Raw genomic sequence first — 57,671 nt, forward strand, 5'->3', positions numbered from 1 at the left:
GTGATTCAATTCTTTCGTCCGGAAAAGAACGAGAGCAATGACCTTACTTATGATATCACCACAAAATACGAAGTTCCTAAAGAGGTGGAGGAGATTCTGAGAGTAAGCTGTAATGACTGCCACTCCAACAAGACGGAATATCCCTGGTATGCGGAGATTCAACCTGTGGGTTGGTGGCTGAACGACCATGTGGAAGACGGTAAGAGGCACCTGAATTTTTCAGAGCTGACCAAAAGGCCTATTGCCATTCAAAACCACAAGTTTGAGGAGACCGTGGAAATGGTGGAGGAAAAGGAGATGCCTCTTGAGAGCTATACCTATTTCGGCCTGCATCCCGAGGCCAATCTCAGTGAAGCACAGCGGCAGGTACTTATCCGATGGGCCAAGGACCAGATGACATTCCTGGCCAATAACTACCCTGCAGACAGCCTCGTAATGCCAAGAAGGAGATAGTTTCCTATTACTTCTGCATTTTCAGATAGTAATCCAGGGAGTGTTTCCCGGAGCCGTAGATCATAAAGAACACACAGAGCAGGAAGACGATCAGCGCCTGTACCAGGTTGCCGACGACCATGATCCCCAGGAAATTGGTGAGGATGGCCCCGATCATGATCGGCACTTGCAGGGCAACGCTCCAGCGCGTCAGCAGGCCGATGATGATAAAGAAGCCTCCCACAAAATGAGCCGCGGCCACGTAATGGATGATCATCATACTGCCCGGCAGATCGCGGAACGGTTCCATGACCAGCCCCATGGCTACCGGATCAGACATAAACTCTACCCCTTTCAGGATCAGGAAGACGCCCAGGGCTACGCGCAGCATGTCTAGCCCGTAATACGTATGGGCATTGGCCCATTTGTTTAATGTTTTGATTGTTCCCATACCACCTGTATTTAGAATTACCTCTTTTAAGGTACTGATTATTAGAGAGATCACAAAAAGGTTTTTCTTCTTTTCTCTACGACCTATTTCCTTTTACCCTTGCCAACATTAAACAAAAATCCCCCTGCAATGGGCAGGGGGATCAATTGGTATCCGACTATTACCTCGCTTAGTTCTTCTTCAGAAGGTCGCGGATCTCAGCCAGCAGATCTTCCTGTGAAGGTCCTTTTGGAGCCGGTGGAGGTGGAGGGGTCTTGGTCTTGTTGTAAGCCTTGATGATGACGAACAATACAAACCCAACGATGATCAGATTTACGATCGTGTTGATCCATGCCCCGTAACGGATCGCATTTTCAGCAACGTATCCGGCTTCCCCGGCTACACCCGAAGCTTCGGTGAGGACGTACTTGAGGTTCGCAAAATCAATCCCACCCGTGAATTCACCTACAACAGGCATCACGATGTCATTTACAAATCCGTTCACTACAAGGCTTACAGCCCCGGCGAGGATAACGGCTACGGCAAATTCGATGACATTGCCGGTCATGATGAAATTCTTGAATTCTTTCAGCATAATTTTAAAGTTTAAGTGATTAATATTAGTGTTTATAGATTCCTGATGTTACTTAAAATGCATAGCTCAGACCGAGAGTCCAGTAGGTCTGGAGATCGTTGTCTACCGTGTCGAAGGTCTCTCCTGTATTCCCCAAAGTGTTTACAGAGTAATTGAGTGCTTCCTGTTTGTTGTTCCTGAGCCCAAATTCAAAGCCCACCCCTATCATCTTCCACAGGGTGTAAGAGAAGGAATTGATCCACGTCCAGTTACTGAGGTCCCCGCTCTCATAACTCTGGAAGAGGGAGAGGTTACTCTTGTAGTTCATCGCTCCCAGCTTACGGGTATAGTCGGCCACGATCTTGGCTCCGAGGGAGGAGTTAAAGATGGTGTCCTCGCTGCTGAAAACAAAGTTGTAGTTCAGGGGATGGATCACAACTACCAGGTTGTCCGTCGGGGTCCAGGTACCTCCAACCCCGAGGTCGAGATAACCCGGGTCATTGAAATTATTGAGGATGGTGGTACGATACTCCCCGAGGGTGGAAACCGCAAATTGCTGGCTTAGCCTCCTTCCGTAGAGGGATGTGATATTAAAAACGTCCGTCGCTTCCCGAAAACTATCCGAGTCGGTAGGATCGTCCTTATCGTCTAATTTTACCCACTGTAGGTTCACATTGGCCGAGTTTCTCCAGAAGAATTTATCCTCTTTCAGGTTTGCAAAGGCATTGACCGTAAAGCCGATGTTTCCGGCTGAGTTATTCGGGAATCCCTGGGCATACCAGTTGCTGAAATTCGACAGGTTCACTCCAATAGTACCAAAGGCCCCGGTCTTCCAACCGGGAAGGGCATCGATCTGGGCCTGAATGGCATTGGCTCTGCCCTGTATGGCCGCAATGGAATCCTTTTTGGTCTTGAGTTCTGATTTGAGCTCCGCCTCTGTTTGGGCATAGGTATATACCCCGGCGAGAAGGAGGAAGGTCAAAAATCCGATTTTTTTCATCTCTCTTGTATTTGCTGTTTCTTCTTGATTTTACAATGTTCAGGACTGGTCATCTATAGTGGCATCCGGCGCATTTTTCTTGACGGAAGCGATCCCGTTCTCCATCCCGTTGGTGTTGGAATACATTTCGCTCGTGCCAATGATCTGCCCGTTCCGCGCCTTCATATTGAAGTAGGGGCTGCCGTTCTTGGCCGTCCTTCGATCGAATCGTTTGTCTTCAGCGGCATTGTTCATGACCGAGTGGATCCCCTTCTTGCAGCTCGCTTTGGTCTTGTAGGTCTCGCTGCTGAGAATGACCTGTCCGTTCGACGCTTTCAGGTCGAATTTAAACTGACCTGACTTCGTTTTTCTGATTTCGAATTTTCCCATTTTTAAGATTTAAATTGTTAATGATACGAATTGTTTGTTAATATGAATAGAAAAGTTAAACTATTGTAATTCCACTTTACTCTGAACAAGATCCTCAATGGGGATGACGATCTTCCCTTCTTTGGTCCTGATGGTGACCAGGATTCCCTCTATGGCTTCGATCGTGCCCTCGAATTTCTTGGTCCGGATCTTGTCTCCCACAGCATAGGTTTTCCGGGCGTAAAAAGTGTGTAGCAATTTGCCTACTACTTCCCTGGAACCCAGTCCGAGCCCTATGGCAAAGGCAAGGAGGAAGGCCCCTATGATAAGGGTAATATTGCCGGTAATGATCTCTGTATCGATCCCGGCCTGGTTGAGGGCGGTGATCAGCACAAACACAATGATCATGTAGTAGACGATGCCACTGACGATCTTGGATCCGCCCATCCCCATGGAATCAAATACACTTAACAGGGCTTTCCTGACCAGCCTGGCGGCGTAGAGCCCGATCATAAAGATGACCAGGGCGCTCAGCAACACGGGCAGGTAATGCAGCAGGTTGGAGATCTCCGCAGAAATGATGGTGAGTCCCATTACCTCTGCCGCCACGATGATGAAAGTGATCCAGAGGATCCCCTTGACAAAGCCGAGCAGGATACGGATCACGTCTACTTTTATCTTGCTTCCCTCTCCGAACAGTTGGGCTTCATTGATCTTATCAGAGAGGTTATCCACCCTGGCAAGTTTCAGGATTTTCCTGATCACAAAACTGATGATCTTGATGATCAGCCACCCGAGGATGAGGACGATGATGGCGCCGATGACCCCCGGCAGTGCTGAGACGATGTCCTGTATGATGGTCTTTAATGAATCTGTGGCTAAGCTTCCCAGTGTTTCCATGATCTTGATGAGTTTAGTGTGATTATTTGTCTTTCTTATTTGTTTTAAACAGGCTAGCCAGCATTTGCTGTGTATTCACGGTAAAGAGAGAGGCCAGGTCCATGATAAGCTTAGCAACAGCTACATCTTCCATCACCTTCTTCTTTAGGCTTGGGGGCGCCTCAAGGATACGCTTGCTGAGGTCTTTGAAAGGGTTTTGAGTGTTTTCTGCCATCAGGGGAGTGCGTTATAGATTGCTAATGTTTTTGCCTTGGCCCTTTTCAGCCGCATCTTTACGGCGCTCTCTCCCAGGTCTAAAAGGGCACATAATTCTTTGACGGACACGTCGTCCTGGTATTTGAGAAGCAACAGGGTCCTGTCTTCGGGTGGGATCCTTTGCAGCACGGATTTGAGTTTGTCTGATCTCATATGGAAAAAACTCCTGTCTTCTACTTCCACAGCCAGCTGGCGCTCTTCCGCATCTATTGTTTTTGATTGCTCCCGGATCTTCCGATTCTTATTCCTGGTCACATAATTGACGCAGAAATTATAGGTCAGGGAATAGACCCAGCTCGAAAACTTCGACTTTCCTCTGAAACCTCCCAGCTTGATGTAGATCGTCAGAAAAACGTCCTGGGTAAGGTCCTCAGCTTCATCCTCCGAATTTGCGAAGCTCCGGCATTTGGTGTATACCCGATCCGCGTACCGATCGTATAAAACTCCAAAAAGCAGGGTGTTTTTTGTGTCCACGATCTTTTCTACCAGTTCTTCATCACTTAGAAGACGAAGAGAATCATCTTCGGCCAGGGCCGACCTCTGCCGGTCCCCGATCACCATCAGGATAAGATGTTTAAGTACGTTCAACATGGTGTTCGGTTGGGAGAATGACGTCAGCGGAAGAAAAGACGACGATCATATCAGGAGTTCGTCTTCGATCTCTTTTATCTGTACTCACAGTAGAGACGTCTTGCGGTTCGGAATCATTCATTCCCATAAGTTAAGACCCCATTTTGTTCAACAGGTCACATTTTGTACAGATTTTTCCAGAATGTCCTCTTCGTTGGACCGGAATTGTCAGAAAGGAATGATCTGTTTTCCATATCACATAAAGTAAAAAATCCGGCCTTTTCACAGCCGGATTTTCTAGTGGTAACCGATTTCTTTCTCCAGATATCATGTGCCAAAAGCCATGACCAACCGTGCGATCCTTTATTTGACAGGTACAGTGGTGTCAAATTGATGCAAGGAGGAAGCTAAGTAGAGTTCGGCTTCTTTGGCTAATTCAGCAGAATACTCCTGGTAGGTCATTATTGCAAGCGTAATCAACGCTATCAGAAACAATCCCGTTACTATTCTGGCACTGAATAATCGAACAGTTTCATCCATCAGTTCACTTAATTGGTGTGCTTTAAATTTAAACAAAAGCCAATAAGTTAACAAAGCCTTAACAGAATAAACTTTTTAACAATCCCCGGAGCCTACCTTCTGAAGCTCATACAATTATGCGTATCTTAAGTGCTGAGACCAGGAAAATGAAGAATAACCGAAAGTGTCTGATTATGCTGATAGGCCTGTGGGCCATTGGTCTTGTCTTGTCCGCTCAGGAAGCCTCGAAGGACTACCCGGGGCAAGAACTTCCGGAACTTTTCAGGTCAGAATCACCCCTGCAACTAAGGCTGAGGTATTCTAACAAATCCCTGAAGCAGGACACCAATGACAGTACCTACCTGGAATCCATGATCTGGTCATCCCGGGGAGGTGGTTGGGATTCCCTGCCGGTAAGCCTGAGAGCCCGTGGCAATTTCCGAAGGAAGACCTGCTATTTTGCTCCTTTAAAGCTGAAATTCAGGAAATCGAAAACCCGCTCAACCCTGTTCGAAGGCAGCGAAAAACTAAAAATGGTGTTGCCCTGCCAACTCGATCGCAATACGGGGGATTACGTCCTGAAAGAATACCTTGCCTATAAACTCTACGAAACGGTAGCCCCCTACCATTTCAAAACCCGACTTGCTGAGGTATCTTTATTCGAAGAGCGAGGCAGACGAGAAGTCACTCATGAATTCTTTGGCTTCCTCATAGAGGATATGGACTTTCTATGTGAACGGTACGGGGGGCAGGAGCTCAAAAGGCTTGTCCACCCCCTTCAACATGATGACGAGGCTTCCGTGTTCAACGCCTTTTTTGAATTCATGATCGCCAATACGGACTATTCCACGAAACAGCAACACAACCAGAAACTCTTATTCACGGAGAAAAGGATCATCCCAGTACCCTACGATTTCGACATGTCGGGTCTGGTCAATGCCCCCTATGCCGCCGTAACCAATATCCAGAACCTCTCGGGTTCCATTACCCAGGTAACTGATCGAATTTACAAAGGGTATGAAAGGGACACGGAAATTCTCGAGGGGGTAAGGCGTGTATTTCTCAATAAACGTTCAGAACTGCTGGCCGAGTTGGATGAAATTGAACCTTACTTCCAGGACATGAGACAATTCCGTGAGGCCCAAAAATTCCTGCAAGCATTTTTCGAGATCCTGGAGGATGATAAGAAGTTCGAAAGGCAGATCCTGGATCGGCTAAGAACCCGCTAGACTCAGATTCTCGGGTTCTTCTCTGTCAATAAATTTACGGTAGTGGTCGTATCGCTGGAAGATCTGTTCCACGTACTGGAAGGGTTCCAGGCCTCTCACATACCCGTATTTGACCACTTCGTGATTGTAATTCTGAGGAAAGCTCAGGGCGAGGATCATCTTATCCACATGGCCGTCCCAAACCGTGTCTTTCAGACCGTTTACCTGCGCCAGGTTCTGGGCATCAACCACATGGCTGTAGCCGCAATTATAGGAGGCCATCGTAAATTTAATGCGCTGGATGGAATCGTTCACATGGGCAAAGTTATTGTATAACTGGGCCAGGTAGCGCGTACCTGCCCGGATCACTTCCCCCGCATCTGCCGTGGCGGTAACTCCCAGCTCTTCGGCTGTCCCGGGCATCAGTTGCATTATTCCTTTGGCGCCGGTCCAGGACTCGGCCTCGGGATCGAAGCGGGATTCCTGGTAGATAAGCGAGGCTAACAGCCGCCAGTCCCACCCCAGTTTCCTGGAATTCTCCTTGATGATGGGATCGAATCTGCTGATCTGTTTTTGGTTCAGGCTGTAAAACGGACTGTTGACCCTTCGTCTGAAACTCCTCTTATTTTTGAAGTATTTGTTGTAGATCACATAGTAATCGTCCTGCTTCTTCTCTTTGCCGATCCATAGGTTCGTGGCCTTTAATAATTGCCGGGATCCGGGGCGTAGCGCCCAGGCGATCCGCTGGGAAAAGCTAAGGGGGACCTCCACATCGAGGTCGGGATAATAAGACGCATTGATACCGGCCAGGTTCTTGTCGGCCAGGGTGTATTTGATCTTCCCATCGGCCACCATCTTGATGATCTCATCTGTCGTGATATTTCCCCCTAACGTATCGATGACGATCTCTCCCCCGATCTCCCTGGAGAGGTTTCGGATCCTTTTAAAATAAGATGAATTCTTTCTGACGGAAACCGTATCCCCGATGAGCTGTATGGGGTCGCTGATCATGGCTTCCCTAATCTGATCTCTGGTCATCTGGCGCCATCCCTTTGGTTTACGCTGAACGAGAACCTGTTCGGTGAGATAGAGGTGGTCCGAAAAGGCAACTTCCTGTTTGCGCTCGGCCGTGATAGCAAGGCCGTGGGCAACGATGTCTACCGAGCCTTTTCTCAATTCGTTGAGCATCTCATCCAGATCTCCGGAAACATGCAGCTCAAGTTCTACACCCAGGTCGTCGGCGAGCCGTTTAAGCAGCTCGTATTCATATCCCATAGCCTGGCCCCGGTACAGGAAATAACTGGTAGCGCTGTAGGCGATCAGTGCCCTCAACTTACCTTCCGCCTGAATCTCGGCAAGGTCCCGACGGGCTGCCAGTTCTCTCTGACTTTCTTCCCTGTCCCGCTTCAGATCCTTACAGGAGCCGAGTAAAAGGAAGAAGAGCAGCAGGTATCTCCAAAGATTTTTCATGATCCTATAGCGCTATGCCTGATAGGGCGGCAAAGCTGAGGTAAAATACTAAATTTTCGGAAATAACTATCTGAGTAAGAGGATGAGGGCGCCAAGGGCAGTGAGCAAAAGGATCATTTTTCGATAGAATCCTTCCCGGATCACTTTTACGAGCCTGACCCCCAAAAACAATCCCAGGGCTACTCCCGGCAAAAGCTTGGCGTTGACCAGCAGCGTCTCCGGGGTAATGGTTTCCCACACCAGGATGTGAAAGGGTAGTTTAAAGAGGTTGATAAAAAAGAAGACCCAGGCAGCCGTGCCGATGAATTCGTTCTTGGGCAGTCTCATAGCCAGGAAAAAGATGTTGGAAAAGGCTCCCGCCAGGTTGCCGATCATGGTGGTGATCCCCGCGAGTATACCCATGAACCCGGCAAAACTCCAGTGGGTGGGAACGACCTTGGAGCGGCGCAGGTCCCACCAGGTCATCATTCCCACGCTCGCCAGGATGACCACTACCATCCAGATCTTAAAGGTTTCTTCCGGCAGGTCATTACCCAGGATAACACCGATCACTACCCCCGTCATCATCCAGGGAAGGAACCTCCTGATATAATGCCATCGCGCGTGCTTGTTGTAGTAGATCACCGCAAATATGTCGCCCACTACAAAAAGAGGCACGAGCAAACCCGTAGAGGCACGGGCACCGAATGCAAGGGCCATCAGGGTGATAATGATGACGGCGATCCCCTTGATACCCGACTTTGAAATTCCCAGTACGACAGAAGCTGTAAAAGCGAGTATCCAGGAAGTGTAGCTGATTTCCAAGGCGATGGGTGTATTTCCCCTGAGTGGGTCAGATAAAGGTATCCCAAAAAATAATATCTTTAGCCACTGACCAATGGATGACCTTATGGAATTAAGCACCCTTGACTATGGTTTTATCATCGTCTTCTTTTCCACGGTACTGGCCATAGGGGTCATCGTTTCCAAAAAATCTGGCAAGAACACTTCCGAGTTCTTTCTCAGCGGGCGCACCATGCCTTGGTGGCTTTTAGGCCTGTCTATGGTAGCGACGACCTTTTCTACAGACACCCCCAACCTGGTAACAGACATTGTCAGGACCAATGGGGTCTCGGGAAACTGGGTCTGGTGGGCCTTTCTGATCACAGGTTTGCTGACTGTCTTTGTCTACGCCAAACTCTGGAGGAAGTCGAATGTAAACACCGACCTGGAATTTTATGAACTCCGCTACGGTGGTGCCGCGGCCAGTTTTCTCCGAAAGTTCAGAGCCATCTACCTCGGGGTCATCTTCAATGTGATTACCATGTCTGCCGTGACCCTGGCTGCTATCAAGATTGGTGGCATTATGCTCGGGCTCGAACCCTGGCAGACCGTGATCAGTGCCGGACTTATTACGGTTATTTTTAGTGCACTTGGCGGGTTCAAAGGGGTAGTCTATACTGATTTCCTTTTGTTCTTTGTAGCCATGTCCGGGGCCATTGGCGCTGCCTACTACCTGGTGAACCTGCCCGAAGTGGGCGGGATCGCTTCCCTGATGGCCAATGAACACGTCACCGACAAACTCTCCATCCTCCCCGATTTCAGCAACACCCAGGCCCTGATCACCCTGTTTATCATCCCCCTGGCGGTGCAATGGTGGAGTTCGTGGTATCCCGGGGCAGAACCGGGAGGAGGGGGTTATATCGCCCAGCGGATGCTCGCGGCCAAAAATGAGAATCACGCCATAGGAGCCACCTTCTTTTTTAACATCATGCACTACGCCCTGCGCCCCTGGCCCTGGATTCTGGTGGCCCTGGCCTCCCTGGTGATCTACCCCGACGTGGCCAGCATTCAGGAAGCATTTCCGACCATTGCAGATGACAAACTGGGTCACGACCTGGCGTATTCCGCCATGCTCACAAAATTACCCAGCGGTCTGCTGGGCCTGGTCCTCGCCTCTCTGATCGCAGCCTATATGTCTACCATCTCTACACAGCTCAACTGGGGGTCATCCTATATCGTTTACGACTTTTATAAGCAACAGATCAATCCCAACGCTTCGGAAAAGAGGCTGGTGGCAGTAGGTAGGATTTCCACAGTAGTCCTGATGGTTTTCAGCGCTGCCCTTGCCCTCCTGCTGCAGAATGCACTCCAGCTATTTGAAGTGTTGCTGGTTTTCGGGGCAGGGACCGGACTTATCTTTATCCTGCGATGGTTCTGGTGGAGGATCAACGCCTGGAGTGAGATCACGGCCATGTTTGCCTCCGGGATCATCTCCCTCCTCCTGAAACTAACCCCCGTAGGACCCTTCTTTTTCGCTCCCGGCACCGGGATATTTCCGGACTGGTCTGAATATATTTTTGTGGTGGTTATTACCACAGCTATATGGATGGCGGCCACCTTCCTTACCCAACCCGAATCCAAAGAGGTATTGAGGTCTTTCTATATGAAGATCCAACCTGGAGGCCCGGGGTGGGCAAAGGTGATCAGGGAAGCTGAGAAGGACCAGCAGAAGATTGTGACTACAGATGAAAAGTGGAGCGTCCCCTCAGGCATTACAGCCATGTTGTTGGGCTGTGTCCTGATCTATACCATCATGTTCTCTACCGGCTACTGGATCTACGGAAAATACGTTCCTGCAATAGTTCTCACCACCATAGCAGTGATCTCCGGATTTCTCCTCACCCGGGTCTGGAACAGGATGAAGGGAACCATATTATAAAGAAACATATATATGAAAGAAAGAATCATTTCGGTTGACATTTTCAGGGGACTCACTATCGCCCTGATGATACTCGTGAATACACCGGGTACGTGGGAGCATGTCTACCCCCCTTTGCGCCACGCAGAATGGCACGGCTATACCCCGACGGATCTGGTATTTCCGTTCTTCCTGTTTATCGTAGGGACCTCCATCGTCTTTGCCTATCGCAACAAGGAACCCAATGCGGCCACCTACAGGAAGATCTCTGTGCGCACCCTGAAACTCATCGGGCTGGGACTGTTCCTAGGGGCCTTTACGATTTCTTTTCCCTTCTTTCGGGATTTTTCTGAGATCCGTTTTCCGGGGGTACTCCAGCGTATAGGGGTGGTTTTCTTCTTTGCGGCCATCCTCTTCCTGAATGCCAACTGGAAAGCGCTTCTGGGGATCTGTATCACCATTTTGGTCGGATACTGGATCTGGCTGGGCTTTGTACCTTTTGACGGAGCCGCTCCCACCTTTGACAGGGCACCCAATAACTGGGCGAATTACATCGACCTGCAGGTTTTTGGCAGCCATATGTACAAGGATGACTACGATCCTGAGGGACTGCTAAGCACCTTGCCTTCCATTGCATCTTCCCTGCTGGGGATCTTTACAGGACTTGTTCTCATTTCAAAAAGGCCCAGAAAAGAGGTGATCATGTTGATGCTGGGTATCTTTATGCTGGTCTTAGGGTATCTGTGGGATACCGCCTTTCCCATCAACAAAGCGTTATGGACCAGCAGTTTTGTCCTGGTCACTGCGGGGTGGGCCAACATAGTTCTGGCTTTGATCTATTACCTCACGGATGTCAAAGGCCTACAGTTTGGCAGCATCTTCAAATACACAGGAGCGAATGCCATCACCGTTTACTTTCTCTCCAGTTTTATCACCAAACTGTTCTATTCCATAGAGGTTGCAGACGGGATGTCACTGCATGGCTGGTTGTACCAGAACATCTACGTGCAATCTTTCCTCTCAGGCGAGATGTCCTCCCTGTTGTACGGATTGACGGTCACAGGCTTCTATCTGCTGCTGGCCTGGTATATGTACCGAAAAAAGATCTTTATCAAGGTCTGAGTTTTGCTCATTGGGCTTCACGACGCCCAAAAGCCCATTTGAGGAAATCCGGAAAGACCTTCGCCCAGGTGGGCAGGTCGTGCTTGCCTCCTTCGATCTCCACATAGGTGATCTGCCCGGGATAAGAATACCCTTTGCTCTCCAGTTCCCTGATCAGGTCGAGTGTATCGTCTATGGAATCAATAATACCGTTGTGGTTGCGGTCTGCTTTCTCATCCAACGTGCCGCACTGGAACCAGAAGTTCAGGTGGGGAGCGTATGTGCCTTCTTTAACCATATCGAGGACGATCCTGCTCCGGTCCTCAGGGTCCTTTTTGGTATAGGCTTTCTTTCGCCACCAGAATGAACCGCTGAACACCCCGGCTTTGCCAAAGAGGTGGGGGTGGTTAAATACGATGTCGAAAGCCGAAAGCCCCCCCAGTGACATTCCGCAGTATACCCAGTCTTCCTTCCGGGAAGAAGCCCTGAATTCTTTCTTGAGGAATGGGATGAATTCCTCGGTCACAAAACGGGCGTACAACCCTGCCTTTTCACCCCGTCCCTTGTAGTCTGCCGTGCTGGCCGTACCGTAGTCGTGCATCCGGTTTTGATCAGTCTCCAGTCCGACGTAAAGGAAAGGCCTCATATTCTTCTGTGTGTAGGAACGGGTCAGGATCTTCTCCAGCCCCAGGGCTGTATAGTCCTGCCCGTCATTCATCAGCAGTACAGGGAAGTCCTTTTCGCCTTTTCGAAATGAGGGAGGTGCGATCAGCCTGAAATGCAGTTTTCGGTGTAAAATACGGGAAGAAAAAAAGCCTTTCAGGCTAATGTGGTCGACATGGAGAATCATCGGCTCATGCTAAAGGGGGCAAGTATAAGGAATCCGCTGAATTTAAGCGGGGTATAACAAAAATAAAATACCTTTGCCCGGCAAAAAATTATTGGTAAACTTAGAAAATTAGGTTACATTATCCTATGGCTTCCATGCAGTATATTCAATACTACTCCCATACGCTTGAAAGGAACATAAACCTGGAGATTACGGGGCATTGGGGATATCCCATTCTCATGTTTCCCTCCTCCTATGGCAGCTTTACCCAAAACAACGATTTCGGCCTTAATGGCTCGGTGATGAATTTTGTTGAGGAGGGCCGTATCAAGCTCTACAATGTGGAGACCCTGGACGGGATCACTTTCTATGCGGAGAATATGTCCTCCGAGGTGAAGATTCACAATTACGAGCTGTATATGCAGTTCCTGAAAAACGAGCTTATTCCCTATATACAGCAGGAATGCAACACCCACAGAATAGCGGTGGCCGGGGTGAGTTTTGGAGGATATCACGCAGGCAACACTGCCTTCCGATTCCCTGACCTGGTCTCCCACCTGTTCTCTATGTCGGGGGTTTTCAATATTCGTAACTTTGTACCCCTCTCCGATGATATGAGAATCTATTTCAATTGCCCTGATGAATTCATGCAGAACGAAGAGGGCTGGAAATATCAGCACATGAATATAGTGCTGAGTACATCCGACTGGGACAGCTGTAAGCCCAAGAATGAATACATGGCGGGAATCCTTCAATCTAAGGGGATTCCTTACTGGTACGACGAAAAAAAATGGATCGACCACGACTGGCCATTGTGGAAGATGGTTTTTCCAGAATACATCGGCCGATATTTCTAAACGAACTAAACACTATAAACAAGATGATCAAAAGAGTAGGAATTTTATTTGGAATGGAGGACACCTTCCCCTGGGCCTTTATAGACAAGGTCAACGAACTGGGGAATGGTAAGGTCGTCGCTGAACCGGTCATGATAGACAAGGTGCAGCAAGGGATAGATTACGGTTACCACGTGATCATAGACAGGATCTCACAGGAGGTTCCTTTTTACAGAGCCTATCTGAAGAATGCCGCCCTGATGGGCACCTGCGTGATCAACAACCCGTTCTGGTGGAGTGCCGATGAGAAATTCTTCAACAATTGTCTGGCCACGCAAATCGGCGTGCCTGTACCCAAAACGGTCCTCTTGCCTTCCAAGCACAGACCGGATGATACCACGGAAAGGTCTTTCAGGAACCTGAAAGCACCCCTTGACTGGGAATATATCTTTAATTATATCGGTTTTCCTGCCTATATGAAGCCCCATTCGGGAGGAGGTTGGAAAAGCGTATACAAGGTACACGATGCGGACGACCTTTTTGCCAAGCACGGGGAGACCGAACAACTTGTCATGATGCTGCAAGAAGAGATCGTCTTTGAGGATTATTACCGCGTCTATTGCCTGGGGCAAAAGTATGTGCACATCATGCCCTATGAGCCTAGGAACGAATTCCACCTGCGGTATGTGACCGAACCCAAGACCTCAGGAGCGGAACACCAGAAACTAATGAAGACCATCCACGACTACACCATCAAACTGAACAAAGCCCTGGGGTACGACTTCAATACGGTGGAGTTTGCGGTCAGGAATGGAATTCCCTATGCTATTGATTTCTGTAACCCTGCGCCGGATGCAGACATACACTCTGTTGGGGAAGGTAATTTCCGATGGATCGTGGAGCATGCGGCCAAGCTTGCAGTGGAAAAGGCACTAGAGCACAAGGAGAAGAAGAACAACAGTTCCTGGGGAACTTTTGTTAAGGAATGTGTGGCCCCGGCTGAGGTCAAGGCATCTAAACCTCCGCTTAAATCGGCAGCGGAAGCTAAGAAGACAGTGGTTAAAAAGACCCCGGTAAAATCTACCAGGGCTAAATCGACCCCTGCCAAGACTACTTCGACTAAAACAAAGAAGACAACGGCGAAAAAGGCCGAAGCCAAGCCCAAGGCTGCTCCGAAAAAGAAGAAATAAAGAACAAATCACTGAGACATGAATAAGTTCACCCTTGGTATTGAAGAGGAATTCCAGATACTGGACAGTGAGGCCTATACCCTTAGGTCGCATATGTCGAAGATCCTGGAAGGGGGGAAAGTCTTTCTGAAAGAGCGAATCAAGGAAGAAATGCACCAGGCCGTGATCGAGATGGGGACCAATATCTGCGAGAATATCAATCAGGCCAGGGATGAAGTGTCCTACCTGAGGCAGCAGGTTATAGAGCTAGCAGCCAAGGAGGGTTTGAAGGTAGGGGCAGCAGGCACACACCCGTTCTCCAATTGGAGCGACCAGCCCATCACGCCCAACCCCCGCTACGATGAACTGATAGCGGAGATGAAGGATGTGGCCCGGTCCAATCTCATCTTTGGCCTCCACGTTCACGTGGGGATCCCCAGCAGGGAAGAAGGGTTGCAGATTATGAATATCGCCCGGTATTTCCTGCCGCACCTATATGCGCTTTCCACGAATTCCCCGTTTTGGGAAGGAAGGGATACGGGCTTTAAGTCGTTCCGCTCCAAGATCTTTGACAAGTTCCCCCGGACGGGGATACCACCCTATTTTGCCAGCGTGGCGGAATATGACAAATTCGTCGATATCCTGGTCAAGACCCGCTGTATAGACAACGGAAAGAAGATCTGGTGGGACATCAGGCTGCATCCCTTTTACCCGACAGTGGAATTCCGGATTTGCGATATGGTCATGACCGTTGATGAGGTGGTTTGTATTGCTGCTCTGATGCAGTGCATTATTGCCAAGTTGCACAAACTGCACCAGAAGAATCAGAGCTTCCGTTCATACAGGAGGGTGTTAATAAATGAGAACAAATGGAGGGCAGCGCGCTGGGGAATCGAAGCCAAGCTGATCGATTTTGGAAAAGAAGAGGAAGTGCCCTTTGAGACCCTGATCCATGAACTGCTCGACTTTGTTGAGGACGTGGTGGATGAACTGGGCTGCAGGACAGAAGTGAACTACGTATACCAGATGCTGGAACAGGGCTCCGGAGCAGACCGGCAGCTCAAGGTCTACGAGGATACCAAGGACCTGAAGGAAGTTGTAAAATACATTGTTGAGGAAACGGGAAAAGGCTTATAAGCGATAGCAGGCTCAAACAGATATTCTACTACACCTGCGATAAAGAAAAGAATCACATGCAATACCATTATAGAATCGCCATTCTTGACATGAATGCCGGTCAGCCCAACGAGGGCATGCGCTGTATCAAGATGCTGGTTGAACAGTTTTTGGGACGGGACGATATCAAGGGGGATTACCGCATTTTTGACGTCAGGGTAAATCACGAGCTCCCCGAAGTGGAGGAATTTGACATTTTTATAGCCTCAGGAGGCCCGGACTCCCCCAAACCGGTCGGGGAACCCTGGGAAAAGAAATTCAATTGGTTCCTGGATTCGATCTATGATCACAACCTTCTGGAGGAAAACAAAAAGTACCTTTTCCTTATCTGCCATTCCTTTCAAATTGCCTGCCTCCACTGGAAACTTGCCAAGGTGAAAAGGAGAAAGTCTACGGCCTTTGGGATCATGCCGGTTCACAAGACCAAAAAAGGGAAGGAAGAATTTGTACTGGAAGGCTTACAAAACCCTTTCTATGCTGTTGACTCCAGGGATTACCAGGTAGTGAAACCCAGGAAAAAGCGATTTAAAAGCCTGGGATGCAAGGTGTTGTGTAAAGAAAAGAAAAGACCTCATGTTCCTTTGGAGAGGGCGGTAATGGCCATCAGGTTCTCCAAGGAGATCGTCGGTGTTCAATTCCATCCGGAAGCCGATTCTGAGGGGATGATGCGCTATTTTAAACGGGCAGATAAACGTGCGCACATTATCAAACACCATGGAAAGAAGAAATACGAGGATATGATGATCCATCTCGATGACGATGATAAGATCCTCCTTACCAACAGGACCATAATTCCAAGGTTCTTACAGCAGGCAGCCGATGCCATTGACCATCAAACCCCTGTATCCGTATGATATCCAAGGTAAGAGAATCCTTTAACGCTGGCTTTAAAGACGCCTATTACGAGGGGCTTCAACAAGAGGTCATGAAAACTTTTGGCGAACCCTGTCCCTTCCGTATTTCGGAGACCCCGGTGTTTATAGACAGGCAAATGAAGAAGAAGGTCATGGATGCCTGCGATGCCATTATAAGTCAGCTTGACCACCTCGATTTTGAGTCGGTGAGGCAGCGATTTATGCCAAAGCAGTTACAGTCACCAACTCACGTTGGGGAACCCCATTTTCTGGGCATCGATTTTGGGATCTGTGAGGATGAGAACGGGGAATTGAGTCCGCAGTTGATAGAGCTCCAGGCTTTTCCGTCCCTCTTTTTCTACCAGTCTTTTCTGGCTAAGGCCTTTTTAAAGAACTATCCCACCATACCAACAAAAGGTTTTCACTACTTCTTTGGAGGGCATACGGAAGAAACTTATCTCGAGACCATGCGAAAAGTGATAGTGGGGGATGAGGCTCCGGAACATGTCATCCTGATGGAGATATTCCCAAATGCGCAGAAGACCCGGATCGATTTCTGGGCGACGAAGCAGGCCCTGGGGATAGAGGTGGTATGTATGACCAAGGTTATCAAGGAAGGCAGGCAGCTGTTTTATGAAAAAGACGGACGAAAGATCCCTATCCGAAGGATATACAACCGGGTGATCTTTGATGACCTGTATCAGTTCAAAGACCTGAAGACCAACTTCAATATCTTCGATGACCTGGATGTGACCTGGATCACCAATCCCGACTGGTTCTTTATGATCTCCAAATGCATCATGCCTATGCTTTCCCACGAGAGCATTCCACAGTCGTACTACCTCGATGAGGTCCCTAAGGACATCGACCTTAAACAATTCGTGCTGAAACCCCTGTTCTCTTTTGCCGGAAAAGGCGTGAACCTTGAACCCACATGGAATTTGCTCAACACCATCAAGGACATGAAGAATTACATGCTTCAGAAAAAAGTGACCTATTCTCCTCTGATCAAAACCATGGGCGAGCGGAATTCCCGGGTTGAATTGCGGATCCTCTTTGCCAGGGATGAGAAAGAGGGCCGATTAAAACCCGTGATCAACCTCACCCGTATGGGGAAAGGCGGGATGATCAATGTGTCTCACAACACCAACGACACCTGGATAGGATCTTCGATCAGTTTTTTTGAAGAGTAATGATTGAGTATCCCGGTGGGATTACTTCCCCAGTAGCCGGGCAACGTACTTCCCGATCACGTCGAATTCCAGATTGACCCGGCTTCCCACCCGGTAGTGTTTGAATCGGGTGTGATCATAGGTATAGGGGATGATGGCCACACTAAACCGGTCGTCTTCAGAATCGACCACCGTAAGGCTGACCCCGTCTACCGTGATGGAACCTTTCTCAATGGTTACCTGTCCTTTTGCCGGGGTGTAGGTAAAGGTGAAGTACCAGCTTCCGTCCTTTTGTTCGATCTTGGAACATACAGCAGTTGTGTCTACATGGCCTTGTACGATATGCCCGTCGAGGCGGGTGCCGAGGATCATGGCCCGTTCCAGGTTCACCTGATCTCCATGGACCAGGTCGTCCAGGTTGGTTTTTAGCAGGGTCTCCTCAACGGCTGTAACGGTATATTCCTTCTTATCGATCCCTACAACGGTAAGGCACACCCCATTGTGAGCCACGCTCTGGTCTATTTTGAGTTCCGGGGTGATCTCAGAGGCTATGGTGAGGTGGAGGTTGCCCCCTTCCCTTTCGAGTTTAGTAATCTCCCCCAGGGTTTCGATAATTCCTGTAAACATGCCTTTTTAACTTTAAAAAAGAGGTTTTTTCCCTTCAGGAACGCCTTGGAAATCTTATTTTTGAAATGAATAAAATGTAGCCTTAGACGAACTTTTTCCGGGGCTCCAAAGGTACGGCAAAGTAAAGAGATATGAAGAAGGAAAGTGCGAATATTAAGGTAGGGATCTCGGTGGGAGACCTCAACGGGATAGGGTGTGAAGTGATCCTGAAGACCTTCGAGGACAGCAGGATGCTCGAACTGTGTACCCCGGTCATTTTCGCTTCCAACAAAACCATTTCCCAGCAGAAGAATGACCTCGGGATGGATATCACCTTTCACGGGGTAGACCAGGCGGCCCACGCAATAGATGGTAAGATCAATGTCGTCAATGTGTGGAAGGAAACCCCGAACATCCAATACGGGGTACCCACCCCCGAAGCCGGAAAGTACGCCATACGCTCCCTGAAAGCTGCGGTCAGGGCCCTCAAAAATGAAGAGATTGATTTATTGGTCACGGCCCCTATCAACAAAAAGAACATACAGTCAGACGAATTCAATTTTCCCGGACATACGGACTACCTGGCTCGTGAGCTGGGGGGCGAGAGCCTGATGTTCATGGTTACAGACAGCCTTAAAGTGGGGCTGCTAACAGACCATGTGGCCGTTAAGGATGTGGTCAGCAATATCAGCAGGGAACGGATCAGGGAAAAGATACTGACCATCGAAAAAAGCCTTAAAATGGATTTCGGGATTCGGAGACCCCGGATAGCGATGCTGGGTATCAATCCCCACAGCGGAGATGACGGGGTGATTGGGAAGGAAGACGACGAGGTGCTGAGACCTGTGATCCGCGAGATGACCGAACAGGGCAAATTGGTCTTTGGCCCTTATGCGGCGGACAGTTTTTTTGGTTCGGATACTTACAAACAATTCGATGCCATCCTCGCCGCTTACCACGATCAGGGGCTGATCCCATTCAAGACACTTTCCTTCGGGCAGGGGGTGAATTTCACTGCCGGCCTAAACAGGGTCAGGACCTCACCAGATCACGGAACTGCATATGAAATAGCGGGAAAAGGAAAGGCAGACCCCGGATCTTTTAAGGAAGCTGTATTCACGGGTATCTCCATCTACAGGAACAGGGATGAATACAAGGAGATCTCCAGTAACCCCCTGAAAAGACAAAAAGCAAAGGCTTCACAGGGAGCTTGATGGATTTTGGGCTGAATATGCGTGTAAAGCCCTAAATAATTGAGAAATAGGTTTGCTATTGGCAAAAAAAAAGTATCTTTGCACGCCTTAAACGATTGTACACAATGACGACGCATAAGGAATTTACAATTCCTTTTTCAGGACTAAAGTTGGGGGCGCACACGTTTGAGTATCAGATTGATAATACGTTCTTTGAGTCTTTTGAGTATGTTGAGTTCAACGCAGCGGATATCGTAGTAGAGGTCGACTTTAATAAGACGAGTACGGTGATGGAGCTCGAAATGAAGGCCCGTGGTACTGTAAACGTCGCTTGCGACCTGACGAATGAACCCTTTGACCAGGAAGTGACTGCTTCCCTGCCCTTGGTGGTGAAATTCGGGGATGACTACAACGACGAGGATGATGAGATCCTGGTAATCCCTCACGGGGAGCACCAATTCAACATCGCCCAGTACGTCTATGAAATGCTGGTACTGGCTGTTCCTCAAAAACGAGTACATCCCGGTGTGAAAGACGGGTCGCTGAAATCCGAGGCCCTGAAAAAGCTCAGGGAATTACAACCAAAAGAATCGAAGACTGATAAAGATAATACGGATCCCCGATGGGATGCATTAAAAGATTTACTAACGGATAAATAAGTTTCGCGATGGCACATCCAAAGAGGAAAACCTCCAAAACCAGAAGAGACAAAAGAAGGACACATTATAAAGCTGTGGCACCCACACTGGCAAAAGACCCAACCACAGGGGAAATGCATTTGTACCACAGGGCCCACTGGCACGAAGGTAAATTGTACTATCGCGGCCAGGTGCTGATCGACAAAGCAGAGGAAGCTTCAGCCTAAGTTCTCTCTGAACAGATAAGACTCCCATTCTGATAAATGGGAGTTTTTTTATGGCTGATCCACTCAAGTGCAAAAACCTCGTTATATGGGAAAAAGTCATAAAAAATCATTATTTTTCACAACTTTTGGAGCATTTTTAGAGGATTCCGATAAAAAACGCTTGATAGCATGACCAAGATTACAGCAGCGATCACAGCTGTGGGGGCCTACGTGCCGGACTACAGATTGACCAACGAGATCCTCGAGACTATGGTGGACACCACCGACGAATGGATCACCACCCGCACGGGGATAAAAGAAAGAAGGATACTGAAGGACAAGGACAAGGGGACTTCGTATCTGGCGATCAAAGCTGCTGAAAACCTTCTGGAAAAATCGGGTGTAGACCCAAAAGAAATTGACCTGGTGCTGTTGGGGACCGCCACGCCCGACATGCCGGTAGCTTCCTCAGCGGTCTACGTCGCGACGAAGATAGGGGCAGTAAATGCATTTGCCTATGACATTCAGGCCGCCTGTTCCAATTTCCTGTACGGGATGTCAACAGCGGCTCGTTTCATCGAATCCGGAAAATATAAAAAAGTACTCCTCATAGGAGCGGATAAAATGTCCTCCATCCTCGATTACACAGACAGGACCACCTGTATCATCTTTGGAGATGGAGGGGGAGCGGTCCTGTTTGAACCCAATACGGAGGGATATGGCCTCCTGGATGAATACCTGAGGTCTGATGGATCCGGACGGGAGTTTTTAAAGATCGATGCAGGGGGTTCCCTATTGCCTCCCTCAGAGGAGACAGTAAAGAACAAACAACATTACGTGTTCCAGGACGGGAAGTCTGTTTTTAAGTTTGCGGTTTCCAATATGGCCGATGTGGCTGCCCGGATCATGGAGAGGAATAATCTCACCCATAGTGACGTCCAATGGCTGGTTCCCCATCAGGCGAATAAACGCATCATCGATGCGACAGCCAACCGAATGGGGCTTGAACCTTCCAAGGTGATGATGAATATTCAGCGGTACGGCAATACGACCTCGGCAACCTTGCCGCTCCTGCTCAGCGATTATGAAAAGGAATTGAAAAAAGGAGACAACCTGGTCTTTGCTGCCTTTGGCGGCGGATTTACCTGGGGTGCCATATATTTAAAGTGGGCATATAACTAACGAGAACTAATCAAATACGAATTCCATGGATATCAAAGAGATTCAAAGTTTAATCAAGTTTGTGGCTAAGTCAGGGGCCAGTGAGGTAAAACTGGAAACGGACGACATCAAGATCACAATCAAGACAGGGCCGTCAGGCACCGGTGCAGAGACTACTTACATCCAGCAGATCCCTGCTGCGGTTGCACAGGCTCCGGTTCAACAGGCACCTGCACCGGCTGCACCGGCCGCTGAAGCCGCGCCGGCGAAAAAGGAGGAAGACTCCAAGTACGTCACAATCAAATCGCCTATCATCGGCACATTCTACAGGAAACCTTCTCCTGATAAACCTGCTTTCGTGGAGGTTGGAGATACCGTCGGTGTTGGAGATGTGCTCTGTGTGATCGAAGCCATGAAACTCTTCAACGACATCGAATCCGAAGTTTCCGGTAAGATCGTGAAGGTCCTTGTGGAGGATTCTTCCCCGGTTGAATTCGATCAACCTTTATTCCTGGTAGACCCGTCCTAGTTTTTGTACTAAGGCCAACTCCCGCTGAGGAGTGCTGACTAACCAGAAGTAATTCAAACGTAGCTGAATATGTTTAAGAAAATACTTATTGCGAACAGAGGAGAGATCGCCCTCAGGATTATCCGTACCTGTAAAGAGATGGGGATCAAAACAGTGGCTGTGTATTCCAAGGCAGATGAGGAAAGCCTGCACGTTCGCTTCGCCGACGAGGCCGTTTGTATCGGCCCGGCACCCAGCAGCGAATCCTATCTCAAGATCCCGAATATCATCGCCGCTGCAGAGATCACCAATGCTGATGGGATACACCCTGGATATGGATTCCTGTCCGAAAACTCCAAATTCTCGAGGATCTGTGCAGAGCACGATATCAAGTTTATCGGGGCCACAGGGGAACAGATCGATAAAATGGGAGACAAGGCAACGGCCAAGGAAACCATGAGAAAGGCGGGAGTGCCATGCGTGCCCGGATCCGAAGGTATCCTTAAGGATGTGGCAGATGCGAAGAAGACAGCCAAAAAGATCGGGTATCCCGTTATGATCAAGGCCACAGCAGGTGGAGGAGGAAAAGGAATGCGCGCCGTGTGGAAGGAAGAAGACATGGAAGCCCATTTTACCAGTGCCGTAAAAGAGGCTACTGCAGCCTTCGGTAACGGAGGGATGTACATGGAAAAGCTCATAGAAGAACCCCGCCATATCGAGATACAGGTTGTTGGAGATCAGTTTGGTAAGGCCTGTCACCTGTCTGAGCGGGATTGTTCCATCCAAAGACGTCACCAGAAACTCACCGAGGAGACCCCCTCTCCCTTTATGACCGACAAGCTAAGGGAAGAAATGGGGAAAGCAGCGATCAAGGCTGCCGAGTATATCAAATACGAAGGTGCGGGAACTATCGAATTCTTGGTAGACAAACACAGGAAATTCTACTTCATGGAGATGAATACCCGTATACAGGTGGAGCACCCGATCACAGAACAGGTGGTCGACTACGACCTCATCAGGGAGCAGATCCTGGTAGCAGGGGGTGTTCCTATCTCCGGGAAGAACTATTATCCGAAGCTACACTCCATTGAATGCCGGATCAACGCGGAAGACCCGTACAACGGTTTCAGGCCTTCTCCCGGCAAGATCACGACCCTGCATACCCCGGGAGGTCACGGAATTCGGCTCGACACCCACGTGTACAGCGGGTATACCATTCCGCCCAATTACGATTCCATGATCGCGAAGCTGATCACCACTGCCCAGACAAGGGAAGAGGCGATTAACAAGATGAGGCGTGCCCTGGATGAATTTGTGATCGAGGGAATCAAAACTACGATCCCCTTCCACAGGCAGTTGATGGACCACCCTGATTATATCGCCGGTAATTACACCACAAAATTCATGGAAGGGTTCAAGATGAATCCGGAACCAGAAAACAACTAAATTGAACTCCGGCTTTGTCCGGAGTTTTTTATGCCGATGAACCTCAGTCACTGGGAGTACGATACTTGGTTTAAGGAGATCGATTTTACGATCGTAGGCAGTGGGATCGTAGGTCTTTCCTGTGCCCTTGAGTTAAGGAGGAAATTCCCTGACTCGAAGATCCTTATCATTGAAAAAGGCATACTCCCTCAGGGAGCGAGCACAAAGAATGCGGGATTTGCCTGTTTCGGGAGCATTTCAGAAGTGCTGGACGACCTTCGGACACACACCCCTGAAGAGGTCGCTGAACTTGTCCGCAAAAGATGGGAAGGGATACAATTGCTCAGGGCAACCGTAGGCGATCGCGCGATGGATTATCAGCAGTTAGGAGGGCATGAGCTCTTCCTGAAAAAGGATCACGAACTCTTTTTGGAATGCGAAGCAGCTCTCGAAAGGATCAATACCCTGCTGCAACCAGTGTTCGGTCAGCCCGCTTTTAAACTAAATCCCAACACGTTTGGTTTTCAGGGGATAGAGGCCTCAGTGATCACCAATGAGCTGGAAGGGCAGATCCATACAGGGATGATGATGAATGCGCTGCTTTCCAAGGCACAGGCATCAGGGATACACCTGCTGAATGCCACGGAAGTCCTCGATTTTGAGGAATATGACGGGGCAGTACGTGTGTACCTGCGGGGCATGGACTTTACAACTAATAAACTACTGATAGCTACCAACGGTTTTGCGGGTAGATGGACGGAGGACGTAAGGCCTGCAAGGGCACAGGTATTGGTCACCAAGCCTATTCCCGGATTAAAGATCAAGGGGACATTTCACCTGGATAAGGGGTATTATTATTTCAGGAATGCAGGAGACAGGATTCTCCTTGGGGGAGGGCGAAACCTCGATTTCAAAGGGGAGGAGACGGAGGAGTTCGGCCTCACAGATAAGATACAGGATCAGCTGCACACCCTTCTGAAAGAGGTTATACTTCCCGGAATTCCGTTCGAGGTAGACCGAAGGTGGAGTGGGATCATGGGGACGGGCCCTTTAAAAAAACCCATAGTGCTCAAAAGATCAGACCGTGTCGCCTTTGGGGTTCGGCTGGGGGGAATGGGGATCGCTATCGGAAGCAGTGTGGGCAAAGAACTGGCCGGCCTGGTGCAGGCTTCTTGACTTCCGGAATCCGTATCACAAGGCGAAGGTCTCCGAAAATATGTATTTTAGGAAGCAGTAATCAAAATTTACTCACCGGGAACCCGTGGAAATACTCTATCTGATCATTGCGGTAATTTGCATCGTCCTGCTGACTACCCGGCTTAAGGTTCATCCTTTTCTCGCCCTGTTGATCATTTCCATAGCCTATGGAATCTTTTCAGGTATGCCCCTGGAAGATATCGTCCTGGCCATCAATGAGGGATTTGGGGGGACTCTGGGGAAAATAGGATTGATTATCGTCCTGGGGGTCATTATCGGCGCCTTCCTGGAACACACGGGAGGAGCCAGGACCATTGCCATGAAGGTACTGGGCCTGATCGGGAAAAAACGAATACCCCTTGCCATGGGGGCCATTGGCTATATCGTCTCAATCCCCGTCTTTGCAGACAGCGGCTTTATGCTGTTACATCCGCTGAATAAAGGCCTTAGCAAGAGGGCCGGGATCTCTCTGGCCGGAGCCGCCATTGCCCTGGGATTAGGGCTTATGGCCTCACATACCATGGTGCCTCCCACCCCGGGCCCTATCGCCGCGGCTGGGATCCTTCAGGCTAACCTCGGACTGGTCATCGCCCTCGGCATCCCCGTGAGCCTTATCGCCCTGACGGCAGGGATCTTTTTTGCCACGAAATACGCTTCCCGAACCTATATTAGCCCTGAGTCAGAAGAGGAACAAACCGAGGCCGTGGAAGAAGAAGTAAATGATGCTCCCGGTATCTGGAGATCGTCCCTGCCTATTGTCATCCCCATCCTCCTTATCGTCCTTAAGTCGGTTCTTTCCACAGGCGAAACAGAGACAGCCTCCTGGGTTTTCAGGGGGATCAGCTTTCTGGGTGAACCTGTGATCGCCCTCCTGATAGGAGTTTTCCTATGTCTCTTCCTGCCAAAAAAGTTACACCTCGATATGCTCTCCTCCACGGGATGGGTGGGAAAGGCGATCAAAGACGCGGCATCCATCCTGATGATCACGGGGGCCGGGGGGATCTTCGGCACCGTATTGCAGATGTCCGGGATCGCCGAATTACTCGGCCTTGCCCTGAAAGACCTGAACATGGGAATATTCCTTCCCTTTATACTGGCTGCGGCCCTGAAGACAGCACAGGGGTCCTCAACAGTGGCCCTGGTCACTACCGCATCTATCCTGGCACCCATGATGACTTCCCTGGGGTACGAGTCTGAAATTCAGAAGGCGCTGGTCGTGGTGGCCATAGGCTCAGGTTCGGCCATGGTCTCCCATGCCAATGACAGCTTTTTCTGGGTGGTCACACAGATGAGCGGGATGAATGTAAAAACGGGATACAGATTATTTGGCCTGGGAACGGCTGTGCTCGGTATTACCGGAGCTGTGGCCGTTTTCATCGCCTCCCTGATCCTCACCTAGGGAAGTTCTCTCAGGCGTTTGTTGATAGTTTCAATGGATACGTTCAGGTATACCTTTGCATCTGGTTTAAGGGGTTTTTCGGAATGAAAAAAGACCTTGCCGTCTTCGGTTTCTCCCTCCACCAGAAAATAACTTCCCATGGGATACAATCTCTTTACCCGGGTCTTCAAACCAGAAGAATTGGCCACCTTGAATTCGTGCGCATAGACTATGATGTCTTTTTTCGCGTCACCATAGGGTTTTAGCAAGGTGATGGGAAGGATATTAGCCTCTCCAAACAGGCTGGCAACGTAGAAATTGGCGGGAGATTCGTATACTTTTTTCGTTTCTCCATTTGTGAGCAGGGTCCTGTCCTTAAGCACCAGGATGCGGTCTGCAAAGGGCAGGACATCCAGGTGGTCGTGGGATGCTGTGATGCAGGTGATCTTCTCCTCCTTCAGGTATTGGAAGAGGTTGCGCCTCAGGCTGCTCTTCCTGAAATTATCTATATGGCTGAAGGGCTCGTCCAGGAGCAATAGATCAGGCTTCTGGGCAAGTACCCTGGCAAGGGCTACCCGTTGCTGCTGTCCTCCGCTTAAATTCTTGACCATGTTTTTTGCCTCAGCTGTCAATTCGATCATCTCCAGCAAATCCTCAGTCCTTTCCTTTAGCCGTTCAGGGTAGAAAACTGAGAGGTATTCACTGATGTTCTCTGCCACTGTGGTATAGGGCATCAGGTCGAGTTCCTGGGAGAGGTACTTCATATAGGATTCCCCCGGGACGAGTTTGTACAGAGGGCCTCTTACCTCCTCCTGATTCCAGCTGATCTTTCCCTGGGAAGGGGTCAGTATTCCGTATATGAGCTTCAGAAGGGTGCTTTTCCCACATCCGCTTTCACCCATCACAGCGACGTGCTCTCCCTTCTCAACGGCGAAAGAGATATCTTCCAGGACGTCGGCGGTCTGGTAGGAAAAGGAGAGGGCCTCTACTTGCAGCATACGGGGGTATTTAGGGGACACAAAAAATCCGTCTCTGAAGAAACGGATTTTTCATGCCAGCATCAGATTAATCTTTAAATTCCTTTAAAACCTTCTGATTGGGCAATGTATCATATCCCATATTGTAGAAGGTAAAAGCAAAGATATCGGCGTATTCCTCAATGGTCTTGCTGACAGGTTTTCCTGCGCCGTGACCCGCATTGGTCTCAATACGGATCAGGGTAGGATTGTCTCCTGTCTGAAATTCCTGGAGGGTAGCGGCAAACTTGAAACTGTGAGCCGGAACCACCCTGTCATCGTGGTCGCCTGTGGTCACCAGGGTTGCAGGATAGGACGTGCCTGGTTTTACATTGTGAACAGGGGAATACCCCTTGAGGTACTCAAACATTTCAGGACTGTCTTCGGAGGTCCCGTAGTCGTAAGACCAACCAGCACCAGCAGTAAAGGTGTGATATCTCAACATGTCTAATACTCCCACAGCAGGGAGGGCCACCTTCATAAGATCAGGCCGCTGGGTCATGGTTGCACCCACGAGAAGACCCCCATTAGACCCCCCGCGAATGGCCAGGAAATCAGAAGAGGTGTAATTATTCTCAATGAGGTATTCTCCCGCTGCTATAAAATCGTCGAAGACGTTCTGTTTCTGCATCTGGGTACCGGCATCGTGCCATTTCTTGCCGTATTCTCCGCCTCCCCTGAGATTAGGTACAGCGTATACGCCGCCCTGCTCCATCCAGATGGCATTCACCACGCTGAAGGAAGGGGTAAGGCTTATATTGAATCCGCCGTAACCATAAAGGATGGTGGGGTTCTTTCCATTGCGCTCAAGTCCCTTCTTGTAGGTGATGATCATGGGCACCTTAGTTCCGTCCTTTGAAGTGTAGAAGACCTGTTCGGACTCATAATTGTCGGGATTGAAGTCGATCTCAGGTTTCCAGTAGACCTCGTATTCCCCTGACTTGGGATCGAACTTGTAAATAGAGCTCGGGGTGTTGTAGTTGGTGAAGGAGAAATAGAGGATTTCTTCTTCCTTCTTTCCTCCGAATCCTCCGGCACTTCCGATCCCCGGCAGTTCTACTTCCCGAATGAGGTTCCCGCTGTAGTCGTACTGCATCACTTTGGAAATGGCATCGACCATATACTCTGCAAAAATATACCCCCCTCCCGTATTGGTGCTAAGGACGTTTTCCGTTTCAGGGATAAGGTCTTTCCATTGATCCGGAGTGGGATTCGAGGCATCTACGGTGACCACTTTTTCATTGGGTGCATTCCTGTTGGTCTGTATAAACAGGGTAGACCCGTCATTGTCGATCACGTAGCTGTCAGAATCCGTATCGTCAAGCACTGTTATAAACAGAGCGTTGGGATCCGTCAGGTCGCGGATTAGCATCTTATTCCCGGAAGTAGTGGTCCTTGGATAGAGGATAAGATAGCGTTCATCCTCCGTTACGCTCGCCGAAATATACCTGTGCTTTTCTGCAAGGGTACCACCGTAAACCAACTGGTCCTGGGCCTGAGGAGTTCCCATTTTGTGGTAATACACTTTGTGCTGGTCTGTTTTGGCAGACAATTCACTCCCTTTGGGCTTGTCATAGCTAGAGTAATAGAATCCTTCATTGCCCTTCCAGGCTAACCCGCTGAATTTGATATCGACGAGGGTGTCTTCGAGGATCTCCATGCTGTTCACATCCAGGACAATGGCCTTCCTCCAGTCGCTCCCTCCTTCTGAGATAAGGTAGGTAGCCAGGGAACCGTCCTTGCTAAAACTAAGGCCGGCAAGGGAAGTAGTTCCGTCCTCCGAGAAGGTATTGGGATCGAGAAACACCTCTTCCTCTCCTCCGTCTTTTTTCCTGTAGACTACGCTCTGATTCTGCAGGCCGTCATTTTTGTAGTAGTAGGTGTAGTCCCCTTCTTTGAATGGGGCGCTGAGTTTTTCGTAATTCCAAAGTTTCTCCAGCCTGTTCTTGAGGTCCTCCCTGAATGGGATCTTTTCGAGATATCCGAAGGTCACCTGATTCTGTGCGGTCACCCAGGCTTCGGTTTCCGAACTCATGTCGTCTTCCAGCCATCGATAGGGATCCGGTACGTCTACCCCGAAATAGGTGTCCACACTGTCCACTTTTTCTGTCTGAGGATAGTTCACTGCGAGTCGTTCTGCTTTGTTTTCTTGTTTGCAGGCCACAAAGGTAGTAAGCGCGGCCAGGACAAAGGCGATTTTCTTCATAGGGTTCAAAAATTTGACCCTAAAAATACCTTAATTTCTCCTGTAACGGTAGAGGAAACGGGCTTTTAACAGAAATTAAACAACCTTCCCGGCGAGCAGGTTTTTGCTGACCAGATACTCGGCGATCTGAATGGCATTGGTGGCTGCTCCTTTCCGCAAGTTGTCTGCTACGATCCACATATTCAGGGAGTTGGGGAGTGATTCATCCCTTCTTATCCTGCCTACAAATACGTCATCCTTATCATGGGCGTACAGGGGCATGGGATAGGTATTGGTATCCGGGTTGTCCTGCACAACGACTCCGGGTGTCTCACTGAGTAGTTTTCTCACCTCCCCGAGATCGAAGTCTTTCTCGAAGGTGACATTGACGGCTTCTGAATGCCCTCCGGATGTAGGAATCCGAACGGCTGTGGCAGTAACGGAAAAACTATCGTCTCCAAGGATCTTTCTGGGTTCTTTGGCGAGTTTCATCTCCTCTTTGGTATACCCGTTGTCAAGGAAAACATCACAATGGGGCAGGGCGTTTCTGTGGATGGCATAAGGATAGGCCATCTCCCCTTTGGTTCCCTCCATCTCGTTCTCCATTTGCTTTACAGCCTTAACCCCGGTACCGCTTACCGATTGATAGGTAGATACCACTACACGTTTCATCCGGTAGGCCTTATGCAGGGGTGCCAGCACCATCACCAGCTGTATGGTGGAACAGTTGGGGTTCGCTATGATCTTGTCTTTTTCAGTCAGTTCATGGGCATTGATCTCAGGGACGACGAGCTTGATCGCAGGATCCATACGCCAGGCTGAAGAATTGTCAACCACGGTGGTCCCTGCCTGAGCAAACCTGGGCGCCCATTGGAGGGAGGTTTCTCCTCCCGCAGAAAAGATAGCCAGGTCCGGAGCTTCTGCCACCGCTTCCTCAAGGGTGATGACCGTATGGGGCTCCCCTTTAAACATCAGGGTTTTGCCTTTAGACTTCTCAGAGGCGACAACCAGTAATTCCGAGATCGGGAAATTTCTTTCGGCCAGGACTTTTAGCATTACTTCCCCGACCATGCCTGTGGCTCCTACTACAGCTACTTTCATCAGTATACGATTAAAAACGGTTCAAAGGTACAGCAAAGCCCTATACACCACAAGGAAGCAGAATGTATTTATAAAAATATCACATTGTGTTATAAATAAAACAAAAATACCCCCTGCAGTCTTGCGAAACTTGCAGGGGGGTTAGTGTTAATTAAATAGTGTAGCGGATGACCCCTGCTACCCGGGGTTACGATCTTTATAAATGCGTTTTACACGGGGAGAGATCCCGGTGAGCAATTCATAGGAAATGGTACCTGCATAAGACGCGAACTCGTCGGCGCTCTGCCCCTTCCCGAACAGGATCACTTCGTCCCCTTCCTTACAGTCGATCTCTGTCACGTCTATCATCAGCATGTCCATACAGACATTACCTATGATGGGAGCACGTTTACCTTTTACAATAACAAAGGCCTTACCCTGTCCGTAATGCCTGCCTATTCCGTCGGCGTGTCCCAGAGGGAGGGTGGCGGTGGTTTTGTATCCTTCAGCGCGAAAGGCCCTGTTATACCCTACTGTTTCCCCCGGTTCGATCCGGTGAAGCTGGGAGATGACCGTCTTCAGCGAAACCACAGGCTTAAGTTCCGGATCAAAGCGGGGATCATTTCCGTATCCGTAGATCCCAATCCCACTCCTGACCATGTCCCACTGGGCTTCCGGATAATTGAGTATCCCGGAAGTATTCAGCAGGTGTTTTATTGGGATAGGACCCAGGGCCTTTTCCGCTTCCTGGACGATCCGCCTGAACATTGCGATCTGTCTTTCCGTAAAATCCCGCTCATCCAGATCTTCAGAGGCTCCCAGGTGAGACAGGATCCCCTTGACTGAAAGGACCTCGGATTCCCCCATCTCCTCCCGGATAAATCTCACGTCGTTTTCCCAAAAGCCCAGCCTGTTGAGCCCTGTATTGAATTTGAGGTGGACGGGATATCCCTTTTGTCCTTCCCTTCGAGCTATTTCATGAAACCCCTTTAATATGCGGGGACTGTAAAGGCTGGGTTCCAGATTATGGGTGATGATCTCCTCAAAATTACCTTCCTGGGGATGTAGTACAAGAATTGGCAGTGTAATTCCTCCTTTGCGCAAGGCGACCCCTTCAGAGGCGTAGGCCACTGCCAGGGCATCCACCCCTAGGGAAACCAGTTTGCGGGCTATGGCCACGGCATCGCTCCCGTATCCTGATGCTTTTACCACGGCCATGAATTTTGTGGCGGGCCTGATCCGGGATCTCAAATAGCGATAATTGTGCTCCAGTGCCCCCAGGTCTATTTCGAGGACCGTCTCGTGAATGTCAGGCATAGGGATGTTGATGTTGATGGGAAGGCATATGTATTCAATACGGTTTGTCCCTATAGATTCCGGGGGGTATCAAGATTATTTTCGTTTCGATTTCTTATCTGCTGAGGAAGGCTCAAGAACTTCTTCGGACTCTACTTCCATGGCGTTCACCTTCTCCCTGAGCATGGCCTTATAGAAGGCGGCCCGACTCAGTGGTTCGTACTCCTCGGTCTCTCCCAGCAGCACCAGGCTGTCGTTATCCGATTTCCTGAAACTGTAATTGGCCAGGTTACCCGTTCGAGTACATACCGCATGTACCTTGGTGACGTATTCCGCTGTGGCCATCAGGGCCGGCATCGGTCCGAAGGGGTTGCCTTTAAAATCCATGTCGAGCCCGGCAACCACCACCCGCACGCCTTTATTGGCCAGTTCGTTGCAAACAGAGACGATCTCATCGTCGAAGAACTGCGCCTCGTCTATGCCCACCACATCACAGTCTTCCGCCAGCTTGCGGATATGCCCGGCGGTAGGAACAGGGGTAGACCTGATCTCGTTTTCATCGTGAGAGACAACTCGTTCATCACTGTATCGGGTATCGATGATCGGCTTGAAGATCTCCACTTTCTGCTTGGCAAATTTGGCCCGTTTCAACCTCCTGATAAGCTCCTCTGTCTTGCCCGAAAACATGGACCCGCTGATCACTTCTATCCACCCAAATTGTTCTTTATGATTAACAGTGTTTTCGAGAAACATTTTGTAATTTTAGACGAAATACGGGGTTTCCTCCGTTACTATCAAAGACAGTATAAAAGTATTAAAAAAGACAGACCTTTACAGGGATGAAAATCAAAAAGAAATGAAGAGGAAACTGAAAGAGGAGTTGGTGAAATTGTCTACCGAGATCATTACCTCTCAGGAACCAAAGGATATTCCTGAGCTCTATGAGGCGGCCAAGAACCTGTATGAGAAACTGGCTGTCCTTAAATTTATCGAAGAAAAACTCAGCGACGTAGAGATCGATATCTCAAAGAACGCCATCGCATCCAAGTTCGAGAAGATGGCAAGTGCTGTGATGGAAGGCAACAGGTCCGTACCCGAGAGCAACCCTCACGAAGAAGATATTGTGACCCCGGGAATCGACACCATCAAGGACATGGTCTCAGAAATGCCCAAGGACCTGCATATAGAACAGCTCTTTGCAGAATTCGTGGCCAAGGCCGAGGTGATCAAGAACGATGTCAAAGAGGTTACGCCAGACCTGAAGGACACTCCTAAACAGGAGCGATCCAAATCCCTGAATGATAAGCTGACCACCAAAGAGATCGTGATCGGCCTCAATGACCGTCTGGCCTTTGTCAAGCATCTCTTTAATGACAGCACAGAGGAATTCAACCGGGTACTTTCCCAGTTGAATACGATTGATACGGAAGACCGCTCAGTGGCATTTATCGAGAACATGGTGAAGCCCGAGTACAACAACTGGAAAGGAAAGGAAGAATACGCTTCCCGTTTTATGGCATTGATCAACCGCAGGTTTTCCTGATTACATGTTTGAACAATATTAAAAAGAGCCGAAAGTCTATAAACTGCCTTTCGGCTTCTTAGTTTAATGCAGTGTCCCTATGGCAACTTTATTTTTAGTACCCACGCCCATTGGCAATCTGGATGACATGACGCAGCGGGCGATACAAGTGCTCCGTGAGTCGGACCTCATACTTGCCGAAGATACACGCACAAGCGGGAAGCTCCTGAATCACTTCGGCATCAGTACGCCCATGCAGGCCTACCACATGCACAATGAACACAAGGTCACGGACAGGCTCATTGACCGGTTGAAGGCAGGAGAGTCCATGGCCCTGATCTCCGATGCCGGTACCCCCGGGATCTCAGATCCCGGATTTTTCCTTACTCGGGCTTGTATAGAGGCAGGCGTCCCCGTTCAGTCATTACCGGGAGCTACTGCCCTGATCCCGGCCCTTGTAAATAGCGGACTTCCTTCTGAACGATTCACCTTTGAAGGGTTTCTGCCCCTTAAAAAAGGAAGGCAGACCCGTTTAAAAGAACTGGCCGAAGAGACCCGTACCATGATCTTTTACGAATCGCCCCACAAACTCCTCAAAACCCTGGATCATTTTATAGAGACCTTTGGCCCTGACCGGCCCGCCTCCATTTCCAGGGAACTCACCAAGGTATTCGAGGAAACGGTAAGAGGATCCCTGACAGAGTTGAAAGAATATTACAGTCAGAACCCCCTCAAGGGAGAGTTCGTCCTCGTGGTAGGGGGTAAAAAATAGTTGCCTCCCCTGTTGCTAAAAGTTGTATTTTTTCAGGCATGATCATGCCCTGGCTTATTACCCTCCTGACCGTTGTATCGGTATTCTTTCTGGATCGATGGGAAAACAAATATATCAGGTCGCTTTTCGATTGGGTGCCGGCCATTCTATTGGCTTATATTATCCCGGCAATCATCAGCCACCTCGGCGGGGTCGACTATTCCCAGGATGAGATTCACGATTTTAGCAGGGACTACTTTATTCCATTGGCCATCGTTGCCGTGATGAGCAGCCTGTCCCTCGGACAGCTGAGGTCTATTGGCTGGAAACCCATCCTCCTTTTTGTCAGCGGTTCTTTTTTTATAGCCCTGTTCCCCGTCCTTCCCGCATTCCTGCTCCCTGAATCCGACCTCGTGACCCAGACGCTTATCTCAGAGGGGTACTGGAAGGGGATTCCTCCCATCGTCGGAGGATGGATAGGCGGGAGTACGAGTCAGCTCGTACTGAAGGAGCTCGTGGAGTGCCCAGAATCGATCTTCCTCTCCGTTTTGGTCATGGACAATATCCTGGTCAATATCTGGACCATCCTCATGTTCCAGTCCATCAAAGGGAGCAATGCTCTGAATACCTTTTTCAGGATCACCGATAGAGGGATCCCAGAAAGCCTGAGGATGAACAGGATGAAGACGATCAGGCCCTGGCTTACGTTTGTGCTGCTCCTGGGAACCGTTATACTGGTCAATCAGTTTGTCTACAGTTTTATCGGGAAGGTGATTCTGCTTTCCATTATAGGGCTTGCCGTCAGTAATCTCTGGCCCCGGTGGAATTTTCAGTTTGCCCTCAAGGCAGGTGCCATACTTATCCTGATCGTTATGGCTGTCCTCGGTTTGAAACTCCAGTTCGCCACTCTCGGCTTCAACACCTCCTTTCTGGGCTTTATGGTGATCTGGCTGGGGGGTCATTTCATCTTTACTGTAATCATCGCCAAATTGCTGAATGTGAACATGGCCTGGGTGCCTATTGCGAGTATGGCCAATGTGGGAGGCATCGCTACGGCCCCCGCGGTTACAGCAGCTTATGAGAAGAAATGGATGCCCCATGCCGTGGTCCTGGCCATCCTCAGTATGGCGACCGGGACATTCTGGGGGATGCTGACGATCTATTTATTGAAGATATCTTTTTAAAATGTAAGTAAAGCTTCAATCAAAACGGGATCTTGGAGCGTATTTAAAGCTCCGATTCCCAAAGTTTATCGAAATAGTATCCCTCAGGATACGGGATTTTCTTTCGGCCATATCCATATTTTCTAAAGACAGAAAGTGGAAATATTCCTTCCTATTATTCGATTCCCTTCCGGAATTTTCTTCTGATAGAGGGATTGGTCCAAATTCTTTTGAAATTACCTTCCCATAGGTTTCGAAGGCGTATTTTTTATTAAGCCATAAAATTACGCTCAGTGATCTGGGGCTTTTTACCCGGTCCCGGAAATAACCGCAACTGATTAAAATTGTGTCATTTTCGATCAAATTAACAACATCAAAATCGCCCAGAATTCGGGGGATATAATTATTTGAGTCTGTATATCGATAAACAATCCTACCATCATCAAAACGGAATGACTTGCATGAGATAGCGGTCAGGAGGATCAGAAAGAGTGCGGCTTTCTTCATACTTCCCCTGCCTAATACAGATGTCCGTCGTGTTTCCCCTTTTCCCATCCGTGTTTGCCCAGGTACTGCTCCGCACTTTCTACCGCCCCTGATTCAATGGTAGTAGCCATGGAATCATTCCATCGGTTGAGGTAGCCGAAGAGGGAGATGACCCCCAGCATTTCTACGATCTCCCCTTCTTCCCAGTGCTGGTAGAGCTTCTTTTTTATTTGGTCATCTACCTGGTTGGGCACCTGTGAAGCAGCCAGGGAAAAGTCGAGCGCAGCCCTCTCTGCTTCAGAGAAGGCCGGGTGCGTCCTGTATTCCCAGATATGGTCTAATTGCTCCTGTTCTGCCCCGTAACGCTCAGCGGCCCGGATGGCATGCGCCTGGCAATACCGGCAACCGGTGGCATTGCTGCTCACCCAGGCGATCATGCGCTTGAGGGCTGAAGTGACCCTGCCCTTGTTTTCCATCACGGCCTTGTTCAGTTCGATAAATGCCTTGGAGATGGCAGGCCGGTGCTGCATGGTAAGGATGGAATTGGGGCAAAACCCCAGGGTTTCGTTGAAGAATTCTGCGAGTTTTCGCGTTTCAGAATCGTGTTCCGGCGGGAGGGGATTAACCAATGGCATAGGACAGAGTTTAGCTTATTATTGTAATTTTGAGATCACAGGATAGACCATCACAAGAAACAAAAAAAACGGAGCATGACAAATCATATCAGTACCCATTGGATAGGGGGAATGGCCTTTGAAAGCAACAATCCTTCGGGAATCGACCTCAAGATCGATGCGGGGCCGGAAGATGGGGGTGAAGGTAAAGGATACAGGCCCAAGGCGCTTATGCTTACCTCCCTGGCAGGCTGCTCCGGTCTGGATGTGGTGGGGATGATCGGGAAGATGAAGCTCGATGTGGATAAGTTTCATATCGAGATCTTTGCCGAGCTCACCGATGAGCACCCCAAGTATTACCACAAGGTACACCTCGAATATCACTTTTACGGAAAGGCCCTCGATGAAAAGAAGTTACAACGCGCTGTTGACCTTTCGGTAGATAAATACTGCGGGGTGATGGAGATGTTCAGGAGGTTTGCCGAGGTCACGACAGAGAATATCTATCACAAGGAGTGAGATCAACCTGCACAAAAATGATCGTTCCGCAAGGAAACTGCACAACCCTATAGTATCTTATGAAGGCCGAAGATATTTGTGAAATGCGCTGGACCCTAATGCCCAAACCCGAAAAGGAGGCCATTGCGGAGCTGAGTGAGGCCATCAAGGTGAGTCCGCTTATCGCCTCCCTCCTTCTGCAGAGGGGAGTGCGGACCTATGAGGATGCGCTTCACTTCTTCAGGCCCCAGCTCAGCCACCTGCATGATCCCTTCCTGATGAAGGATATGGACCGAGCAGTAAACCGGATAGAGGAAGCCATACATAAAGGCGAAAATATATTGGTTTATGGGGATTATGACGTGGATGGCACTACCGCGGTGGCCCTGGTTTCTTCCTATCTTCTGGACAGGTATCCCAATGTGGCGACCTATATACCGGACCGGTATGCCGAAGGATACGGGGTGTCCTATGCCGGGATCGATTTTGCACACGACAATGACGTAACCCTGATCATCGCCCTGGATTGTGGGATCAAGGCGATCGACAAGGTTCAATATGCCCGGGAAAAAGGGATCGACTTTATTATTTGTGACCACCACAGACCCGGGGATGAGATCCCGGAAGCCGTGGCCGTGCTCGACCCCAAACGAACGGACTGCCCGTATCCTTACGATGAGCTCTGTGGCTGCGGGATCGGTTTTAAGCTGATACAGGCTTTGGAACAAAGAGCGGGAAGACCCATAGAGGGTATTTTTTCTTATCTCGATCTGGTCGCTACAGCCATCGCCGCAGACATTGTCCCGATAACCGAAGAGAACAGGGTGCTTACCTACTACGGTCTGAAGGTGATCAACCAGAAAAAAAGGCCCGGGATACGGGCCATCCTCAATACTGTCAATAAAGCAGAGCTCAACGTCACCGACGTGGTTTTTATAATCGCCCCCAGGATCAACGCGGCCGGCCGAATGGAACACGGCAAGTATGCGGTTTCCCTTCTGACTGAAACCGATATGGCCAGAGCTGAGGAGATGGCAGGGGCGATCGAACGCTTTAATTCCGAAAGGCGTACCCTGGACCAGGAGATCACGGAAGAAGCCCTTGTTCAGATCAAAAGCAACAAGGAGGAAGGGAGGTATACCTCCGTGGTCTTTGATGAGAATTGGCATAAAGGGGTGATCGGGATTGTGGCTTCAAGGCTCACCGAGACCTATTACAGGCCTACCCTGGTATTCACACGCAGCGGGGAAAAACTGGCGGCCTCTGCCCGTTCCGTCAAAGGATTCGACCTGTACAATGCCCTGGAAGCCTGTAAGGATTACCTGGAGCAATTCGGCGGGCACAAGTATGCGGCGGGACTCACCCTGGAGGAGCGACAATACGAAGATTTCAAGGCACGTTTCGAGGAGGTGGTCTCCAGAACTATTTCGCCCGAAATGCTGCGTCCTGAGATCCGGATCGATGCGGAGATCAGACTCTCGGACATTACCCCTAAATTCATGCGGATCCTCAAGCAGTTCGAACCTTTTGGCCCCGGCAACATGAAGCCGGTCTTTCTCTCACAGAAATTAAGGGATTCCGGATTTGCCAAAGGAGTGGGGGAAGGCGAAAAACACCTTAAACTGGCCGTGCAGCAAGGCAGGTCGAACTCTGTGCAGGCCATAGGTTTCGGGCTGGGAGAAAAGCTGCCATTGGTCAGGGAGGGCGGTAGTTTCAGTGCGGTGTATTCCCTTGATGAAAACCACTGGAACGGACAGGTGAGCTTGCAGCTGAAGATCAGGGATATCAGGCCGGACTAGACAGGAAATTTCCGGACTTCAAATTGCTTTCCGTCAAACACTCCATAAGTGTAGTGGCTGATCCAGTCTCCCAGGTTGAAGTAGGTCGATTTTGGATTTAGTTTTATTTCCAGGGGGAGGTGGCGATGCCCAAAGACAAAAAAGTCGAAGTGATCACCTTCCAGTTTCCGTTTGGCGTATTGTACCAGCCATTCGTTTTCCTCACCCAGGAACTCCTTGTCCTCTTCCCCTGAGATCAGTTTGTTCTTCACCGAAAAATACTGGGCTACACGTACGCCCCAATCCGGGTGCATCCATCGGAAAAACCACCGTGCCACAGGGTTCGTAAAGACCTTTTTCATCCGCTTATACCCTTTGTCGTGCGGACCCAGCCCGTCTCCGTGGCCAATAAAGAATCGTTTCCCGTTGATCTCGAATAGCTGTGGCTTGTGGAATACAGGGATTCCCAGCTCCTCCTCAAAATAACCATTCATCCACAGGTCGTGATTCCCTGCAAAGAAGTAGACCGGGATACCCCCGTCTGTAATAGAGGCCAGGGTACCGAGGGTCCTCACAAATCCTTTGGGGACCACGGTTCTGTATTCAAACCAGAAATCAAAGAGGTCACCCAGGAGGAAGATGGCTGCTGCGTCTTCTTTCACTTCCTGCAACCAGGAGACAAAGTGTTTCTCCCGAGCCATGCTTTGTTCCCTGCTTGGTGCGCCCAGGTGGTTGTCACTGGCAAAGTAGACCTTCTTTCCTTCGGGTACGATTAGCTGTCTCATCCGCATATAAAGATAGGGAAATAGGGTGGGGATCAGGGGTTGTCTTCCATAAACCACTCAGCATAGGCCGTTTCGGTCTCACGGAGTTTCAGGGAATGCAGCTGGAGATTTTCAGGCAGGCGGGATTTGATCCTCGACGCAATGTCGATCACCATATTCTCACTGGTCGGCTGGTAATCTGCCAGGATCACCTTGTGCCCTCTCGATTCGAGTTCCCTGGCCAGTTCCAGATGAGGAGTGTTCTTGTTGAAAATGGTGGCGTGGTCAAAAGGATCTACCACCTCCTCCTTGACGATCTTCTTCAGGTCTCCAAAATCGATCACCATCCCGAGTTTGACCGCGCCTTCCTTATCAATAGGGGTGCCGATGACCGTTACGGCTAGTTTGTAGCTGTGTCCATGGACGTTCCTGCATTTCCCGTCATACCCGTAAAGGGCATGCCCGGTCTCAAAACTGAATTCCTTGGTTACGCGAATCCTGCTCATAGGAAGTTATTTATGCGGCAAAGGTAGGAATTCTTTAAAAGGAAGGACCTACTTACCCTGAGGAACAGATTTGATTTCTTTGCTAAAGGTGAATGCTTTTTTAAGTTTAAGGCCGAACAGAGGACGGAGCCATTTCCACCGGCGTATGCCGAATTCATAGATGACCCATGATCCGCCGAAAGTGGCGATCACGAGATAGAGGAATTTAGGGAGGAATCCCCAGCTGAGGTCCATGATAAAATATCCGGCAATAATCGTGATGGTCTGATGCAGGATATAAAATGGGTATACAGCCTCATTGCAATAGGTGAGCGCCCGGCTTGGTCGGTTCCAGTAGGTCGCGGCATAGCCAAAGAGGACCAGGATCCAGGACCACAGATTAAAAACTTTCAGGAGGGCTTCTGTAAAGTGTACGAGGATGGAATCTTCAAAGGACATGATCAGGCCGAGATAGAGGGTAAAACCGATCAGGCCGCAATACAGGTAAAACCGCCTGTTCTTTGTCACCGTGTTCCAGAAATTATCCTGTACCGTCATCAGAAGGAAGCCATAGAAGAACAGGGTGGAGTAATTGGCAATGGCAAACCAGTCGCCTATCAGGGCATGGGTGATATTAAAGAAAGGTTCTAATAGGGATTCCATGAGATACAGAGGGAGCAGGAACCAGAACAGTCCGGTTTTCCTTGAGATCAAGGCTTTGACCCATGTAATAAATCTGCCACCGGGATTCTTTTTAAGCGAAACGAAGACGGGTACCAGAGCGAGAGAAAACAATAACAGGTAAGGAAGGAACCATAGGTGGTGCCAGCTGAGGTTGCCCTCCGGGTAGACCCCAATAAAAGATTGAGCGGGCCAAAAATCAAAATAAGATCCCCGAAACTGACTATTTGCGATACGCTCAATATAGACCTGAGGTGGGACCACCAGGAGCATCCCCACCACCAGCGGCAGGAAGAGCCTTTTGATCCGCTCGGTGCTGAATTGTATCGGGGTCCTTTTGTTCAACGCATAGAAGGTACCCATCCCGGAGATCAGAAAGAGGATGGGAAGCCTCCACTGATTTACGAAGAGCATGGGAATCCTGATCGACGTGTATTCCACATTGTTCTTGATATGCCACCCCCAGGGAACAAAGAACATACCCACATGGTAGAATATCAATAACCCAAAAACAAAAACCCTCAGCCAGTCCAGATCGTATCGTCTCATGAGAATTGATTTTTGAGTAAAGATATCCCTATTACTTATGCACCGGGATTTTTTGGTACGGACGTCAAGGATTTGGGACGAATGACAAGAAAATTCACTTTCTGACCCTGGCTTCAAAGGCAGGGATCATGGTCCTAGATACGGGGATCCGGGCTTCACAGTGTTCAAGACTCAACTGGAAACCCTGTGCGTTGCCTTTAACGTGCAGGAGAAAAGCGAGGTTGACTACATAGGAACGGTGTGTCCTGATGATGTCTTTAAAAGAACTGACCTGCTTTTCAAAATCGGTGATGGAGATGCGCTTCAATACCTTAACCGGGGCAGGGTCATCCCTTAAATGCAGCACGAGGTAATTGCCCTCGGCCTTGGCGAAGAGGAATTTTTCTACCTGCAGGTCGAATTTGTCCATTTTTACCTGGGTCTCAATAGGGATAACACTATTGTCATGTTGTCTCTCCTGGCCCAGCCTGCTGCGTTCCAGTTCCTGTGCCTCCCTGATGTACCGCGCGTTCAGCCGATTGAAATTCACTGAAACGATCAATCCCACAAGCAGGATGCCGACCAGGAAAGTATTGCCGATCTCCTCCCTGAAATAACCCCAGGACCAGTTGTTGGGGTTGTCGTAAATGAGGTCTCTTACCAGAAACTGCCCGATCCCGATCAACAAGAGGAAGACAGAAAGAAAAAGGAGGTCCTTTCCTATGGTCCAGTTCTCGTCTAAGGATGGAGAGAAATGGATAAAGGGATACATGATGAGCAATACCGCAATGGGGGTGGCCGAATGGATCACGCTGATCCAGAAATAATCCATTTTATGTTCGTCCAAATTGACGTTAAAAGGGGTAAAGAAGTAGTTGAATAGAAGAGCCAGGAGGAAGATGATCAGAGCAAATTGCAGGAGGGTTTTCCCTCTGAAGTAAAAGGGATATGGCGTATTCAAAATTTCCTTCAGCCTGGATATCATACGGGGACCATCTATTGTAACAGGGATTTCAGATCCTATTTTTTGAAGGCTTCCATCGCCTTTCTCGTCTGTTCGGAAAGGGCGAGTTCACCTGTAATGGCAGCCCTGCTCAGCAGGAGTTCATCCCAATTCCCGGTACCTTCCCACAGCACTTTTTTAAGGGCCACAAGGGCCTCGCGGTTGTATGAGGCAAGCTGGGAAGTAAAAAAATCGAGCTCTTTGTCCATCTCTTTGATGTTCTGGAACACCTTGGAAAATAGGCCATTATCCTTGGCCCAGTAGGCGTTCTTCCACTCTTTAGGAGCCAGGGATAGTTCGGCAAGTCCGGACACCCCAACCTTGCGCTTCACTGCAGGGGCGATCACCAGTGGGGCGATACCAATGGTGAGCTCGGAAAGTCTGACAGCGGCGTCTTCCGTGGCGAATACGTAGTCACAGGCAGAGATGAGTCCGACCCCACCGCCCACGGCTTTCCCCTGTACCCTCCCGATAATGGGCTGGGCACATGCTCTCATCGCATTGATCACATGGGCGAACCCACTGAAGAAGGCAGTACCTTCCCGGTGGTTCGAGACCGCGAGGAGTTCGTCAAAGGAGGCGCCGGCACAAAAGGCTCTGTCCCCTTCAGATTTCAGCACGATGACAGATACTGCTGTGTTCTCAGAGAGGTCCCTGAGGATCTTCGTGAGCCTGTCCAACATTTCTGATACAAAGGAATTACTGGCCGGATGACCGAATTCTACAGTTGCCACCCCGTTCTGTATGTTGGTATATAGACTGCCGTTAGTTCGGGTTGTTCCCATGGAAGATCGTTTTCCTCTAAATTACACCTTTTGTAAAAGGGGGCGAAATTTTCTCCTGAACTTAAATACCAGGGCGCCACCCCTGATCATCATCCAGACGGTAATGGCGATCCATATCCCGTAAAGGCCAAGCTCAAAGTACTGACCGATGTAAAGGGCGGGGATGAAACCCAAAAAGGTTGCTGTGAGGAGTACATTCCGCAGGTATTTCATTTCACCCAGGCCTTTGAAGAGCCCGTCAAAAACAAAGGCTACCGTATTGATGGGCAAGGCAAGGATCACGATGAAGAAGATGGAATAGAAGGTGCGCAGGACCTCTCCCTCGTTGGAGAATAGTAACCCCAGTGGGCGGTAAAGCACAAACCCTATCACCATGAGCACTCCGCTTACCGACAAGCCGTACAGCATGATCTTCTTCGCCAGTTTCCAGAGGTTGTTATAATCCTTCGCTCCCAGCAGCCGGCCTCCCATGATATTCCCGGCAGCTCCGTATCCGTCGATAAAGAAGGCAGCGAAGAGCCAGAGGTTGATGGCAATGGTATGCGCTCCGATAAAACGGTCGCCCAGGGCGGTGGCCTCCCGAACCGCCAGGACGAGAGTGATATTAAGGGCCACTGCCCTGACAAAGAGATTGAGGCTCATCCCGATAAGCCTCCCGAGCTCAGGGTGGACGGGCAGCCTGGGAATGAGTGAGATATGGGTCTTGACCATCAACAGGTAGAGAGACATCACCGCCATCACTCCCTGAGATATCAGGCTGGCCCACGCTGCCCCTTCCAGGTTCATTGGGTCGACCAGGCCTTCGATCCCATAGACCAGGATAAAATCGAGTACAATATTCAACGAGGCCCCGGTGATAGCGATCATCATGGGCCAGTAGGTGTTCTGCAGCCCCCTGAAGATCCCCATGACGGCAAAGGCAAAGAGGGTCAGCGGGAAGCCCCAAACCCGGATGGAATAATAAGAGATACAGAATTCCAGGATCTTACCTTTGGCATTGAGCAGGAGGAAGATTTCCTCTACAATAAATACAGTGCCCAGGAGGATCGCTATACTGAGCAATACGTTAAGGGCGATCGCCTGGGCTGGGAGGGTAGATACCTGGTCGAGTTTTCCCGCGCCAAGGTACTGGGAAATGATGGCAGAGATCGCACTTCGGGTCTGTCCAAGGATCCAGATGAGCATGGAGAGAAAAGCTCCTACGATTCCGACGGCCGCCAGGGATTCCAAACCATTTTCAGGGATATTCCCCACAATAGCTGTATCTGTAATAGACAAAATAGGCTCGGCTATCCCTGCGATGGTTGCAGGAATGGCCAGGCGGTTGATGGTCTTGAAACTTACTCGGGTAGTCAATGTTCAGAGATTATAGAATGAGTTCATAGCAATAGAATGGATGGGGGCTTTGCCGGGGAAAATACACAGGTTCCAGTCTTTGATACCCCCTGGCCTCATAAAACCGCTGGTTGCGTTTATTTCTGCTGAAGGTATCCAATCTGACGGAAATTCGACTTTCTGATTTTGCCCTGTTCTCTGCCCAATCCATCATCTTACGGGCAAACCCCTTACCCTGTTGCTCAGGATGCACCGCCAGACGGTGTATGTAAATATTGTTTCGGTTCGGGGTAAGCCATTGAACCGTTTTGTACTCTTTATCCATGAGGGAGGAGACCGTGATGCATCCAACGACATGGCCTGAAACTTCCAGGACGAACAGTTCTCCTCTGCTGCGATCCTTCAGGAAGGCCTCTTCTGAGGGATACAGCTCATTCCATTGTTCGATACCCTTTTGGATCATGTGCAGTGCACAGGCTTTGGCAAGGCTCATGATCTGGGGAATTTCGCCTAACTTTGCCGGTCTTATCATCTTTTCAAGCCAATTATTGCGTAAATTTATAGTTTAAATACCTAACCGTTATGAAGAACATCCTAGTACCTATCGGAACCTCCCCAAATGCACACGAGACGCTGCAATACGCGGTAGATCTCGCCGCACAATTCTCTTCCAGGGTCTATGTCATGGAGGTCTTTACGGTGGCCGGGGTATCCGGAAGCCTCATCGATATATCTGCCATGGTAGAGAAGAGCGGAAAAGAGCGACTAAAAGAGGTTATCGGCAAGGTGGATGCAAAAGATGTGGAGATCAAGATTGCCACCTATAAAGGGGACCTGATAGATGGCCTGAAAGATATAGACCGGGAGATCGGGATCGACCTGCTGGTGATTGCACCCAGGAGCAACGATATCAAAGAAGAATTGTATTTGGGGCATACTTCTGGGCGAATGATCAAGCGGACGGATATTCCTACCCTTATCGTCCCCAAAGGCACCAAATTCAGTCCGTATAAACTCATCCTGACCGGGTTCAAATCGGGTATCCTAAAGAGGAAACGTATCCTGAACCCCCTTATTGAGATTAAGAATAAATTCCAAAGCGAAATACAATTACTGCTGGTAAAAACCCCGGGATATACAGATAAGGACCTGCAGGTGAATACGGCCCTGTTGGATATAAGCACCACGATGACCATGGCCGAACACGCCACAACCTACCTCGGAATATTGGAGCATATCCAGGTCGTTAACCCAGACCTCCTGTGTGTATTCAGAAGGAAAAGAGGGGTCTTCATGAATCTGTGGGAGAAAAACACGATCCATAAATCCGAGTTCTCCGCCAAGATACCGGTTTTGGTACTGAGCGTCAAAAAGGATTAAGGTCCATCGGGCATCTACGCCTCACAAAACAAAAAACCGCTCGAGTACACTCGGCGGTTTCATTTAAAAGGGGGAAAACCGGGTTAGCTGTCGCTGCTCCGGATGATCTCCCGTCCTGCAAATGTAATTATCATCGCTTCTTCAATGCCTGTGGCATTTACGCTTCACAAAACAAAAAACCGCTCGAGTACACTCGGCGGTTTTTCTTACTTGGATTACCGGGTTAGCTGGCGCTGCTCCGGATGATCTCCCGTCCTGCAAATGCCATTTTCATCGCTTTTTCAATGCCTGCGGCATTAGCGCTTCACAAAACAAAAAACCGCTCGAGTACACTCGGCGGTTTTTCTTATTTGCAAATCGCGCGATGAAAATGGCGCTTGTTCTGTGGAGAATACCGGAGTCGAACCGGTGACCTCTTGCATGCCATGCAAGCGCTCTAGCCAGCTGAGCTAATCCCCCGCATTGGAAGCGCAAAGGAACTAATTTTTGAGTAAGTTTCAAAATCCATACTTTTTATTTTAAGAAAAGAATAACGCCCGAAGTTTCAATTCTTCCTCTTCCGCTTATTATTTTGGGAAAAACTAAAGCAGATACATATGAAAGGAAAAGTAGCCTACATCACGGGTGGTACAAAAGGAATTGGTTTAGGGATAGCGAAAAGACTGCTCAATGCCGGGATGAAAGTAGCCATCAGCGGAAGAAACGCGGAGGACGCGCGAACGGTTGCACAGTCTCTCGGATCAGAAGACCGCGTTTTAGGTCTGGGATCAGACGTGACCCGTCCTGAGGATGAGATAAAAGCCGTTCAGGCTGTAATTAAAACCTGGGGCCAGCTTGATGTGGTTATTGCGAATGCCGGCATAGGCGTATTCAATCCCGTAGACACCCTGAGCGTTGAGGATTGGAATAAGATGATAGACACCAACCTCAACGGTCCTTTCTTCACCCTGAAGGCTTCTATGGAAGCTCTTAAAGCATCAAAAGGGTATTATATCACGATCGCCAGTCTAGCCGGGACTAACTTTTTTGCTTCAGGTTCGGGGTATAACGCGACAAAATTTGGGCTGGTCGGCTTTACACAGGCAGCCATGCTCGATCTTAGACCCTACGATATCAAGGTGTCAACCATCATGCCGGGATCTGTAGCCTCCCATTTTAACGGAAATCAGCCAAGTGAAAGCGATGCCTGGAAGATTCAGCCTGAGGATATAGGGGAACTGGTTGAAGACCTCCTGCACATGAATCCGAGGACACTACCCAGTAAAATTGAAGTAAGGCCTACCCGTCCGGACAAGAAATAGGGTTATTCATCTTTGGCTTCAAAAGGAACCTGAAGATCGAAGAGGGAATTAATCAACAGGCACAGTTGTTCCCTAAATGCATCCAGAGCCTGATCATTTATAACATGCTCTTTTCGGGAAACGCCATCTTCTGGGTGTGCCGGAAATCCAAGAAAGAAGACTTCCTTCTCCAGACTTCTGAAAGGGATGATCCCCGCTTTAAAGCTCTCTGAAGAATTCAGACTGTGGTACATAAGGGAGTATGACAACATTTGGAATGCCTTGGTTTTATCCGGATCGGTGATGACCTCTCCCCATTCCGAAATCTCCACTTCAGATTTTTTGGTATTTCCGGTTTTGTAATCGAGTATCCTGAGTAAGCCGTCTTTTTTATCGACACGGTCAATGGTACCCTTGAGGTAAACAGGGAAAGTCAGCCCAGGCACGTCGAGGGGAATAAGCACTTTTTGCTCTATGGCCAGGATCTCTATACTGTGATTTTTGCTTTCCTCTATGGCCATTTTCAGGTAATTTTCGAGATATCGCTGGATAACCTGATAGGCGATAAGATTTTTCCCGCTCTCGAGGTTTACATTAGGGTAATGTTCCACAAAGGCATTCAGTGTGATCTGTGGTATTTGGGGGACAAGCCGCGAAAGCTTTTCGGGATCGATCACCGAACCTATTAAAGGGGTGTAAAGTTGCTCGAGACTTGCATGCAATACTGTGCCGAAGGTATTTGCAGCAATATTCTCCTCTACCTCCTCAGTTTCCTTTATACCGAGCACGTATTTCTTATAAAACAGGATGGGATCGCGGATGTAAGTAGCAAGTGCCGAAGGGGAAAATCCAACTGAAGCACGCTCTTTCAGGGTTTGCAGTACGGTTTGATCCTTCCTGATGACTTCTTGCATTTTTTGGGGCAATGTTAAGGAAGGGGAGGCGATGATATGCCGGATGTTGCCTTCCTTCCTGTTCTCCGTGAGCAACTGAGAAATGAAACGACTCCGCTCGCCTCCTTCGAGAACATCCGGCTCGGTATTGTAGAGTAGGTAGATGTTTCTGGCTCTTTGCAGCAGCCTGTAGAAATGGTAGGCATATACCGCATCCTTTTCCTTGTAGGTAGGCATCTTGAACTCTTTTTTCACATCGAATGGAATGAAAGAAGAATGAGTTTTTCCGGAAGGTAGGATCCCTTCGTTCACAGAGGTAATGATCACGGTCTCAAAATCCAGATTCCGGCTCTCCAGCATGCCCATGACCTGTATCCCTTCCAGCGGTTGCCCGTAGAAATCGATGGTCTCTCTGGCCATCAGTTCCCTGAAAAGGCTCTGGAACGACCTGAGATCTGCGATGAATTCGTATTTGTTCACGTAGGCTTCCGTCTCATTAAAAACACTTTCCATTTTAGTGAGGTACTGCAAGCCTATCGCATCCTGATCCTCCTTAAACCTTTGGATCAGGGCTTTGATCATCGCCTCAGATGCTTTCAGCAATGCTGAAGGAGTGGTAAATTCCTCTGAGAAAAGCAGGGAAAATATTGCCTCGTCACCAAATTTGACCTCCTTCAAATGAGAGGGCTTCAGGTAGACCCAGTTTCTATCCCTGACCATGGCCCCAAGCCTGTGCAGGGTTTCATCGGGGTCATTAAATAACCTCTTTACATAAGGGTGTGAAAGAAGAGAAAGGAGATCCCTGTGATACCATCCTTGACCTTTCCAATTTACATATAGAGAGATAAACTCATTGAATAAACTCGCCACAGGAGTCTGGGATAGAGGAAGCCCCATGGTAATATTCACCTGAGGGATAGAGGCAGGGATAGAATTGAGGAGGGGATTCAATAAGTTTTCATCTCCGAGGACTACGGCAGTATTTTTTTGAAACGACTTCTTTTCAAAGGCCAGTCTGTTGAGGAGGGAACCTGTGTACTTCGCCTGAGAAACACTTTTTGGCACACCAATGATCCTGATCTCTTTATGGGTTTTATAGGTTTCCACAGCGCCTTTCAGAGGCTTGCCGGATAGAAATTTCCATTTCTTGAGATAGTTTCTGATAAAGTACCCGGCATCGTGAATTTTATCCTGAAGGAAAATCGGATCGATATCCCAGAAAATATCGGCTTTTTCATGGGAAAGGAGGGTCTTCAAGATCAGCTGTTCTGCCGCGTTCAGGGCATTGAAACCTATAAAGATATGCTGGGTTTTCCCCGAATTCAGGGCGTATTGTTCTACTGCCTCACTCGCTTTGCGATAAACAAGCCCCTGATAGCCCACATTCATCTTCAGCAAATGTTCTGAAAACGCATTATACAACGATTCAAGAGAATTCCAGAACTCGATATAGGTTTTGATCATGGGGGTTTTGTCAGGCCTGAGGTACCAGTGGTCTGTCTCCTGAATTGCGCTGAGATAAGAAAAAATCTTTTTCTGAGGAATGAGATAGCGGTCAATTTCATTGAAGTCCTGCAATAGGGTTCCTCCCCACCTGGAAAACTCATGGAAACTCTCGGCTTCTTTTCCGCGAAGGGTGCTGTACACTTCAAAAAGCTCAAAAATGAGTTGGGTATTGGTCGCATAACGTACACCGGACAGGACAGATACGAATTCCTCTATGGTATATAGAGTCGGGGCGAATTCGGATTTAGTAGCTGTCTTTGCGAATAATTGGAGCAGGAATACACCTGCCCGTTTGCTGGGAACCACAAGAACAAGTTGTTCATCTACCCGGTGCTGTTCCCTGATCTGGGCTACTGTTTCTTCCAGAAATGTTCGCATATCTAAAAATAAAAAAAGCTCCGCTGATGCGGAGCTTTTCATATAATTTTGAACTCTTTTTTACTTGATCAAGTTGATCTCAACTCGCCTGTTTTGAGTTCTTCCGGCTCTTGTATTGTTAGAGGCGATTGGCTTAGACTCACCGTATCCAACAGCGGTCAGCCTGTCTGCAGCGATTCCTTCATTGATCAGGAAGTCTCTTACAGAGTTAGCTCTCTTCTCAGACAGTTCCTGGTTCAATCTCTCGCTACCAACGCTATCAGTGTGACCTTCAACGGTAAACTTAGCAGTTGGGTACTCGTTCAGGATCTTGATGATGTCTACGAATACAGATACAGATTCTGTTTTCAGAGAAGCTTTTCCAGTGTCGAACAGGATAGTTCTGGCGTAGTCATTCAATTGCTTCTGAACCTCTTCAGTTACTTCTGGGCAACCTTGGTTAGCTACTGTACCGGCAACGTCTGGGCACTGATCATCTTTGTCAAGAACTCCGTCTCCGTCAGTATCAGGCCATGGGCATCCTTTGTTTTCAGCAGGACCAGCTTCGCTTGGACAAGCGTCATCTTTGTCAGCTACACCGTCACCGTCGGCGTCAGGACAACCGGCAAGAGCAGCAAGACCAGCTTCGTTTGGACAAGCATCGTCTTTGTCAGCGATACCGTCACCATCAGAGTCAGGACATCCGTTAAGCTCCTTAGAACCAGCTTCATTAGGACAGCTGTCTTTTCCATCTTCTATACCGTCACCGTCAGAATCAGGACATCCGTTGAACGCAGCAAGACCTGCAACTTCAGGACAAGCATCATCCTTGTCATAGATACCATCACCGTCGGTATCAGTTCCACCGAATTGGATGGAGATACCTGCCATGTGCTGGAAGTGTTTTACACCGTAATCTTCGAAAGCGTGCTTATATCCAGTTTGTACGGTAAAGCCGATATTATCAGAGAACATATAGCTGGCTCCGATACCTGCGTTGGCAGTTCCGAATCCGATCTCATCAACCCAGGTATAACCTCCTCCAATTTCCACGAAGGGGATTATCTTCTTATCTTTTAATACGTTGTACTTTATTGTTCCATCCACAGCGTAATGAGAAAGGTCATCGGCTGAAACGTCTCCCAATTTAGAGATGCGGTTCAGACTACCCCTTGCTCCTACAGAAAATCCGTCACCAACATACTTGGATACAGATACATATGAGATAGAAGGCAAAATGTTCCAGTGATCGTTAACATTAAAGTACTCGCTGAAGAGAGTACCGGTTGGGTAAGCGGCGTCCTGGTCATTAGTAGGATAAACATCTATCGCGTTTACACCAAAGCTAACTTGCCACGGATTATTCTCATCCTGCGCTTGAACGTTGTTTAACCCAATAAGAAAGAGGCCAACAACCAATAATCTGCTAAGCTGTTTCATGTTCAAATTTTTAAGTTTAAGTGTTTATTAGCTGCAAATGTAAGTTGTTAAAAATTATTAACAAAATCAATTTCTTTTTTTTTTCTCGTATCCCCCTGAAAACGGAAGGTTTTAGAGGATTTCTAGCTCTTTTCCCACCTTTGTAAAGGCCTTAATTGCGGTGTCTAAATGGGCTCTTGTATGGGCTGCGGATAACTGTACTCTGATCCTCGCTTTTCCCTTTGGAACCACGGGATAGAAGAATCCAATAACATATATTCCTTCATCCAGCAACATATCGGCCATTTTCTGTGATAATTTGGCATCGTACAACATAACCGGCACAATGGCTGAATCCCCATCTATGATATCAAAACCTGCCTCCTTCATTCCTTTCTTAAAGTAGGCGGTATTGCTTTCCAGACGATCGCGAAGTTCTGTGCTCCCCTCGAGCATGTCGAAGACCTTGATGGAAGCGCCGACAATGGCGGGTGCGAGGGAGTTGCTGAATAGGTAGGGTCGGGATCGCTGTCTCAGGATCTCAATGATCTCTTTCTTTCCGGTAGTATAACCGCCCATGGCACCACCCAGGGCCTTCCCCAGAGTTCCGGTTATAATGTCGATACGATCCATGACCCCTTTCTCTTCCAGCGTACCCCTTCCGGTCTCACCGATGAAACCTGCAGCGTGGCATTCGTCTATCATCACCATGGCGTCATAGGCATCTGCCAGATCACAGATCTTATCCAGGGGAGCAAGAAGCCCGTCCATTGAAAATACTCCGTCTGTCACGATGATCTTAAACCGGGCCCCATCCGCATTTGCCTGCTTCAGCTGGGCTTCCAGATCCTTCATATCATTGTTAGCATACCGGTACCGCTTGGCCTTGCACAATCTCACTCCGTCAATGATCGAAGCGTGATTCAGGGAATCGGAGATGATGGCATCCTCTGCTGACAACAAAGGCTCGAAGACGCCGCCATTGGCGTCAAAAGCAGCTGCGTATAATATGGTATCCTCTGTTCCGTAAAATTTGGCGATCTTCTCTTCCAGTTCCTTGTGAATGTCCTGGGTACCGCAAATAAACCTGACTGATGACATCCCAAATCCGTGAGAATCCAGGGTGTCCTTAGCTGCCTGGATAACCTCGGGGTGTGAAGACAGTCCTAAATAGTTGTTAGAGCAGAAGTTGATCACTTCCTGTCCTGTGGAGATCTTGATCACAGCTCCCTGAGGAGAAGTTATGATACGTTCCTTTTTATAAAGGCCTGCTTCCTGTATCGAATCCAGTTCGTCCTGTAGATATTTCTTAATACTGCTATACATAATTATATGAATACGGGTTTGATTTGTTCACCTATATAGATCAGGACCCTGTTCTCTACGGTGTATCCCATGGAACCCAGCACTTCTGCGTAGGAGTTCAATTGTGCGATATGGTCCGGGCTTTCGCTTCCTGTCTTGTAATCGAGTACCGAGACCTTCCGTCCGTCGAAAACCATCCTGTCGGGTCGCAAAATTACCCCATTTTCTGCAATTATCGCCTGTTCATTCCTAATTATAGGGCCTTCCTCAAAAAAGGGAGCCAGCAAGGGATGCTCAACGACTCCTTTGAAAAGTTCAGAGTAAATCTCCTGCTCTTTTACGGAAATAGCTCCGCCTGAGACCAATTCCTCAATGCTTCCAGGGATATCCCCGGCAACCTCAATGGTGCTCATCCCGAAATGGAAAACATTACCTCTGGATAAAGCCAGGGCACGGGAAGTTCCCCAGAGTTCCCCGGCACGGGTGCTGATCTCCAGATGCCCTTCGTACTTGGCGGAGTAGGTATAAGAAATCGACTCCTGGTGCAGGCCGGATGCAGCTCTGGAGACCACCTCACCCAGTTGCCCGAAGTCATACCTCCTCCTGTTCCTGTCCCACAGACCTTCGCTCTGCAGGAAATTAATGAAAAGCCCGGAGTACGTAGAGGGTTTCGGATCTCCATTTTTATCCAGGTCCATTTCCGAGATCACATACACTCCCTGAATCCCTCTCGTAAGGGCAACGTACAGCACGTTGAATGCATCGAGTTCCTGTTTGTGCTCTTCTTCCTCATAGATTGCCAGGGAGGCGTGGTTGTAATCTGCCATCTCCTTTTTTTTGGTCAGCAGGAGATGGTCAAAACCCTCTACAGCCTCATCTGTTGATGTTGCCCATAACCTGGTTCCCCTGTCATCGTAAATCCTGGCGTTTGCGAAGGGGAAGATGACAAATGGAAATTCAAGACCCTTGGATTTGTGTATGGTCATCAACATGACTGCCTCTGTTTGCTCCGGGGCCGGGATACTCCACTTCCCCTTGTTCTTTTCCCAGTGGTCCAGGAAGGATTGTATCCCACAATCCATGTGTGATTCAAATTCGAGGACCTCATCCAGGAGGGCACTGGTAAAGGCGTGGGATTCCCGGACCAGTTGAAATCGATCAATAGCGTATTCCAGGGCATCATACGGGGTCCTTTGTGTAAAGATCTCCATTTCAAAATGGTATTTCCTCTTCAGGAAACCAGACAGGTCTTCGAGGCTCTCGGAGATGAAACGATGTCTTTCTTCATCCCTGCTCAGATAAAAGAGAATATCGTACTGAATATTGAGATCCGTGGGCTGGGCAGTGTGTTTCATCAGGTTGATGAGGAACCTAACCCCGGGGTCGCTCTCAAGCAAGAGGGCATCGGAGGAAATAACGGGTATTTTGTTTTCCATGAGATGCCTGGCGAGCTTAACTCCCTGCTGGTTCGATCTTACCAGAATACAAATATCGCCGTATGGCACATTCCTGTCTTTAAGTTCGACTATGACCCCAAGCGCTTCATTACAATAGTCTGATTCCCTCTCTGAAGTGTTTTCTTCCAGGAACCTCAGACTGACGAGTCCGCCTTTTGAGGCAGTGTGCTCCTGTTTATTACCCTCGAGGAACAGCTGTCGGTAAAGCTCGTTTTTCAGGCCGTCAACTGCCGAAGTGAAGAACCGGTTATTAAAATTTACCACCTCCTCATAACTCCTGTAATTTCTCTGGAGCTGTGTGGTCATGGGACGTATGCCGAAAAGGGGGTCCTCATCGTGTATCAAATTGAGGAAGAGTTCGGATCGGCCTCCTCTCCACCGGTAGATAGCCTGTTTGGCGTCCCCTACTAAAAACAGACTGCCTCTTTTACCTTGCAGATCCTCACTCAGCAGAGCATGTGAAATCAGGGGCACGAGGTTATTCCATTGCAGGAGGGAGGTGTCCTGGAATTCATCGATAAAATAATGCCTGTACTTCTCTCCTAGACGTTCGTAAATAAAGGGAGCAGGTTGATCGCGGATCTGTTCGGAGATCAGGGTGTTGAAAGCCGATATATGTATCTGTTCCCTTTCCTCGAGCAGGGTATTAATCTCTTTTTGCAGTGCATTGAGAAGGGTGAGGGGTACCAGATTATTGTAGACATTCTTCAGGTAGAGCAATCGGTTGTGTTTGGTCCTGAGGGAGGTCCAAAGGTTGATGAAGCTGGGCATAAGGCCGTCTATAACAGCCTTTGTCTCCCCCTTGAGGCTCGTTTTGTATAACGGTTCTTCCCCGAATTTCTGCTTCCATCCGGCAGTGAAATCCGCCCCTGCCGGATCCGCCTGCAGTTTCTTCATAAACGCCGGGAAATATCCCGATTTAAAGTCTTTTGCATCCAGTCCGGCGGTGGATATAAGGTTCAGAGCCTCCGCACCTATATCCTTCAGGTCACCGATGAGAGTGCTGATCACCCTCCTCAAGGTATTCTGCAGGTCGAGAAACGCGTCAACCTCCTTTCCCTTAAGGGATTCCAGGAATGGAAGATGGTTTTCATCGAAGAGCATGGAACCAATCTTTTGGAGGTCATAGCTCACATCCCAGCTCTTGCTGTCGTCTATCTTTTCGAGGGCAAAATCGATGATGAGGTTTGTCAGCCTGTTTCCCGCCTGTGCATTTCCCAGCATGCGGTCTATGCTTTCGCTCAGCAGCAGGTCCTGGTCCATGACCACTTCAAAATTCTGGGGGATCTTCAGATCTCTTGCAAAGGTCTTGATGATACGGTGGTTGAACTTATCTATGGTGGAGATGTCGAAAAAGGCATAATTGTGAAGTATTTCCTTCAAGACCTCGCCGGATCTGGCCCTTAATCTGTCCTTGCTGAGGTTGAGCTCTTTTGCTATCTGCAGGAAAAGGTCATCTTTACCTGCTTCCTCTGGATCCGAAGCGAAGAGCGCCAGACTTTTCAGAATACGCTGCTTCATTTCATTGACGGCCTTGTTGGTGAAGGTGATCGCCAGTATTCTTCTGAATTCCTGCCTGCTGTCCTCGGTCAGGATCAGTTTGAGGTATTCCTTGACCAGGGAAAAGGTCTTGCCTGAACCGGCAGATGCGTCATAAATCTGATAGGAGTGCAGAGTCTTTGTTTTACCCTGCAAAATAAGCAATCGCAGAGAGTTCTTAACATATAATTAGGGGAATATAATTGTTAAAATCCCTACATTTGAAGCTCACTGAATAATAACAATTAACTATACGAACATGGCATTTGAACTACCAAAATTACCCTATGCATACGACGCATTGGAACCCAATATCGATGCGAGGACCATGGAGATTCACCATACCAAGCACCACAATGGATACACTTCAAAACTTAATGCAGCTATTGAAGGCACGCCACTTGCAGGAAAAGGCATCGAGGAGATCCTCAAAGGACTGGATATGAAGAACTCTGCCGTGCGGAACAATGGAGGAGGTTATTTCAACCACTGTCTGTTCTGGGAGATCATGGGCCCAAATGCAGGAGGAAATCCCTCAGGGGAATTGGCCTCTGCCATTGATAAGGCCTTCGGATCCTTTGAAGGATTCAAGGATAAATTCAGTGCCGCAGCCGCCGGACAGTTCGGATCCGGGTGGGCCTGGCTTTGTGTCCACAAAGGAGGAAAAGTTGAGATCTGTGCAACCCCCAACCAGGACAATCCATTGATGCCCAACACGGGATGCGGCGGATATCCAATCCTGGGCCTGGATGTTTGGGAACACGCCTATTATCTGAATTACCAGAACAGGAGGCCGGATTATATCAGTTCTTTCTTCAATGTGATCAATTGGAACAAGGTGGCCGAGCATTACAAGGCACACAAGTAACAGAGCAGATCTTAAAGTGCAATAAAAAACCGCAACCCCAAAGGTTGCGGTTTTTTTATCTATAGGGGTGAGTATCAATAGAAAAGGGCAGAGAAGCCTCCACCCTTTTCGTCCCAAATCTTACCATAAACTTAACCTACTTATGCTATGGCAGTACTAAATTACTGGTATTGTGAGAAATAACAAAAAAAATCAAGGAATTTTTGGACAAAGAAGGCGGATTGGCGGAAGAGGAAAAAACCCGACACCTCGAAAAAAATGATAAAATTCTGATTATCAGAAATAAAAAAGGCAGGATGTTTCCTGCCTTTTTTCCCCAAATCTTACCATGAACTTAACCTACTTATGCTATGGTCCTCCAAATGTAAAGCAAGGCGGAGCGGCTGAAAAAGGTTTTGGACAAAATTCCCTTTAATCGGATGAAATGCCGTTTGTAGACAACTGGGGGTCGCAGGTTGAAGAAACGGACTACAAATACGGTCTCCTTTGGGCTGTGACCGGACGAAAAATAAAAAAGGTGGAGAAGTCTCCACCTTTTTTGCCCCAAATCTTACCATGAACTTAACCTACTTATGCTATGGCAAGCCTAAATGTAACTTTGATTACTCCGCATTGACGATAAAGGCGATGAAATGCACAAAATATCGATGAAATGCACAAATTTTAAGAAATCAGGTATTTTTCGGTCTAATAGGCGCGTTCATTCTTGCCTTCATAAAAGTTGATAAAGGCTTTGTTCACCACCTTGTTCCCGCCTGGTGTGGGATAGTCTCCGGTAAAATACCAGTCGCCTAAATTCTTTGGGCAAGCCTGATGCAGGTTTTCTATAGATTGGTAGATGATCTCCACCTCGGCCTTAATGCCTTCAGGGCACAGGAGTTGGCCAATTTTTTCTGAGATCTGATCTGCGCTGAACGGGGCGTAGAATTCCTTCACGTAATTGATGATCTGGCTTTCATCCTTGTTTAGTTGCTCCTTGCACTTATTGTAGATGTCCTCCACAACAGAAAGGCTCTTGTTTTCCCGGTGCAATTCGAGAGCGGCCTTAAAGGCGATGAAATCTTCCAGTTTAGCCATGTCTATTCCATAACAATCGGGATAACGAATTTGTGGCGCTGAGGAGACTACAATGATCTTCTTAGGAGATAACCTGTCCAGTATACCCAGTATGCTGTTCTTCAAAGTTGTACCCCTTACAATACTGTCATCGATGATCACCAGGTTATCACTTTCACTTACCGAGCCATATGTGATATCGTATACGTGTGCCACCAGGTCATCCCTGCTGCTGTCCTGGGTAATGAATGTCCTCAACTTGGCGTCCTTTATGGCCACCTTCTCAATTCGCGGCCTGATCTCGAGGATCTCGTGCAGCTCGTCCCGGGTGATACCCGACCCTTTTTCAAGGATCAGTTCTTCCTTCTTTTTATTGAGGTAGTTCTGGGCTTCCCTTACCATGCCCAGGAAGGAGGTTTCTGCCGTATTAGGGATATAGGAAAATACCGTGTTTCTGATATCGTGATCTATAGATTCCAGGATCTTGGGAAAGATCAACCTGCCGAGTTCCTTTCTCTCCTGGTAGATCTCAAGGTCACTTCCTCTGGAGAAGTAGATGCGTTCAAAGGAACACGCCTTTCTCTCCAGGGGTTCCATGATCTTCTTCACCTTCACCGTACCGTTCTTTTTGATGATGATGGCATGGGCAGGATCCAACTCCTCTACCGCAGCGTATTTCACATTGAAAACCGTCTGGATAGCAGCCCGTTCAGAAGCGACCACAACCACCTCTTCATCCTGGTAATAATAGGCCGGGCGTATACCCGAAGGATCGCGAAGAACAAAAGCGTCACCGTGTCCAAGGA

Annotated in this window: 54 protein-coding genes, 1 tRNA gene and 1 pseudogene (2 of these 56 cut by a window edge); 25 read left to right on the plus strand and 31 right to left on the minus strand. The window is 48.8% G+C overall.

The window, feature by feature from the left end; genetic code table 11:
* Positions 1–453 carry the 3' portion of a heme-binding domain-containing protein gene (locus IEV19_RS08495; RefSeq protein WP_188370224.1) on the plus strand. The gene continues 42 nt to the left of window position 1, outside the view, so only the last 453 of its 495 coding nucleotides appear in the window; its start codon lies off the left edge, out of view; the stop codon is at positions 451–453.
* A gap of 7 nt (positions 454–460) precedes the next feature.
* On the opposite strand, the gene IEV19_RS08500 is transcribed toward IEV19_RS08495, so the two are convergent.
* The 7 genes from IEV19_RS08500 to IEV19_RS08530 all read right to left on the minus strand — a co-directional run bounded on the left by IEV19_RS08500 (position 461) and on the right by IEV19_RS08530 (position 4,530).
* Positions 461–883 (minus strand): DoxX family protein, encoded by a 423-nt coding sequence (locus IEV19_RS08500; protein WP_188370225.1) that lies wholly within the window; start codon positions 881–883, stop codon positions 461–463.
* A 169-nt stretch (positions 884–1,052) separates the two neighbouring features.
* The gene (mscL, locus tag IEV19_RS08505) at positions 1,053–1,457 is read right to left on the minus strand and encodes a large conductance mechanosensitive channel protein MscL (RefSeq protein ID WP_188370226.1); all 405 of its coding nucleotides are present in this window, start codon (positions 1,455–1,457) and stop codon (positions 1,053–1,055) included.
* A 52-nt stretch (positions 1,458–1,509) separates the two neighbouring features.
* Positions 1,510–2,436, minus strand: coding sequence for a DUF3078 domain-containing protein (locus tag IEV19_RS08510; RefSeq protein WP_188370227.1), 927 nt, complete (start codon positions 2,434–2,436; stop codon positions 1,510–1,512).
* A 39-nt stretch (positions 2,437–2,475) separates the two neighbouring features.
* The gene (locus IEV19_RS08515) at positions 2,476–2,805 is read right to left on the minus strand and encodes a YegP family protein (protein ID WP_188370228.1); all 330 of its coding nucleotides are present in this window, start codon (positions 2,803–2,805) and stop codon (positions 2,476–2,478) included.
* Positions 2,806–2,865: 60 nt separating this feature from the next.
* Complete coding sequence (locus tag IEV19_RS08520; protein ID WP_188370229.1) at positions 2,866–3,684, minus strand: mechanosensitive ion channel family protein; 819 nt, start codon at positions 3,682–3,684, stop codon at positions 2,866–2,868.
* A gap of 22 nt (positions 3,685–3,706) precedes the next feature.
* Positions 3,707–3,898, minus strand: a complete 192-nt coding sequence (locus IEV19_RS08525) for a hypothetical protein (RefSeq protein WP_188370230.1) — start codon at positions 3,896–3,898, stop codon at positions 3,707–3,709.
* Positions 3,898–4,530: an RNA polymerase sigma factor gene (locus IEV19_RS08530; RefSeq protein ID WP_308418531.1), complete on the minus strand. Its 633-nt coding sequence runs from the start codon at positions 4,528–4,530 to the stop codon at positions 3,898–3,900. Before IEV19_RS08530 ends, IEV19_RS08525 begins: the two co-directional genes overlap by 1 nt.
* A 692-nt stretch (positions 4,531–5,222) precedes the next feature.
* On the opposite strand from IEV19_RS08530, the gene IEV19_RS08535 reads away from it, so the two are divergent.
* On the plus strand, positions 5,223–6,257 hold the full coding sequence (locus IEV19_RS08535; RefSeq protein ID WP_194419545.1) for a hypothetical protein: 1,035 nt from the start codon (positions 5,223–5,225) through the stop codon (positions 6,255–6,257).
* On the opposite strand, the gene IEV19_RS08540 is transcribed toward IEV19_RS08535, so the two are convergent.
* Both IEV19_RS08540 and IEV19_RS08545 read right to left on the minus strand, forming a co-directional pair.
* On the minus strand, positions 6,243–7,706 hold the full coding sequence (locus IEV19_RS08540; RefSeq protein ID WP_188370232.1) for an MltF family protein: 1,464 nt from the start codon (positions 7,704–7,706) through the stop codon (positions 6,243–6,245). The genes IEV19_RS08535 and IEV19_RS08540 overlap by 15 nt on opposite strands.
* Before the next feature lie 66 nt (positions 7,707–7,772).
* Positions 7,773–8,510 (minus strand): sulfite exporter TauE/SafE family protein, encoded by a 738-nt coding sequence (locus IEV19_RS08545; RefSeq protein WP_188370233.1) that lies wholly within the window; start codon positions 8,508–8,510, stop codon positions 7,773–7,775.
* An 85-nt stretch (positions 8,511–8,595) separates the two neighbouring features.
* Between IEV19_RS08545 and IEV19_RS08550 the strand changes: the two genes are divergently transcribed.
* Together IEV19_RS08550 and IEV19_RS08555 are read left to right on the plus strand one after the other, a co-directional pair.
* Positions 8,596–10,407, plus strand: coding sequence for a sodium:solute symporter family protein (locus tag IEV19_RS08550; protein WP_188370234.1), 1,812 nt, complete (start codon positions 8,596–8,598; stop codon positions 10,405–10,407).
* A gap of 12 nt (positions 10,408–10,419) precedes the next feature.
* Complete coding sequence (locus IEV19_RS08555) at positions 10,420–11,508, plus strand: acyltransferase family protein (RefSeq protein WP_188370235.1); 1,089 nt, start codon at positions 10,420–10,422, stop codon at positions 11,506–11,508.
* A 7-nt stretch (positions 11,509–11,515) separates the two neighbouring features.
* Here the strand turns inward: IEV19_RS08555 and IEV19_RS08560 are convergent, their stop codons facing one another.
* Entirely contained in the window at positions 11,516–12,337 is an 822-nt protein-coding gene (locus IEV19_RS08560; RefSeq protein ID WP_188370236.1) for an alpha/beta hydrolase, read from the minus strand.
* A gap of 134 nt (positions 12,338–12,471) precedes the next feature.
* On the opposite strand from IEV19_RS08560, the gene IEV19_RS08565 reads away from it, so the two are divergent.
* The 5 genes and pseudogenes from IEV19_RS08565 (at position 12,472) to IEV19_RS08585 (ending at position 17,544) form a co-directional block, all read left to right on the plus strand.
* On the plus strand, positions 12,472–13,173 hold the full coding sequence (locus IEV19_RS08565; protein WP_229732516.1) for an alpha/beta hydrolase-fold protein: 702 nt from the start codon (positions 12,472–12,474) through the stop codon (positions 13,171–13,173).
* Between the two features lie 23 nt (positions 13,174–13,196).
* Positions 13,197–14,144: pseudogene (locus tag IEV19_RS08570) on the plus strand (ATP-grasp domain-containing protein); the annotation flags it as partial.
* Positions 14,145–14,360: 216 nt separating this feature from the next.
* Positions 14,361–15,458, plus strand: a complete 1,098-nt coding sequence (locus IEV19_RS08575; RefSeq protein ID WP_188370239.1) for a carboxylate-amine ligase — start codon at positions 14,361–14,363, stop codon at positions 15,456–15,458.
* Between the two features lie 56 nt (positions 15,459–15,514).
* Entirely contained in the window at positions 15,515–16,351 is an 837-nt protein-coding gene (locus IEV19_RS08580; RefSeq protein ID WP_188370240.1) for a type 1 glutamine amidotransferase, read from the plus strand.
* Positions 16,348–17,544 (plus strand): hypothetical protein, encoded by a 1,197-nt coding sequence (locus IEV19_RS08585; protein ID WP_188370241.1) that lies wholly within the window; start codon positions 16,348–16,350, stop codon positions 17,542–17,544. Before IEV19_RS08580 ends, IEV19_RS08585 begins: the two co-directional genes overlap by 4 nt.
* A gap of 21 nt (positions 17,545–17,565) precedes the next feature.
* On the opposite strand, the gene IEV19_RS08590 is transcribed toward IEV19_RS08585, so the two are convergent.
* A complete protein-coding gene (locus IEV19_RS08590; RefSeq protein WP_188370242.1) occupies positions 17,566–18,150 on the minus strand; it encodes a riboflavin synthase in 585 nt (194 codons plus the stop codon).
* A gap of 131 nt (positions 18,151–18,281) precedes the next feature.
* Here IEV19_RS08590 and pdxA point away from each other — a divergent pair, with 131 nt between their 5' ends.
* The 8 genes from pdxA to IEV19_RS08630 all read left to right on the plus strand — a co-directional run bounded on the left by pdxA (position 18,282) and on the right by IEV19_RS08630 (position 25,856).
* On the plus strand, positions 18,282–19,343 hold the full coding sequence (gene pdxA / locus IEV19_RS08595) for a 4-hydroxythreonine-4-phosphate dehydrogenase PdxA (RefSeq protein WP_188370243.1): 1,062 nt from the start codon (positions 18,282–18,284) through the stop codon (positions 19,341–19,343).
* Between the two features lie 104 nt (positions 19,344–19,447).
* On the plus strand, positions 19,448–19,981 hold the full coding sequence (locus IEV19_RS08600) for a YceD family protein (RefSeq protein WP_188370244.1): 534 nt from the start codon (positions 19,448–19,450) through the stop codon (positions 19,979–19,981).
* Between the two features lie 8 nt (positions 19,982–19,989).
* Positions 19,990–20,187, plus strand: a complete 198-nt coding sequence (rpmF, locus tag IEV19_RS08605; protein ID WP_188370245.1) for a 50S ribosomal protein L32 — start codon at positions 19,990–19,992, stop codon at positions 20,185–20,187.
* 168 nt (positions 20,188–20,355) lie between these two features.
* Positions 20,356–21,348: a beta-ketoacyl-ACP synthase III gene (locus IEV19_RS08610; protein ID WP_188370246.1), complete on the plus strand. Its 993-nt coding sequence runs from the start codon at positions 20,356–20,358 to the stop codon at positions 21,346–21,348.
* Positions 21,349–21,373: 25 nt separating this feature from the next.
* Positions 21,374–21,856 carry an acetyl-CoA carboxylase biotin carboxyl carrier protein gene (accB, locus tag IEV19_RS08615; protein ID WP_188370247.1) on the plus strand — a complete coding sequence of 161 codons (483 nt, stop codon included), beginning with the start codon at positions 21,374–21,376 and terminating at the stop codon, positions 21,854–21,856.
* 69 nt (positions 21,857–21,925) lie between these two features.
* Complete coding sequence (accC, locus tag IEV19_RS08620; RefSeq protein WP_188370248.1) at positions 21,926–23,281, plus strand: acetyl-CoA carboxylase biotin carboxylase subunit; 1,356 nt, start codon at positions 21,926–21,928, stop codon at positions 23,279–23,281.
* Positions 23,282–23,317: 36 nt separating this feature from the next.
* Entirely contained in the window at positions 23,318–24,436 is a 1,119-nt protein-coding gene (locus IEV19_RS08625) for an NAD(P)/FAD-dependent oxidoreductase (protein ID WP_188370249.1), read from the plus strand.
* Positions 24,437–24,521: 85 nt separating this feature from the next.
* Positions 24,522–25,856, plus strand: coding sequence for a GntP family permease (locus IEV19_RS08630; RefSeq protein ID WP_188370250.1), 1,335 nt, complete (start codon positions 24,522–24,524; stop codon positions 25,854–25,856).
* Here the strand turns inward: IEV19_RS08630 and IEV19_RS08635 are convergent.
* The 5 genes from IEV19_RS08635 to IEV19_RS08655 form a co-directional block, all read right to left on the minus strand.
* Positions 25,853–26,833 carry a sulfate/molybdate ABC transporter ATP-binding protein gene (locus tag IEV19_RS08635; RefSeq protein ID WP_188370251.1) on the minus strand — a complete coding sequence of 327 codons (981 nt, stop codon included), beginning with the start codon at positions 26,831–26,833 and terminating at the stop codon, positions 25,853–25,855. The two genes, IEV19_RS08630 and IEV19_RS08635, sit on opposite strands and share 4 nt — an antisense overlap.
* A gap of 67 nt (positions 26,834–26,900) precedes the next feature.
* A complete protein-coding gene (locus IEV19_RS08640) occupies positions 26,901–29,057 on the minus strand; it encodes a prolyl oligopeptidase family serine peptidase (protein ID WP_188370252.1) in 2,157 nt (718 codons plus the stop codon).
* A 75-nt stretch (positions 29,058–29,132) separates the two neighbouring features.
* Positions 29,133–30,137, minus strand: coding sequence for an aspartate-semialdehyde dehydrogenase (locus tag IEV19_RS08645; RefSeq protein WP_188370253.1), 1,005 nt, complete (start codon positions 30,135–30,137; stop codon positions 29,133–29,135).
* A gap of 177 nt (positions 30,138–30,314) precedes the next feature.
* Positions 30,315–31,433 (minus strand): alanine racemase, encoded by a 1,119-nt coding sequence (gene alr, locus IEV19_RS08650; protein ID WP_188370254.1) that lies wholly within the window; start codon positions 31,431–31,433, stop codon positions 30,315–30,317.
* A 75-nt stretch (positions 31,434–31,508) separates the two neighbouring features.
* Positions 31,509–32,165, minus strand: coding sequence for a thymidine kinase (locus tag IEV19_RS08655; RefSeq protein WP_188370255.1), 657 nt, complete (start codon positions 32,163–32,165; stop codon positions 31,509–31,511).
* A 103-nt stretch (positions 32,166–32,268) separates the two neighbouring features.
* On the opposite strand from IEV19_RS08655, the gene IEV19_RS08660 reads away from it, so the two are divergent.
* The 3 genes from IEV19_RS08660 to IEV19_RS08670 all read left to right on the plus strand — a co-directional run bounded on the left by IEV19_RS08660 (position 32,269) and on the right by IEV19_RS08670 (position 34,869).
* Entirely contained in the window at positions 32,269–32,955 is a 687-nt protein-coding gene (locus tag IEV19_RS08660) for a DUF8457 domain-containing protein (protein ID WP_188370256.1), read from the plus strand.
* Between the two features lie 79 nt (positions 32,956–33,034).
* Positions 33,035–33,706 (plus strand): 16S rRNA (cytidine(1402)-2'-O)-methyltransferase, encoded by a 672-nt coding sequence (gene rsmI, locus IEV19_RS08665; protein WP_188370257.1) that lies wholly within the window; start codon positions 33,035–33,037, stop codon positions 33,704–33,706.
* Positions 33,707–33,744: 38 nt separating this feature from the next.
* Complete coding sequence (locus IEV19_RS08670; protein WP_188370258.1) at positions 33,745–34,869, plus strand: DUF819 family protein; 1,125 nt, start codon at positions 33,745–33,747, stop codon at positions 34,867–34,869.
* Positions 34,870–34,884: 15 nt separating this feature from the next.
* On the opposite strand, the gene IEV19_RS08675 is transcribed toward IEV19_RS08670, so the two are convergent.
* Both IEV19_RS08675 and IEV19_RS08680 read right to left on the minus strand, forming a co-directional pair.
* A complete protein-coding gene (locus IEV19_RS08675) occupies positions 34,885–35,355 on the minus strand; it encodes a hypothetical protein (RefSeq protein ID WP_188370259.1) in 471 nt (156 codons plus the stop codon).
* Positions 35,356–35,366: 11 nt separating this feature from the next.
* Positions 35,367–35,969, minus strand: a complete 603-nt coding sequence (locus IEV19_RS08680; RefSeq protein ID WP_188370260.1) for a carboxymuconolactone decarboxylase family protein — start codon at positions 35,967–35,969, stop codon at positions 35,367–35,369.
* Between the two features lie 75 nt (positions 35,970–36,044).
* Between IEV19_RS08680 and IEV19_RS08685 the strand changes: the two genes are divergently transcribed.
* Both IEV19_RS08685 and recJ read left to right on the plus strand, forming a co-directional pair.
* On the plus strand, positions 36,045–36,467 hold the full coding sequence (locus IEV19_RS08685; protein ID WP_188370261.1) for an OsmC family protein: 423 nt from the start codon (positions 36,045–36,047) through the stop codon (positions 36,465–36,467).
* A gap of 83 nt (positions 36,468–36,550) precedes the next feature.
* Positions 36,551–38,245, plus strand: a complete 1,695-nt coding sequence (recJ, locus tag IEV19_RS08690) for a single-stranded-DNA-specific exonuclease RecJ (protein ID WP_188370262.1) — start codon at positions 36,551–36,553, stop codon at positions 38,243–38,245.
* Here recJ and IEV19_RS08695 read toward each other — a convergent pair.
* The 7 genes from IEV19_RS08695 to IEV19_RS08725 form a co-directional block, all read right to left on the minus strand.
* The gene (locus IEV19_RS08695; RefSeq protein ID WP_188370263.1) at positions 38,242–39,009 is read right to left on the minus strand and encodes a UDP-2,3-diacylglucosamine diphosphatase; all 768 of its coding nucleotides are present in this window, start codon (positions 39,007–39,009) and stop codon (positions 38,242–38,244) included. The genes recJ and IEV19_RS08695 overlap by 4 nt on opposite strands.
* A 32-nt stretch (positions 39,010–39,041) precedes the next feature.
* Positions 39,042–39,494 carry a 6-pyruvoyl trahydropterin synthase family protein gene (locus IEV19_RS08700; protein WP_188370264.1) on the minus strand — a complete coding sequence of 151 codons (453 nt, stop codon included), beginning with the start codon at positions 39,492–39,494 and terminating at the stop codon, positions 39,042–39,044.
* A gap of 48 nt (positions 39,495–39,542) precedes the next feature.
* Positions 39,543–40,703 (minus strand): acyltransferase family protein, encoded by a 1,161-nt coding sequence (locus tag IEV19_RS08705; protein ID WP_188370265.1) that lies wholly within the window; start codon positions 40,701–40,703, stop codon positions 39,543–39,545.
* Between the two features lie 94 nt (positions 40,704–40,797).
* Positions 40,798–41,667 carry a LytTR family DNA-binding domain-containing protein gene (locus IEV19_RS08710; protein WP_188370266.1) on the minus strand — a complete coding sequence of 290 codons (870 nt, stop codon included), beginning with the start codon at positions 41,665–41,667 and terminating at the stop codon, positions 40,798–40,800.
* 35 nt (positions 41,668–41,702) lie between these two features.
* Entirely contained in the window at positions 41,703–42,470 is a 768-nt protein-coding gene (locus IEV19_RS08715; protein ID WP_188370267.1) for an enoyl-CoA hydratase/isomerase family protein, read from the minus strand.
* A 21-nt stretch (positions 42,471–42,491) separates the two neighbouring features.
* The gene (locus IEV19_RS08720; RefSeq protein WP_188370268.1) at positions 42,492–43,826 is read right to left on the minus strand and encodes an MATE family efflux transporter; all 1,335 of its coding nucleotides are present in this window, start codon (positions 43,824–43,826) and stop codon (positions 42,492–42,494) included.
* A 10-nt stretch (positions 43,827–43,836) separates the two neighbouring features.
* Positions 43,837–44,298 carry a GNAT family N-acetyltransferase gene (locus IEV19_RS08725; protein ID WP_308418532.1) on the minus strand — a complete coding sequence of 154 codons (462 nt, stop codon included), beginning with the start codon at positions 44,296–44,298 and terminating at the stop codon, positions 43,837–43,839.
* 89 nt (positions 44,299–44,387) lie between these two features.
* On the opposite strand from IEV19_RS08725, the gene IEV19_RS08730 reads away from it, so the two are divergent.
* Complete coding sequence (locus tag IEV19_RS08730) at positions 44,388–45,185, plus strand: universal stress protein (protein WP_188370270.1); 798 nt, start codon at positions 44,388–44,390, stop codon at positions 45,183–45,185.
* A gap of 385 nt (positions 45,186–45,570) precedes the next feature.
* Here IEV19_RS08730 and IEV19_RS08735 read toward each other — a convergent pair.
* A tRNA-Ala gene (locus IEV19_RS08735) sits at positions 45,571–45,644 on the minus strand.
* Positions 45,645–45,781: 137 nt separating this feature from the next.
* Here IEV19_RS08735 and IEV19_RS08740 point away from each other — a divergent pair.
* The gene (locus tag IEV19_RS08740; RefSeq protein ID WP_188370271.1) at positions 45,782–46,486 is read left to right on the plus strand and encodes an SDR family oxidoreductase; all 705 of its coding nucleotides are present in this window, start codon (positions 45,782–45,784) and stop codon (positions 46,484–46,486) included.
* Between the two features lie 2 nt (positions 46,487–46,488).
* Here IEV19_RS08740 and IEV19_RS08745 read toward each other — a convergent pair whose 3' ends face one another.
* From IEV19_RS08745 to IEV19_RS08760, 4 genes are all read right to left on the minus strand, one after another.
* Positions 46,489–49,242: a PD-(D/E)XK nuclease family protein gene (locus IEV19_RS08745; RefSeq protein WP_188370272.1), complete on the minus strand. Its 2,754-nt coding sequence runs from the start codon at positions 49,240–49,242 to the stop codon at positions 46,489–46,491.
* Between the two features lie 60 nt (positions 49,243–49,302).
* On the minus strand, positions 49,303–50,661 hold the full coding sequence (locus IEV19_RS08750) for an OmpA family protein (RefSeq protein WP_188370273.1): 1,359 nt from the start codon (positions 50,659–50,661) through the stop codon (positions 49,303–49,305).
* A gap of 111 nt (positions 50,662–50,772) precedes the next feature.
* A complete protein-coding gene (gene kbl / locus IEV19_RS08755; RefSeq protein ID WP_188370274.1) occupies positions 50,773–51,966 on the minus strand; it encodes a glycine C-acetyltransferase in 1,194 nt (397 codons plus the stop codon).
* 2 nt (positions 51,967–51,968) lie between these two features.
* Entirely contained in the window at positions 51,969–55,106 is a 3,138-nt protein-coding gene (locus IEV19_RS08760) for a UvrD-helicase domain-containing protein (protein ID WP_188370275.1), read from the minus strand.
* A gap of 94 nt (positions 55,107–55,200) precedes the next feature.
* On the opposite strand from IEV19_RS08760, the gene IEV19_RS08765 reads away from it, so the two are divergent.
* Positions 55,201–55,809, plus strand: coding sequence for a superoxide dismutase (locus tag IEV19_RS08765; protein ID WP_188370276.1), 609 nt, complete (start codon positions 55,201–55,203; stop codon positions 55,807–55,809).
* A gap of 687 nt (positions 55,810–56,496) precedes the next feature.
* Here IEV19_RS08765 and IEV19_RS08770 read toward each other — a convergent pair.
* A protein-coding gene (locus IEV19_RS08770; RefSeq protein WP_188370277.1) for an amidophosphoribosyltransferase crosses the window boundary here: on the minus strand, positions 56,497–57,671 show its 3' portion. It continues 724 nt past the right edge of the window; the window shows 1,175 of its 1,899 coding nt (coding positions 725–1,899); its start codon lies beyond the right edge, outside the window — the gene reads right to left on this strand; its stop codon occupies positions 56,497–56,499.

It is taken from the genome of Muriicola marianensis (assembly GCF_014638095.1).
Taxonomy (GTDB): Bacteria; Bacteroidota; Bacteroidia; order Flavobacteriales; family Flavobacteriaceae; genus Muriicola; species Muriicola marianensis.

Bases quoted from the DNA above. Each gene is read 5' to 3' on its own strand.
- IEV19_RS08500 (WP_188370225.1), bottom strand. From the start codon at position 883: ATGGGAACAATCAAAACATTAAACAAATGGGCCAATGCCCATACGTAT.
- mscL (WP_188370226.1), bottom strand. From the start codon at position 1,457: ATGCTGAAAGAATTCAAGAATTTCATCATGACCGGCAATGTCATCGAA.
- IEV19_RS08510 (WP_188370227.1), bottom strand. From the start codon at position 2,436: ATGAAAAAAATCGGATTTTTGACCTTCCTCCTTCTCGCCGGGGTATAT.
- IEV19_RS08515 (WP_188370228.1), bottom strand. From the start codon at position 2,805: ATGGGAAAATTCGAAATCAGAAAAACGAAGTCAGGTCAGTTTAAATTC.
- IEV19_RS08520 (WP_188370229.1), bottom strand. From the start codon at position 3,684: ATGGAAACACTGGGAAGCTTAGCCACAGATTCATTAAAGACCATCATA.
- IEV19_RS08525 (WP_188370230.1), bottom strand. From the start codon at position 3,898: ATGGCAGAAAACACTCAAAACCCTTTCAAAGACCTCAGCAAGCGTATC.
- IEV19_RS08530 (WP_308418531.1), bottom strand. From the start codon at position 4,530: ATGTTGAACGTACTTAAACATCTTATCCTGATGGTGATCGGGGACCGG.
- IEV19_RS08535 (WP_194419545.1), top strand. From the start codon at position 5,223: ATGCTGATAGGCCTGTGGGCCATTGGTCTTGTCTTGTCCGCTCAGGAA.
- IEV19_RS08540 (WP_188370232.1), bottom strand. From the start codon at position 7,706: ATGAAAAATCTTTGGAGATACCTGCTGCTCTTCTTCCTTTTACTCGGC.
- IEV19_RS08550 (WP_188370234.1), top strand. From the start codon at position 8,596: ATGGAATTAAGCACCCTTGACTATGGTTTTATCATCGTCTTCTTTTCC.
- IEV19_RS08555 (WP_188370235.1), top strand. From the start codon at position 10,420: ATGAAAGAAAGAATCATTTCGGTTGACATTTTCAGGGGACTCACTATC.
- IEV19_RS08560 (WP_188370236.1), bottom strand. From the start codon at position 12,337: ATGATTCTCCATGTCGACCACATTAGCCTGAAAGGCTTTTTTTCTTCC.
- IEV19_RS08565 (WP_229732516.1), top strand. From the start codon at position 12,472: ATGCAGTATATTCAATACTACTCCCATACGCTTGAAAGGAACATAAAC.
- IEV19_RS08575 (WP_188370239.1), top strand. From the start codon at position 14,361: ATGAATAAGTTCACCCTTGGTATTGAAGAGGAATTCCAGATACTGGAC.
- IEV19_RS08580 (WP_188370240.1), top strand. From the start codon at position 15,515: ATGCAATACCATTATAGAATCGCCATTCTTGACATGAATGCCGGTCAG.
- IEV19_RS08585 (WP_188370241.1), top strand. From the start codon at position 16,348: ATGATATCCAAGGTAAGAGAATCCTTTAACGCTGGCTTTAAAGACGCC.
- IEV19_RS08590 (WP_188370242.1), bottom strand. From the start codon at position 18,150: ATGTTTACAGGAATTATCGAAACCCTGGGGGAGATTACTAAACTCGAA.
- pdxA (WP_188370243.1), top strand. From the start codon at position 18,282: ATGAAGAAGGAAAGTGCGAATATTAAGGTAGGGATCTCGGTGGGAGAC.
- IEV19_RS08600 (WP_188370244.1), top strand. From the start codon at position 19,448: ATGACGACGCATAAGGAATTTACAATTCCTTTTTCAGGACTAAAGTTG.
- rpmF (WP_188370245.1), top strand. From the start codon at position 19,990: ATGGCACATCCAAAGAGGAAAACCTCCAAAACCAGAAGAGACAAAAGA.
- IEV19_RS08610 (WP_188370246.1), top strand. From the start codon at position 20,356: ATGACCAAGATTACAGCAGCGATCACAGCTGTGGGGGCCTACGTGCCG.
- accB (WP_188370247.1), top strand. From the start codon at position 21,374: ATGGATATCAAAGAGATTCAAAGTTTAATCAAGTTTGTGGCTAAGTCA.
- accC (WP_188370248.1), top strand. From the start codon at position 21,926: ATGTTTAAGAAAATACTTATTGCGAACAGAGGAGAGATCGCCCTCAGG.
- IEV19_RS08625 (WP_188370249.1), top strand. From the start codon at position 23,318: ATGAACCTCAGTCACTGGGAGTACGATACTTGGTTTAAGGAGATCGAT.
- IEV19_RS08635 (WP_188370251.1), bottom strand. From the start codon at position 26,833: ATGCTGCAAGTAGAGGCCCTCTCCTTTTCCTACCAGACCGCCGACGTC.
- IEV19_RS08640 (WP_188370252.1), bottom strand. From the start codon at position 29,057: ATGAAGAAAATCGCCTTTGTCCTGGCCGCGCTTACTACCTTTGTGGCC.
- IEV19_RS08645 (WP_188370253.1), bottom strand. From the start codon at position 30,137: ATGAAAGTAGCTGTAGTAGGAGCCACAGGCATGGTCGGGGAAGTAATG.
- alr (WP_188370254.1), bottom strand. From the start codon at position 31,433: ATGCCTGACATTCACGAGACGGTCCTCGAAATAGACCTGGGGGCACTG.
- IEV19_RS08655 (WP_188370255.1), bottom strand. From the start codon at position 32,165: ATGTTTCTCGAAAACACTGTTAATCATAAAGAACAATTTGGGTGGATA.
- IEV19_RS08660 (WP_188370256.1), top strand. From the start codon at position 32,269: ATGAAGAGGAAACTGAAAGAGGAGTTGGTGAAATTGTCTACCGAGATC.
- rsmI (WP_188370257.1), top strand. From the start codon at position 33,035: ATGGCAACTTTATTTTTAGTACCCACGCCCATTGGCAATCTGGATGAC.
- IEV19_RS08670 (WP_188370258.1), top strand. From the start codon at position 33,745: ATGATCATGCCCTGGCTTATTACCCTCCTGACCGTTGTATCGGTATTC.
- IEV19_RS08675 (WP_188370259.1), bottom strand. From the start codon at position 35,355: ATGAAGAAAGCCGCACTCTTTCTGATCCTCCTGACCGCTATCTCATGC.
- IEV19_RS08680 (WP_188370260.1), bottom strand. From the start codon at position 35,969: ATGCCATTGGTTAATCCCCTCCCGCCGGAACACGATTCTGAAACGCGA.
- IEV19_RS08685 (WP_188370261.1), top strand. From the start codon at position 36,045: ATGACAAATCATATCAGTACCCATTGGATAGGGGGAATGGCCTTTGAA.
- recJ (WP_188370262.1), top strand. From the start codon at position 36,551: ATGCGCTGGACCCTAATGCCCAAACCCGAAAAGGAGGCCATTGCGGAG.
- IEV19_RS08695 (WP_188370263.1), bottom strand. From the start codon at position 39,009: ATGAGACAGCTAATCGTACCCGAAGGAAAGAAGGTCTACTTTGCCAGT.
- IEV19_RS08700 (WP_188370264.1), bottom strand. From the start codon at position 39,494: ATGAGCAGGATTCGCGTAACCAAGGAATTCAGTTTTGAGACCGGGCAT.
- IEV19_RS08705 (WP_188370265.1), bottom strand. From the start codon at position 40,703: ATGAGACGATACGATCTGGACTGGCTGAGGGTTTTTGTTTTTGGGTTA.
- IEV19_RS08710 (WP_188370266.1), bottom strand. From the start codon at position 41,667: ATGATATCCAGGCTGAAGGAAATTTTGAATACGCCATATCCCTTTTAC.
- IEV19_RS08715 (WP_188370267.1), bottom strand. From the start codon at position 42,470: ATGGGAACAACCCGAACTAACGGCAGTCTATATACCAACATACAGAAC.
- IEV19_RS08725 (WP_308418532.1), bottom strand. From the start codon at position 44,298: ATGAGCCTTGCCAAAGCCTGTGCACTGCACATGATCCAAAAGGGTATC.
- IEV19_RS08730 (WP_188370270.1), top strand. From the start codon at position 44,388: ATGAAGAACATCCTAGTACCTATCGGAACCTCCCCAAATGCACACGAG.
- IEV19_RS08740 (WP_188370271.1), top strand. From the start codon at position 45,782: ATGAAAGGAAAAGTAGCCTACATCACGGGTGGTACAAAAGGAATTGGT.
- IEV19_RS08745 (WP_188370272.1), bottom strand. From the start codon at position 49,242: ATGCGAACATTTCTGGAAGAAACAGTAGCCCAGATCAGGGAACAGCAC.
- IEV19_RS08750 (WP_188370273.1), bottom strand. From the start codon at position 50,661: ATGAAACAGCTTAGCAGATTATTGGTTGTTGGCCTCTTTCTTATTGGG.
- kbl (WP_188370274.1), bottom strand. From the start codon at position 51,966: ATGTATAGCAGTATTAAGAAATATCTACAGGACGAACTGGATTCGATA.
- IEV19_RS08765 (WP_188370276.1), top strand. From the start codon at position 55,201: ATGGCATTTGAACTACCAAAATTACCCTATGCATACGACGCATTGGAA.